At 71.5% G+C, this 56,190-nt stretch carries 51 protein-coding genes and 1 pseudogene (2 of these 52 running past the window's edge); 25 read left to right on the forward strand and 27 right to left on the reverse strand.

Annotated elements, in window-relative coordinates; genetic code table 11:
* Nucleotides 1-182, forward strand: partial view of a CGNR zinc finger domain-containing protein gene (locus tag AC067Z_RS29065; RefSeq protein WP_478792598.1) — the final stretch only. Its footprint begins 421 nt before the window's first position; the window shows 182 of its 603 coding nt (coding positions 422-603); its start codon lies beyond the left edge, outside the window; the stop codon is at nt 180-182.
* 88 nt (nt 183-270) lie between these two features.
* Here AC067Z_RS29065 and AC067Z_RS29070 read toward each other — a convergent pair whose 3' ends face one another.
* Entirely contained in the window at nt 271-621 is a 351-nt protein-coding gene (locus AC067Z_RS29070) for a hypothetical protein (protein WP_478792599.1), read from the reverse strand.
* A 188-nt stretch (nt 622-809) separates the two neighbouring features.
* Here AC067Z_RS29070 and AC067Z_RS29075 point away from each other — a divergent pair, with 188 nt between their 5' ends.
* Together AC067Z_RS29075 and AC067Z_RS29080 are read left to right on the forward strand one after the other, a co-directional pair.
* Nucleotides 810-1,310: a hypothetical protein gene (locus AC067Z_RS29075; RefSeq protein ID WP_478792600.1), complete on the forward strand. Its 501-nt coding sequence runs from the start codon at nt 810-812 to the stop codon at nt 1,308-1,310.
* A gap of 107 nt (nt 1,311-1,417) precedes the next feature.
* Nucleotides 1,418-2,215, forward strand: coding sequence for a VOC family protein (locus AC067Z_RS29080; protein ID WP_478792601.1), 798 nt, complete (start codon nt 1,418-1,420; stop codon nt 2,213-2,215).
* 31 nt (nt 2,216-2,246) lie between these two features.
* On the opposite strand, the gene AC067Z_RS29085 is transcribed toward AC067Z_RS29080, so the two are convergent.
* From AC067Z_RS29085 to AC067Z_RS29095, 3 genes are all read right to left on the reverse strand, one after another.
* A complete protein-coding gene (locus AC067Z_RS29085) occupies nt 2,247-4,445 on the reverse strand; it encodes a terpene synthase family protein (RefSeq protein WP_478792602.1) in 2,199 nt (732 codons plus the stop codon).
* A gap of 208 nt (nt 4,446-4,653) precedes the next feature.
* A complete protein-coding gene (locus tag AC067Z_RS29090; protein WP_478792603.1) occupies nt 4,654-6,561 on the reverse strand; it encodes an N-acetylmuramoyl-L-alanine amidase in 1,908 nt (635 codons plus the stop codon).
* A gap of 349 nt (nt 6,562-6,910) precedes the next feature.
* On the reverse strand, nt 6,911-8,035 hold the full coding sequence (locus AC067Z_RS29095) for an aminoglycoside phosphotransferase family protein (RefSeq protein WP_478792604.1): 1,125 nt from the start codon (nt 8,033-8,035) through the stop codon (nt 6,911-6,913).
* A 235-nt stretch (nt 8,036-8,270) separates the two neighbouring features.
* On the opposite strand from AC067Z_RS29095, the gene AC067Z_RS29100 reads away from it, so the two are divergent.
* Nucleotides 8,271-9,764 (forward strand): DNA-binding protein NsdB, encoded by a 1,494-nt coding sequence (locus AC067Z_RS29100; protein WP_478792605.1) that lies wholly within the window; start codon nt 8,271-8,273, stop codon nt 9,762-9,764.
* Nucleotides 9,765-9,839: 75 nt separating this feature from the next.
* On the opposite strand, the gene AC067Z_RS29105 is transcribed toward AC067Z_RS29100, so the two are convergent.
* Nucleotides 9,840-11,273, reverse strand: coding sequence for a PP2C family protein-serine/threonine phosphatase (locus AC067Z_RS29105; protein WP_478792651.1), 1,434 nt, complete (start codon nt 11,271-11,273; stop codon nt 9,840-9,842).
* A 369-nt stretch (nt 11,274-11,642) separates the two neighbouring features.
* Here AC067Z_RS29105 and ligA point away from each other — a divergent pair, with 369 nt between their 5' ends.
* Complete coding sequence (ligA, locus tag AC067Z_RS29110) at nt 11,643-13,790, forward strand: NAD-dependent DNA ligase LigA (RefSeq protein WP_478792606.1); 2,148 nt, start codon at nt 11,643-11,645, stop codon at nt 13,788-13,790.
* Nucleotides 13,791-13,942: 152 nt separating this feature from the next.
* On the opposite strand, the gene AC067Z_RS29115 is transcribed toward ligA, so the two are convergent.
* Both AC067Z_RS29115 and AC067Z_RS29120 read right to left on the reverse strand, forming a co-directional pair.
* Nucleotides 13,943-14,524: a GNAT family N-acetyltransferase gene (locus tag AC067Z_RS29115; RefSeq protein WP_478792607.1), complete on the reverse strand. Its 582-nt coding sequence runs from the start codon at nt 14,522-14,524 to the stop codon at nt 13,943-13,945.
* Nucleotides 14,517-16,571 (reverse strand): penicillin acylase family protein, encoded by a 2,055-nt coding sequence (locus tag AC067Z_RS29120; RefSeq protein WP_478792608.1) that lies wholly within the window; start codon nt 16,569-16,571, stop codon nt 14,517-14,519. Before AC067Z_RS29120 ends, AC067Z_RS29115 begins: the two co-directional genes overlap by 8 nt.
* Nucleotides 16,572-16,670: 99 nt before the next feature.
* On the opposite strand from AC067Z_RS29120, the gene AC067Z_RS29125 reads away from it, so the two are divergent.
* The 3 genes from AC067Z_RS29125 to AC067Z_RS29135 are packed head-to-tail and all read left to right on the forward strand — an operon-like array spanning nt 16,671 to nt 18,582.
* On the forward strand, nt 16,671-17,396 hold the full coding sequence (locus AC067Z_RS29125) for a siderophore-interacting protein (RefSeq protein WP_478792609.1): 726 nt from the start codon (nt 16,671-16,673) through the stop codon (nt 17,394-17,396).
* 38 nt (nt 17,397-17,434) lie between these two features.
* Nucleotides 17,435-18,037: an HD domain-containing protein gene (locus tag AC067Z_RS29130; RefSeq protein WP_478792610.1), complete on the forward strand. Its 603-nt coding sequence runs from the start codon at nt 17,435-17,437 to the stop codon at nt 18,035-18,037.
* Between the two features lie 44 nt (nt 18,038-18,081).
* Nucleotides 18,082-18,582, forward strand: a complete 501-nt coding sequence (locus AC067Z_RS29135) for a GNAT family N-acetyltransferase (RefSeq protein WP_478792611.1) — start codon at nt 18,082-18,084, stop codon at nt 18,580-18,582.
* A gap of 149 nt (nt 18,583-18,731) precedes the next feature.
* On the opposite strand, the gene AC067Z_RS29140 is transcribed toward AC067Z_RS29135, so the two are convergent.
* Complete coding sequence (locus AC067Z_RS29140) at nt 18,732-19,379, reverse strand: hypothetical protein (RefSeq protein WP_478792612.1); 648 nt, start codon at nt 19,377-19,379, stop codon at nt 18,732-18,734.
* A gap of 324 nt (nt 19,380-19,703) precedes the next feature.
* Nucleotides 19,704-22,406: a SpoIIE family protein phosphatase gene (locus tag AC067Z_RS29145; RefSeq protein WP_478792613.1), complete on the reverse strand. Its 2,703-nt coding sequence runs from the start codon at nt 22,404-22,406 to the stop codon at nt 19,704-19,706.
* A gap of 258 nt (nt 22,407-22,664) precedes the next feature.
* Between AC067Z_RS29145 and AC067Z_RS29150 the strand changes: the two genes are divergently transcribed.
* Nucleotides 22,665-23,414 carry a type 1 glutamine amidotransferase domain-containing protein gene (locus AC067Z_RS29150; protein ID WP_478792614.1) on the forward strand — a complete coding sequence of 250 codons (750 nt, stop codon included), beginning with the start codon at nt 22,665-22,667 and terminating at the stop codon, nt 23,412-23,414.
* Nucleotides 23,415-23,431: 17 nt separating this feature from the next.
* Here the strand turns inward: AC067Z_RS29150 and AC067Z_RS29155 are convergent, their stop codons facing one another.
* The gene (locus AC067Z_RS29155) at nt 23,432-23,998 is read right to left on the reverse strand and encodes a DUF5709 domain-containing protein (RefSeq protein ID WP_478792615.1); all 567 of its coding nucleotides are present in this window, start codon (nt 23,996-23,998) and stop codon (nt 23,432-23,434) included.
* A 222-nt stretch (nt 23,999-24,220) separates the two neighbouring features.
* Between AC067Z_RS29155 and AC067Z_RS29160 the strand changes: the two genes are divergently transcribed.
* Nucleotides 24,221-24,844 carry a hypothetical protein gene (locus AC067Z_RS29160; RefSeq protein ID WP_478792616.1) on the forward strand — a complete coding sequence of 208 codons (624 nt, stop codon included), beginning with the start codon at nt 24,221-24,223 and terminating at the stop codon, nt 24,842-24,844.
* 98 nt (nt 24,845-24,942) lie between these two features.
* Here the strand turns inward: AC067Z_RS29160 and AC067Z_RS29165 are convergent, their stop codons facing one another.
* From AC067Z_RS29165 to AC067Z_RS29180, 4 genes are all read right to left on the reverse strand, one after another.
* Nucleotides 24,943-25,557, reverse strand: coding sequence for a dihydrofolate reductase family protein (locus AC067Z_RS29165; RefSeq protein WP_478792617.1), 615 nt, complete (start codon nt 25,555-25,557; stop codon nt 24,943-24,945).
* Nucleotides 25,558-25,925: 368 nt separating this feature from the next.
* Nucleotides 25,926-26,558, reverse strand: coding sequence for a class I SAM-dependent methyltransferase (locus AC067Z_RS29170; RefSeq protein WP_478792618.1), 633 nt, complete (start codon nt 26,556-26,558; stop codon nt 25,926-25,928).
* A gap of 47 nt (nt 26,559-26,605) precedes the next feature.
* Complete coding sequence (locus AC067Z_RS29175; RefSeq protein ID WP_478792619.1) at nt 26,606-27,679, reverse strand: NAD(P)/FAD-dependent oxidoreductase; 1,074 nt, start codon at nt 27,677-27,679, stop codon at nt 26,606-26,608.
* Nucleotides 27,680-27,763: 84 nt separating this feature from the next.
* Complete coding sequence (locus tag AC067Z_RS29180; RefSeq protein ID WP_478792620.1) at nt 27,764-29,212, reverse strand: helix-turn-helix domain-containing protein; 1,449 nt, start codon at nt 29,210-29,212, stop codon at nt 27,764-27,766.
* Between the two features lie 181 nt (nt 29,213-29,393).
* Between AC067Z_RS29180 and AC067Z_RS29185 the strand changes: the two genes are divergently transcribed.
* Together AC067Z_RS29185 and AC067Z_RS29190 are read left to right on the forward strand one after the other, a co-directional pair.
* Nucleotides 29,394-30,005 (forward strand): hypothetical protein, encoded by a 612-nt coding sequence (locus AC067Z_RS29185; protein ID WP_478792621.1) that lies wholly within the window; start codon nt 29,394-29,396, stop codon nt 30,003-30,005.
* Between the two features lie 230 nt (nt 30,006-30,235).
* Complete coding sequence (locus tag AC067Z_RS29190; protein ID WP_478792622.1) at nt 30,236-32,242, forward strand: GTP-binding protein; 2,007 nt, start codon at nt 30,236-30,238, stop codon at nt 32,240-32,242.
* Nucleotides 32,243-32,278: 36 nt separating this feature from the next.
* Here AC067Z_RS29190 and AC067Z_RS29195 read toward each other — a convergent pair whose 3' ends face one another.
* On the reverse strand, nt 32,279-33,946 hold the full coding sequence (locus AC067Z_RS29195; RefSeq protein WP_478792623.1) for an IclR family transcriptional regulator domain-containing protein: 1,668 nt from the start codon (nt 33,944-33,946) through the stop codon (nt 32,279-32,281).
* Between the two features lie 89 nt (nt 33,947-34,035).
* On the reverse strand, nt 34,036-34,371 hold the full coding sequence (locus tag AC067Z_RS29200) for a YnfA family protein (protein WP_478792652.1): 336 nt from the start codon (nt 34,369-34,371) through the stop codon (nt 34,036-34,038).
* 215 nt (nt 34,372-34,586) lie between these two features.
* Here AC067Z_RS29200 and AC067Z_RS29205 point away from each other — a divergent pair, with 215 nt between their 5' ends.
* Both AC067Z_RS29205 and AC067Z_RS29210 read left to right on the forward strand, forming a co-directional pair.
* Nucleotides 34,587-35,195 (forward strand): hypothetical protein, encoded by a 609-nt coding sequence (locus AC067Z_RS29205; protein ID WP_478792624.1) that lies wholly within the window; start codon nt 34,587-34,589, stop codon nt 35,193-35,195.
* Between the two features lie 10 nt (nt 35,196-35,205).
* Entirely contained in the window at nt 35,206-35,979 is a 774-nt protein-coding gene (locus AC067Z_RS29210; protein ID WP_478792625.1) for a fibronectin type III domain-containing protein, read from the forward strand.
* Here AC067Z_RS29210 and AC067Z_RS29215 read toward each other — a convergent pair.
* From AC067Z_RS29215 to AC067Z_RS29225, 3 genes are all read right to left on the reverse strand, one after another.
* The gene (locus AC067Z_RS29215) at nt 35,959-36,261 is read right to left on the reverse strand and encodes a hypothetical protein (protein WP_478792626.1); all 303 of its coding nucleotides are present in this window, start codon (nt 36,259-36,261) and stop codon (nt 35,959-35,961) included. The two genes, AC067Z_RS29210 and AC067Z_RS29215, sit on opposite strands and share 21 nt — an antisense overlap.
* 54 nt (nt 36,262-36,315) lie before the next feature.
* Complete coding sequence (locus AC067Z_RS29220) at nt 36,316-37,197, reverse strand: diacylglycerol/lipid kinase family protein (protein WP_478792627.1); 882 nt, start codon at nt 37,195-37,197, stop codon at nt 36,316-36,318.
* Between the two features lie 75 nt (nt 37,198-37,272).
* On the reverse strand, nt 37,273-38,868 hold the full coding sequence (locus tag AC067Z_RS29225) for an FAD-binding oxidoreductase (protein ID WP_478792628.1): 1,596 nt from the start codon (nt 38,866-38,868) through the stop codon (nt 37,273-37,275).
* A gap of 74 nt (nt 38,869-38,942) precedes the next feature.
* Here AC067Z_RS29225 and AC067Z_RS29230 point away from each other — a divergent pair, with 74 nt between their 5' ends.
* From AC067Z_RS29230 to AC067Z_RS29250, 5 genes are all read left to right on the forward strand, one after another.
* Nucleotides 38,943-39,542 carry a TetR/AcrR family transcriptional regulator gene (locus AC067Z_RS29230; RefSeq protein ID WP_478792629.1) on the forward strand — a complete coding sequence of 200 codons (600 nt, stop codon included), beginning with the start codon at nt 38,943-38,945 and terminating at the stop codon, nt 39,540-39,542.
* Complete coding sequence (locus AC067Z_RS29235; protein ID WP_478792630.1) at nt 39,539-41,098, forward strand: glycerol-3-phosphate dehydrogenase/oxidase; 1,560 nt, start codon at nt 39,539-39,541, stop codon at nt 41,096-41,098. Before AC067Z_RS29230 ends, AC067Z_RS29235 begins: the two co-directional genes overlap by 4 nt.
* A gap of 119 nt (nt 41,099-41,217) precedes the next feature.
* Nucleotides 41,218-41,409 (forward strand): DUF6381 family protein, encoded by a 192-nt coding sequence (locus AC067Z_RS29240; protein ID WP_478792631.1) that lies wholly within the window; start codon nt 41,218-41,220, stop codon nt 41,407-41,409.
* 121 nt (nt 41,410-41,530) lie between these two features.
* On the forward strand, nt 41,531-41,947 hold the full coding sequence (locus AC067Z_RS29245) for a nuclear transport factor 2 family protein (protein ID WP_478792632.1): 417 nt from the start codon (nt 41,531-41,533) through the stop codon (nt 41,945-41,947).
* A gap of 133 nt (nt 41,948-42,080) precedes the next feature.
* Entirely contained in the window at nt 42,081-42,476 is a 396-nt protein-coding gene (locus tag AC067Z_RS29250) for an SH3 domain-containing protein (protein WP_478792633.1), read from the forward strand.
* A 68-nt stretch (nt 42,477-42,544) separates the two neighbouring features.
* Here AC067Z_RS29250 and AC067Z_RS29255 read toward each other — a convergent pair whose 3' ends face one another.
* From AC067Z_RS29255 to AC067Z_RS29265, 3 genes are all read right to left on the reverse strand, one after another.
* A complete protein-coding gene (locus tag AC067Z_RS29255; RefSeq protein WP_478792634.1) occupies nt 42,545-44,023 on the reverse strand; it encodes a glutamate-cysteine ligase family protein in 1,479 nt (492 codons plus the stop codon).
* Nucleotides 44,024-44,213: 190 nt separating this feature from the next.
* Nucleotides 44,214-45,041 (reverse strand): alpha/beta fold hydrolase, encoded by an 828-nt coding sequence (locus AC067Z_RS29260; protein ID WP_478792635.1) that lies wholly within the window; start codon nt 45,039-45,041, stop codon nt 44,214-44,216.
* A gap of 45 nt (nt 45,042-45,086) precedes the next feature.
* Nucleotides 45,087-45,614, reverse strand: coding sequence for a mycothiol transferase (locus AC067Z_RS29265; RefSeq protein ID WP_478792636.1), 528 nt, complete (start codon nt 45,612-45,614; stop codon nt 45,087-45,089).
* A gap of 169 nt (nt 45,615-45,783) precedes the next feature.
* On the opposite strand from AC067Z_RS29265, the gene AC067Z_RS29270 reads away from it, so the two are divergent.
* From AC067Z_RS29270 to tgmB, 5 genes are all read left to right on the forward strand, one after another.
* Nucleotides 45,784-47,019: an MFS transporter gene (locus tag AC067Z_RS29270; protein ID WP_478792637.1), complete on the forward strand. Its 1,236-nt coding sequence runs from the start codon at nt 45,784-45,786 to the stop codon at nt 47,017-47,019.
* Nucleotides 47,020-47,051: 32 nt separating this feature from the next.
* Nucleotides 47,052-47,261, forward strand: coding sequence for a helix-turn-helix domain-containing protein (locus AC067Z_RS29275; protein WP_410358790.1), 210 nt, complete (start codon nt 47,052-47,054; stop codon nt 47,259-47,261).
* Nucleotides 47,261-47,830, forward strand: a complete 570-nt coding sequence (locus AC067Z_RS29280) for a Clp protease N-terminal domain-containing protein (protein ID WP_478792638.1) — start codon at nt 47,261-47,263, stop codon at nt 47,828-47,830. The genes AC067Z_RS29275 and AC067Z_RS29280 overlap by 1 nt, the downstream gene beginning before the upstream one ends.
* 323 nt (nt 47,831-48,153) lie before the next feature.
* Entirely contained in the window at nt 48,154-48,345 is a 192-nt protein-coding gene (tgmA, locus tag AC067Z_RS29285) for a putative ATP-grasp-modified RiPP (protein WP_478792639.1), read from the forward strand.
* Between the two features lie 14 nt (nt 48,346-48,359).
* The gene (gene tgmB / locus AC067Z_RS29290; protein WP_478792640.1) at nt 48,360-49,289 is read left to right on the forward strand and encodes an ATP-grasp ribosomal peptide maturase; all 930 of its coding nucleotides are present in this window, start codon (nt 48,360-48,362) and stop codon (nt 49,287-49,289) included.
* A 40-nt stretch (nt 49,290-49,329) separates the two neighbouring features.
* On the opposite strand, the gene AC067Z_RS29295 is transcribed toward tgmB, so the two are convergent.
* Both AC067Z_RS29295 and AC067Z_RS29300 read right to left on the reverse strand, forming a co-directional pair.
* Nucleotides 49,330-49,725 carry a DnaJ family domain-containing protein gene (locus tag AC067Z_RS29295; protein ID WP_478792641.1) on the reverse strand — a complete coding sequence of 132 codons (396 nt, stop codon included), beginning with the start codon at nt 49,723-49,725 and terminating at the stop codon, nt 49,330-49,332.
* Between the two features lie 105 nt (nt 49,726-49,830).
* Nucleotides 49,831-51,909: a neutral/alkaline ceramidase gene (locus AC067Z_RS29300; RefSeq protein WP_478792642.1), complete on the reverse strand. Its 2,079-nt coding sequence runs from the start codon at nt 51,907-51,909 to the stop codon at nt 49,831-49,833.
* A gap of 212 nt (nt 51,910-52,121) precedes the next feature.
* Between AC067Z_RS29300 and AC067Z_RS29305 the strand changes: the two genes are divergently transcribed.
* Complete coding sequence (locus AC067Z_RS29305; protein WP_478792643.1) at nt 52,122-53,201, forward strand: AraC family transcriptional regulator; 1,080 nt, start codon at nt 52,122-52,124, stop codon at nt 53,199-53,201.
* A 57-nt stretch (nt 53,202-53,258) separates the two neighbouring features.
* Here AC067Z_RS29305 and AC067Z_RS29310 read toward each other — a convergent pair whose 3' ends face one another.
* The 3 genes and pseudogenes from AC067Z_RS29310 to AC067Z_RS29320 all read right to left on the reverse strand — a co-directional run.
* Nucleotides 53,259-54,527: an LPXTG cell wall anchor domain-containing protein gene (locus AC067Z_RS29310; protein ID WP_478792644.1), complete on the reverse strand. Its 1,269-nt coding sequence runs from the start codon at nt 54,525-54,527 to the stop codon at nt 53,259-53,261.
* A gap of 219 nt (nt 54,528-54,746) precedes the next feature.
* A pseudogene (locus tag AC067Z_RS29315) lies at nt 54,747-54,878 on the reverse strand (IS5/IS1182 family transposase); the annotation flags it as partial.
* A protein-coding gene (locus AC067Z_RS29320) for a HEAT repeat domain-containing protein (protein ID WP_478792645.1) crosses the window boundary here: on the reverse strand, nt 54,865-56,190 show its 3' portion. The gene runs 3,249 nt beyond the window's last position; 1,326 of the gene's 4,575 nt are visible here — the last part of the coding sequence; its start codon lies beyond the right edge, outside the window; it ends in the stop codon at nt 54,865-54,867. The gene AC067Z_RS29320 and the pseudogene AC067Z_RS29315, both read right to left, overlap by 14 nt.

A 56,190-nucleotide genomic window follows, 5' to 3' on the forward strand; every position in this document is an offset into this window, starting at 1 on the left:
TTGCGCACGCCGCGATCGCGTTCCTGGCGAGCCCCGACCGCGCCCGGCTGCGCGCCTGCCACGCGCCGCGCTGCGTGCGCTACTTCCTCAAGGACCACCCGCGGCAGGAGTGGTGCAAGCCCTCCTGCGGCAACCGCGCCCGGGTGGCCCGCCACCACGAACGCCACCGGCCCGCCACCTGAGCGCCGGCCGGGGCGTCCGGCGCCGGACGCGGATGGTGCAGCTGGTGCGTGCCCCCTCCCGCCGGCGTGGGAGGGGGCACGACGCTCGTCAGGCGGAGGTCTGGGTGGCGCCGTGGCCCAGCCCCGTGGATCCGTTGATCTTCTCGATTGCCTGGCGCGCATGCTCGCCGGGGGAGCGGGCGGTGAGGGAGGAGACGGAGGAAGCGGTGGGGAGCTGCTGGCTGCGCTCGGGCGCGGGCTTCGCGTGCACCGCGGTGCGGCTGCGCAGCCGGTGGCCCGCCGCCTCGTCCAGGCTCACGGGCCGCTGCATCTGAGCGGCGAGCCGGCCGGCCTCCTGCCCGAGTGCCGCCACGTCCTCCCACTGCAGAGTGACCACGAGACGGAGCTCCGCCCCGCCGTCGGGGAGGGCCTGCAGGGGAGGGGTGATGGGGTCGTTCATGGGCTGATCCTCACGTGTCGGTACGGAATCCTCGCGGGAACGGTGCTCCTCACAGACAACGGCTGCGCACACGAGTACGGGCGCCGGGGCCGTGGTGTTCAAACGGCCCTCCGACGGCCTGCCGTCAGGTGCCCGAGGCCGTCGGCCCCGACTCGGACGACCCCGTCCGGACACGTACCATTGCGGTTATGTCGTTTCTCCGCCGCCGCAGCGCCGCCACACCCGCGGGTCCGGACTTCGATGTCCTGGCCATGGACCCGGGCGACTGGCCCGGCAATCTCGGCGCCGGACTGCTCCCCGCCCCCGACGGCAGCTGCCAGGGCGTGTTCCTGCGGTACGACCTGTTCGGCGGCCGCGGCCCCGCGATGATCATCGGCAATCTGCCGGAGGGATCGCCCGCCCGCGAGGTGGAGGAGGGCGAGATCCCCTTCGAGGTCGCCCAGCTGCTCATCGCTCTGGAGAACGACGAGCCCGTCCAGGTGACCGGCATCGAGGACACTCCGGTGATGCAGGGCGACAACCTGCTGATCGTGCGGAGGGTCAAGCTCTCCGAAACCCGTATCTCCTGCGTCCAGTTCGACCGCAGCGACAATGTCCTCGTCACGATCGCGAGCTGGGACCGCCCGATCACCGACGATCTCTACGCGCTGCTCAAGCCGCTGCCCGCGGAGCTCTTCCAGCAGGGCTGACCGATGCCCCGCCGGGCGGGGCGCTCGACGGGCGGGGCCGCCGCCGACTGACTACCGTGACGAAATGGACCTTCCGGGTCGATCGTCGAGTGGAAGGAGTCGGAGCCATGGCCGTAGCACCTGAGGGAACGCCCTGCTGGGCCGACGCGATGTTCGGCGACATCGAGGGAGCGAAGAGCTTCTACGGCGATGTGCTGGGCTGGACGTTCGCCGAGGCGTCGGAGGAGTTCGGGAACTACACCCAGGCCTACGCGGACGGCAAGGCCGTGGCCGCCGTGGTCCCGCCCATGCCCGGCCAGGACGTCCAGCCGGGATGGTGTCTCTACCTCGCGTCGCCGGACGCCGCCGCCACGGCGCAGAAGATCCGCGACGCCGGCGGCGAGGTCCTGATGGAGCCGATGGAGGTCGGCGAGTTCGGTTCCATGACGCTCGCCCGTGACCCGGGCGGAGTCGTCTTCGGGGTGTGGCAGGCAGGCACCCACGAAGGCTTCGAGGCCACGGCCGTGCCCGGCGCGTACTGCTGGGCAGAAGTGTTCACGAGGGAACCGCAGAAGTCGGACGCCTTCTTCCCCGCGGTCTTCCCGTACACGGTGCAGCGGCTCGAGGACGACGCCATGGACTTCAACCTCTTCAACGTCGGCGAGCGGACCGTCCTCGGCCGTATGCGCATGACGGAGGAGTTCCCGCCCGAGGTCCCGCCGTACATCAACGTGTACTTCACCGTCGCGGACTGCGACGCGGCCGTGGCGAAGGCGACGGAGTGCGGTGGCGTGCTGCGGTTCGGGCCGATGGACAGCCCGTTCGGCCGCTTCGCCGCACTCAGCGACCCGCAGGGAGCCACGTTCGCGGTCATCGACATCACGAAGACGGAGGGCGAGATGCCGAAGGTCTCCGACGTGGGCTGACGACCGTCGGCACCGCACCTCCCTGTCGTTGCTACACGCTCACCGCCGTGCGCTGTCCCGGCAGCGCAATCCGGAACGCCGACGTACCCAGCCCCGTGGGGATGCCCAGCCGCCACGGGGCGGCGCCCCCGCGCAGATCGTCCTCGCGGTAACGACGCGCCTCCCGGTGCCAGTGGAGGACGCCCGCGATCCAGTCCTCCAGCTCCCGCACATAACTGTCCAGGGCCGCCCCGGCCGTGTCGTCCAGGCCGAAGTCCTCGCAGAGCAGCGGCAGTTCATGCTCCTTGACATGGAGGAACTCGCTCATTCGGGAGCGCATGAGATCGTCGACCATCGCAGCCCCCGTCCGGTAGTCGCAGCCGAAGAACGTCTGCACCACCAGCACCGCGTTGTGGACCTCGCCCTCGTACTCGATCTCCTTCTGGTACGAGAAGAGATCGTTGATCAGGCAGCCGTAGTCCATCGCCGCCTTCTCCAGGCTGCGCATCGGCCCGCTCGCGTAGATCTCCGGCGGCAGCTCACCTTCGTGCCGCAGCCGGCACAGGCTCATCGTGAGATCGGAGCCGAACGTCAGCCGCCGCATCTCGATGTAGTCGACCGGGTCGGGGACACGGTGCTGGGCCTGGTTGTGCAGCTCCCACAGCCAGCTGTCCAGCATGACGTCGATCGCGGTGCGCAGGGACTGCCGTGCCGCCGGGGACATCGGCGCCGCGGTCCGCGCCCACAGATCGGCGAGAGCCCGTTCCATGGGGGCGGTCGCGGCCGCCCCGCCCGCCTCCGGGGCGTCCACCGGCATACAGGCCTTGAGCCGTTCGTTCGACAGCCGGGCCCCGGCGAGATCTCGCGGCCGGCCGTAGACCAGCGGGTAGTAGTCGTCGCCGTACGTCCCCCACGTCAGCCACTCCGCGCTCAGCTCCAGCTCCTCGGCCGTCGCGTCCGGATCGAGCCCGGCCGAGCAGAGTGCGAAGTCGAACCCGGCCAGCTTCGCCTCGTCCCAGATGTCGTTCAGCAGGCCCATCCGGCCCGCCCACGCGAGGGAGGCGGCCCGCGCCGCGTCGAGATGCGGGCTCAGCGACAGCGGGAACGGCACGTCGAACTCGGGAAGCCAGGACGGCCCCACCTCCCGCGGCCGGTGCGTGAGAGAGCGCAGGCGGGCGGCGGCGGGCCGGCCGAACAGCGTCCTGATGTCCAGTGCCGACGTGCCCAGCACCCCGTCGAGCGGACCCTTCGCCGGATCCAGGCCGTCGTTCATGTAGCGGCTGGAGCGCATGTGCCATTCGTGGCCGCCGGACTGCCAGTCCTGAAGTCCCTTGGTGTAGGCGGCGATCGCCGCACACTCTGCCGGCGTCAGTTCCTTCTCCGCGCACAGGGCGGGCACTTCCGTGAGGGCCGTGTTCTCGAACTGCTGGACCCGAGAGGTGAGCAGATCGTTGACGGCCTCCGCCGCCTCCTGTGTCGTGCAGCCGAGGAACGCCTCCAGGACGAGCACGCCGTTGCTGTTCTCGCCCTCCTCCTCCACCTCCCGCTGGTACGAGAACAGGTCGTTGCGCAGATGCACAGCGTCCGAGAACGCGTCACGCAGCACCCGCAGCGGCCGGGAGTCGGCCACCGCCTCCGGGACCTCGGCCCGCGCCGCGTACTCCACCAGGCCCGCCGACCAGGGCGCGCCGCCCACCTTCCGGCGCATCTCGATGTACTCCAGCGGGTTGGCGATGCGCCCCTCGTCGATGTTGGACAGCTCCCACATCGACTCGTTGAGCAGGTTCTCCGTGGCCTCGGCGAAGCGGGCGCGCCACGCGGGCGACATGCTCGGCACCGTCCGCGCCCAGAGGTCGGCGAGTCCCGCCTCGACCGGATTGGTTGGCTCCGGCACCTCCTGCGCATCGTCCATCGGCATGAAGGCAGGTAGCCGGTCCAGATACGCCTTGCCGCCCGCACGGTCCCGGGTGCGCTTGAAGATCTCCAGGAAGTGGTCGTCGAAGAAGAAGACCCACACATACCAGTCGGTGACCAGGCTCAACACCTGCGCGTCGCAGTCCGGATGCGTATAGGCACACAGCAGGGCGTAGTCGTGCGCGGCGAGGTCGCTCTCCTCCCAGATGCCGGAGCCCTCCAGCATTCCCATGCTCCGCGCCCACTGCGTGGTGTGCTGCCGTGCCTCCTCGACATGCGGATTGAGCCGTGCCGGATACGCAACGTAGAAGTCCGGCAGTGCGAACGGCTGAGCCATGTGAGATAGGGGCCTTTCGGTGAACTTCCGCGCACAGTGGCACGGAACGGTCGTCGTCGGCCCAGCTCTACCCGAGGCCCATGAGGCACACGCATCCGGACGATTAGTCACACAAGCCCACGAAGCCATACGGGAGTTGAGCGGGTCCACGGCAACGGGGTGTCACCGGCCCCACGGCCGGTGACACCCCGCTGACTGCGCGGCGGTGCTACCTCAGCACACGCACATCGGACGCCTTCACGAACGCCACCCGGTGCCCGAACTGGATCTCGTAATACATCTCCTTGCCCCGCACCACACGGTGACCCGCGGTGTCGAACGTGGTCGCGTACAGGTACTCGCCCGGCACCCGGTCACCCACCACGTACCTCTGCCCCGCGAGCAGCTTGTACGGCAGCGGTGACACCGCCTGTACCGGGACGCCGGCCGGGTACGCCGAAGCCTCCGGATACGCGCGCCCGTACACCGGCACCTCGGCGAGGCCGTCCTTCGGCGTCAGTACCGTCTCCCGTGCTCCTACGGCCGTCGGCTCCGTGCGGGGGTTGTGGAACCAGGCCTTCTGGCCCAGGTACCAGATCGCAGTCCAGTCGCCCTTTCGCTCCGCCACCGCGTACTGCTGGCCGGTCGAGGCCCGCGCACCCGTGTCGTTCACCCCGGTCGTCGAGTCCTCACCACCCGGCCGCAGTCCGACATCCTTGACCAGCGGCGCGCCGGCGTCCGGCCCGGTGTGCAGCCGCACCGCCCCCGAACCGTGCGGTGCGCACTGATCGCCCGCCTTCACGCAGTCCGTGTACTGCGGGCTGTGCTCGTCGTAGTCGGGACGGATCGTCACGACCTGGCTCTGCGTCCCGGCCGCCGGTACGAACGGCCTGCCCAGCAGCGTGAAGTAGTGCGCCCAGTCCCAGTACGGACCGGGGTCGGTGTGCATGCCCCGGATCGTCGCCGTGGTCGTGCCCGGCACATTGTCGTGACCGAGGACGTGCTGCCGGTCCAGCGGAATGTCGAAACGGTGGGAGAGGTAGCGCACCAGCCGCGCCGACGTGCGGTACATCGCCTCCGTGTACCAGGCGTCCGGCGACACCAGGAAGCCCTCGTGCTCCAGGCCGACGGACTTGGCGTTCACGAACCAGTTCCCCGCGTGCCAGGCCACGTCCTTCAACGGCACGTGCTGTGCGATGTGCCCGTCCGAGGAACGCAGGGAGTACTGCCACGACACGTACTCCTTGTTCTGCACCAGCTGGAGTGTCGTGTCCCAGGTCGCCTCGGTGTCATGGATGACGATGTACTTCACCGACTGCGACGTGGGCCGTTGCCCCTTGTCGTGGTTTCCGTAGTCGTTGTCCCCGAACTCCTCGTACGGCGCCGGGATCCACTCGCACGCCACCGACTGCGGGCACTCCGTGCGCGCCGCGTCGGCGGTGCGCAGCCCGAGCCGGGCCACCTGCCCCCGGTCGGGCGCGACGTCGGGATCGGCGGTGAGGGCCATGCGCTGACCGGCATCCGTCGTACGCGTCTGCCCGGTACGGATCACGTCGAACACGTCGTCGGCGTACGTCGTCGCCGTCGCCACGTCGTCCGCGCCGGAGAACCGGGCGACCGCGCCGTACCAGTCTGCCGGGTCCTCGCTCAGCGGCCGGCCGAGGGACTTCTGGGCGTCGGCGAGAAGTGCCGCGCCCCCGCGCACGTTCGCCGCGGCATTGTCCCGTAGCTGCGCCGGACGGAGCCCGGACAGTTCCGCCGCCCGCTCCAGGGTGCGCAGCCTCGGCGGCAGCGCATCGGGTTCGGGAAGTGCTGCCTCACCGGTGGTGAGCGCCGGGCGCGCCAAGTCCCCCCGGGCGTCCTCGGCGCCGTCCGAATGATGCGGTGCCTCGGCCAGCGCGGTCCGCGCGTCGGTGAGATGCATGGGGCCGTAGCCCCCGGTGACGCTCGCCGCCCCGCCGTGCCCGTCCCAGCGCGACTGCAGGTACGACACCCCGAGCAGGACACTGCGCGGCACCCCGTACTCGGCGGCCGCGTCGGTGAAGCCCTGCTGCAATGCGGAGGTTGAGGGACGTGCGTCGGCGGTCGCCGAAGGGCCCGAGGAGATCAGCGGCAGCAGCAGACCCGCGGCGGCCACCGCGGCGCCCGCGGTCCATGCGCGTCGGCTTGTGCTCCTGGGACGCGCGAGGGGGAATCCTTGCAATGCAGCCTCCAGAGACGGATGGTGCGCGGCCGGACCCGTACAGGGGTATCGGCTCACGGACGATCCGTCAATCAGGCTCCACACCAAGGATTCTGCACGTCAGTCACGGTCCCGGGGACTTTCCTCGCCGCGGCGCCCCGGCCTGCGGCGCGTCAGTGGCGTGGACCAGTGACCCGGCTGCGGCGGGCGATCGCGCGGCGCGCCTATCCGGGACCACAGTGCGCTGCGCGCCCGGTGCGTCGGCACCGGACGCGCAGCGCGCTTCCCCCTCGGTGGCAGCCGGTCAGCGTGTGCCGACCGCTGCACGCACGGCCCGCCGGGCCAGTGCGCAGTCGTCGTGCAGCCGCCGCAGCAGCAGCCGCTGCTCCTCACCGGCCGTGAGGCCCGAGGCCGGCGTCTGACCGCCGGGCGCGGGAGATGCCTCCCGCATGGTGCGCTGCACAGCCATCTCGGACGTCCGGATCTCCCGCGTCAGCACCAGCATCAGATTCACCAGGAACGCGTCCCTGGCCGCCGGTCCCGCCTGCTGCGCCAGCTGGCTGATCTGACGGCGTGCCACCGGGGCGTCGCCCAGCACCGCCCACAGCGTCGCCAGGTCGTACCCGGGCAGATACCAGCCCGCGTGCTCCCAGTCGACCAGCACAGGACCGGTGGGGGAGAGGAGGATGTTCGACAGCAGGGCATCACCGTGACAGAACTGGCCCATGCCGTGCCGGCCGCCCGCATGGGCGAGGCCGTGCAACAGCTTCTGCAGATCCCCGAGATCGCGGTCGGTGAACAGACCGAGCTCGTGATAGCGCGAGATCCGCGAGCCGTAGTCGAGCGGCGCGTCGAACATTCCGGCAGGGGGGCGCCAGGAGTTCAGCCGGGCGATCGCCCCCAGGGCCGCCCGCACGTCCGACCGCGGAGGCGCCTCGACGGGGTGCCTGGTGAGCGCCGCCGGGCGCCCCGGCATCCGCTCGATCACCAGTGTGCAGTTCTCCGGGTCGGCCGCGATGAGCCGCGGGACCCGGACCGGCGGACGGTGCCGCACGAACGCACGGTAGGAAGCTATTTCGTGCCTCAGCCGCTCGGCCCACGCCGGCGAGTGATCCAGTAAGCACTTGGCGACCGCTGTGGTACGCCCTGTCGTTCCGACGATGAGAACGGAACGTCCGCTGCGGCGCAGCACCTGCACCGGGTTGAACTCCGGGCAGATCCGGTGCACCGACGCGACAGCCTTGCGCAGCTGCGCGCCCTGGGGGCCGGACAAGTCGATTCTCCCGCTGAGGGGCTGGCCGACCGCACCGGCCGGCCGGCGTCCCCGGCCGGAGTGTGTGGGGTCGAGGAACGGTCCGGAGCCGGCGGGGACAGCGGTGCGCTGCTGGAACCGGGGCGGGGCGGTCACGGAGGACGATGCTGTGTACATGGGAGATACAGATCCCTTCGTGCGCCGACAGGATGCGTGCGCGCCCCGCCCCATATGCCAGAGGAAACACCCTGGGGAATGTGCCCCGGCGGACGGGGCGGGGTGGCGCGTTCCTACCTGACACCCCGTCGCGGGTGGCACACCATCTGGCGGACCCTGGCGAACCCTGGCGAATAGTCGCCGGCCCTATGACACGGGGCTACTGTCAACTCAGCCGAGAACCTGGGGGCTTGACGTGACCGGAGAACCCAACACCCGCCTGAACGACCTGTTCGGCCTGGCCGGCTGGTCCAAGGGCGAACTCGCGAGACTCGTGAACCGGCAGGCGGCGGCCATGGGCCACCCCCAACTGGCGACCGACACCTCGCGTGTGCGGCGCTGGATCGACATGGGGGAGTCCCCGCGAGATCCCGTGCCGAAGGTGCTGGCGGCCCTGTTCACCGAGCGACTCGGTCGTGTCGTGACCATCGAGGACCTCGGGTTCGCACGGAGCGGGCGAGCGGGGAAGCGGCGGGACGTCCAGGGCGCGGATAACCCTGACGGTCTGCCGTGGGCGCCCGACCGTACGGCTGCGGTCCTCACCGAATTCACGGGAATGGACCTCATGCTCAACCGACGCGGCCTGGTGGGCGCGGGCGCGGCACTCGCCGCCGGCTCAGCTCTCAGCAGCGCCATGCACGACTGGCTCAAGACCGACCCCGCCACCTCCCAGGACCCCACCCGCTACGCCGATTCCCTGCACGCCGACTCCGCTGGGTACGACCGCTACGAGGCCGCCCCCATCGGGTCGCAGGAGATCGAGGCGCTGGAGCGATCCGTCGAAGTGTTCCGCGCATGGGACGCCGCCCGCGGCGGCGGCCTCCAGCGCAAGGCGGTCGTGGGCCAGTTGAACGAGGTGGGCGGCATGCTCGCCTACCGCCACCCCGACCATCTCCAGCGCCGTCTGTGGGGCGTTGCCGCCAACCTCGCCGTCCTCGCGGGCTGGATGTCGCACGACGTCGGCCTCGAACCGACCGCCCAGAAGTACTTCGTCATCGCCGCACACGCGGCACGCGAGGGCGGCGACCGCCCGCGCGCCGGCGAGGCGCTCTCCCGGGCCGCCCGCCAGATGGTGCATCTGGGCCGTCCCGACGACGCCCTGGATCTCATGAAGCTCGCCAGGACGGGTTCGGGGGAGCAGACCCTGCCCCGCACCCGGGCGATGCTCCACACCATCGAGGCCTGGGCGCATGCGTCCATGGGCCGCGGCCAGGCCATGCGCCGCACCCTCGGCGAGGCCGAGGAGCTGTTCGTCTCCGACAAGGGCGATGTGCCACCGCCCAGTTGGATGCAGATGTTCGACGAGGCGGACATGCACGGCATGCAGGCCCTTGCGTACCGCACGCTCGCCGACCACGATCCCTCGGCGGCGGGCGTCGCACAGCGGCACGCCAAGCAGGCACTGCAGCTGCGCGAGGGCGGGCGACAGCGTTCCAAGATCTTCGACTACATCTCGCTGGCTTCGGCATGCTTCATCGCCGACGACCCGGAGCAGGCCGACCGCTACGCCCGGCTCGCGCTGGTGTCGATGGGGGAGACCTCGTCGCACCGGACGTGGGACAGGCTGCGCGAGATGTACCGCCTGACCGGCCAGTACGCGGGTTACGCGAAGATCGAGGACCTGCGTGAGGAGATCCAGCTGGCGCTGCCGGCGAGCCCGTCGGCGAAGCGGAGAAGCACGCGGATCTGAGGGGGCGGGGGCACGGGCCGACGGGCCCGCCGTCGCCCCGCTCGTACTGCAGGGTGACTCGGCCTTCCACGCCTTCTACGCGCCGACCCTCGCCACCAGCACACAGGCGTCGCCCTCGCGCTCGCCCTCACCGAACTCCTCGACCACCAGCCTCACGCACTCCTGTGCGTCGCGGGCCTCGGCGAATCGTGCTGCCAGTGCTGTCAGCCGGTCCGTCCGGCCCTCGCCCGCCGCATCCGTGCGCGTCAGCCCGTCCGTGTGCAGGACCAGCAGATCGCCGGGCTCCAGGGTCAGTTCGGCCTGCTCGTACGCCGCGCCGCTGGTCGCTCCCAGCAGTACGCCGTCGAGTGGGGACAACGCACGCCCCGTCCCGCCGCGGAACAGCAGCGGGGCGGGGCTTCCCGCTTGCGCCCAGGTCAGGACGCGGGTCGCCGGGTCGTAGCGGCAGCACACCGCGCTGCCCAGGGCAGGCTGTGCGGAGGTGTCCAGGAGCTGGTTGAGGTGGGCCATCAGCCGTCCCGGCCGGATGCCCGCCACCGCCATGCCGCGCAGGGCGCCGAGCAGCATGGCCATCGACGAGGTCGCCGCCACACCGTGGCCCGTGAGGTCTCCGACGCTCAACAAAGATTCCCCGTCGGGGAGTTGGAGCGCGTCGTACCAGTCGCCGCCGATGAGCGCGCCGTCGGCGGAGGGAAGGTAGTGGGCGGCGACGTCGAGGGCGGCGGGGCCGTCCTGCGGGAACTGCAGCGACCCCCGCCACGGCGGTAGTACGGCCTCCTGCATCTCGACCGCGAGTCGGCGCTCGGTCCTTTCGATGTGCTGTCGGCGCTGCAACGAGTCCCGTGACTCGCGCACCGCGCGCTGGCTGCGCCGCAGTTCGCTGACGTCCCGCAGGACGGCCCACATCGAGGCTGTGGATCCGTCCGGATCGAGCACCGGCTCGCCCATCATGTGCACCGTGCGCACCCGACCGTCGGGGCGGACCATGCGGAACTCACCGTCGATGGGCCGTCCGTCGACCAGACAGTCCGTCACCATCACTGTCAGCAGGGACTGGTCCTCGGCGAAGACGACCGACGGCAGCTCGTCGAGGGACATCGGACCGTTCGACATGTCCCGGCCGAGGATCTGATACAGCTCCTCGGACCAGTTCACCTCGTCGGTCAGCAGATTCCACTCGGCGCTGCCGACCCGGCTGAGCAGGGAACCAGGACGGGCCGCTTCGTCCGCCTCGTACTCGGCGAGCTCGGTGGCGAAAGCGTCCGCGGTCTCCTGCGGGAGCCCTTCCTTGAGCTGGTCCAGGTGTGCGCCGAGGTCATCGAGGTGATGGACCGCCAGATCGTACAGAGCGCGCTGCCATCGGCCCTGCGGGTCGTCCTCGGGTGTCACGGCGTCCTGGCGCACCGCGTCCACATCTCCGCGCAGCTTGCGTGTGCGAGTGATGAGGGCGTCTACGGTGCCGCGCTCGGGCGGCTGGGCGGGACGGTCCGCGAACACATGGGACGGCATGTCGTACTCCGATACAGGCGCGGCCACGGCCAGGACTGGAACAGGGACCGGTAACGACTGTTGCACAGGGAGCGGAGGGCCGTAAGCCGTTTGGCAACACTCGATCCGGTGGTGCCTTTGTCATATGCCATAGGCTCTCCGGCATTTCGGTCGTCCGTTCGGGTGCCCTCGGGAACAGCGCCATGCCCGGGATCTTTGCCCCCGTGGCTGATGTGATGAGTGAGGCGGAGGTGAACCGATCTCGCTGTGTCATATGACGCACGACGGTCATTCGCGACGACCCGCGCCGCGCGCCCGAACGCGGGAGCGAGGCGGTCCCGGGCGGGCGTTCGATCCGCTGCGGCGGCGTTGTCAGTGGTGGGCGGCAAGATGTCACCCATGACGACATCACCTGCCGTTTCCGCTCCTTCGGCCGCCCTTGTTGACACCGCCGCGTACGCCGAGGCGGTGGCGATCGCGGCCAAGGCCGCCGCCGCTTACTACGCCACGGGCGAGAGCACCCTCGACGACGACGCGTACGACCGTCTGGTGCGGGGGATCGCCGCCTACGAGGAGGAGCATCCCGAGGAGACCGCGGCCGACTCGCCGACCGGCAAGGTCGCCGGCGGCGCGGCGGTGGGCGATGTCCCGCACACGGTCCCGATGCTGTCCCTGGACAATGTCTTCTCGGCCGAGCAGCTCGTCACCTGGACCGCGTCCGTGGAGCGCCGGATCGGCAGGCCGGTCGAGCGGTGGAGCGTCGAGCCCAAGCTCGACGGCCTCGCCATAGCGGCGAGATACGAGGAGGGACGGCTCACCCGGCTCATCACCCGAGGGGACGGAAGCGCCGGCGAGGACGTCTCGCATGCGATCGGCACGGTCATCGGCCTTCCCGATCGGCTCGCCGAGGCGGTGACGCTGGAGATCCGGGGCGAAGTCCTCATGACGAACGAGCAGTTCGAGCAGGCCAACACCGTGCGTACGGCACACGGCAGCGCCCCCTTCGCGAACCCGCGCAACGGCGCGGCGGGCACCCTGCGCGCCAAGGACCGCGAGTACCGGGTGGAGATGACCTTCTTCGGCTACGGCGCACTGGCCCTGTCCGCCTCCGGCGGCGAGCTGACGAGCCACCTCGCGGAGTGGCCCCACAGCACCGTGATGGGTTTTGTCGCGGACCTCGGCGTGCACACGGCTGCCGCCACCTCCGTCGCCCCGCGGACGCTCTCCACGGCCGAGGAGATCCAGGCCCGGATCGAGGAGATCGGCGCCGCCCGTCCGGACCTGCCCTTCGGTATCGACGGAATCGTGATCAAGGCGGACAGCGCGGCCGACCAGAGCGCCGCGGGCTCCGGCTCACGCGCTCCCCGCTGGGCCATCGCCTACAAACTGCCCGCGGTGGAAAAGGTGACCACCCTGCTCGGGGTCGAGTGGAACGTCGGCCGCACCGGCATCATCGCGCCGCGCGCCGTCCTGGAGCCGGTGGAGATCGACGGTTCGACCGTCACCTATGCCACCCTGCACAACCCCGCCGACATCACCCGTCGCGATCTGCGCATCGGCGACCGCGTCATGGTCTACAAGGCGGGCGACATCATCCCCCGCATCGAGGCCCCCGTGGCCCATCTGCGCACGGGCGTCGAGCAGACCATCGTCTTCCCCGAGGTCTGCCCGCAGTGCGGCTCCGACATCGACACCACCGAGCAGCGCTGGCGGTGCGTGCGCGGGCGCAACTGCCATGTCGTCGCCTCCGTCTCGTACGCAGCCGGCCGCGACCAGCTCGACATCGAGGGACTCGGTGCCACGCGTGTCGTCCAGCTCGTCGACGCCGGGCTCGTCACCGATTTCGCGGACCTGTTCTCCCTCACCCGGGAGCAGTTGCTGCAGCTCGACCGCATGGGCGAGACCAGTACGGACAATCTGCTCACCGCGATCGAGACGGCGAAGTCCAGGCCGCTGTCCCGCGTCTTCTGCGCGCTCGGCGTGCGGGGCACCGGCCGCTCGATGTCCCGGCGCATCGCCCGCCACTTCGCGGCCATGGAGCACATACGGGCCGCCGATGCCGAGGGGCTGCAGGAGGTCGACGGCATCGGCGCGGAGAAGGCGAGGACGGTCGTCGCCGAACTCGCCGAACTGGCGCCGCTCATCGACCGGCTGGCTGCCGCGGGGGTCAGCATGACCGAGCCCGGTGCGACCTGGCCCCCCGCCGGCGCGGAGGCCGGGGAAGCGGCGGGCGAGGAGGGCGGCCCGGCGGACAGCGGCGGGGCGGCGAGCGCCCTGGGGCCGCTGCACGGGATGACGGTGGTCGTCACCGGCGCGATGACCGGCGCACTGGAGAAGCTGTCGCGCAACCAGATGAACGAGTTGATCGAGCGCGCAGGCGGCAAGTCGTCCTCCAGCGTCTCCAAGCGCACCTCGCTCCTCGTCGCGGGGGAGAACGCGGGCTCCAAGCGGGAGAAAGCGGAGCAGCTCGGCACAAGGATCGCCGCACCGGACGAATTCGCGGCGATGGTGGCCGAGTTCCTCGACACGGCGGGGTGAGACCACCGGCGGCATGTGCCGGACCCCCTGCCCGGACCCTCTCCGGAAAGGACAGGGAACAGCCCGGTACGGCATGGAACAGCCCGGTACGGCACGGGCCCGGCCGAGCGTGAGGTGCACGCGTGCGGCCGGGCCCTGCCGGAGACCTGGCGTCAGGCGTGCTGCTCGAAGGTCTCGCGGGTGAGGAAGGCGAGCTGCGCCCGCTTCTCGGGCTTGTCGATCTCGGGCCCCCGCACGAACCCGGAACGGACCATGCGCTCGATCGCCTTGCCGTTGCGCGCGTCCGGTTCGACGATGATCCGCAGATGCTTCTCGTCACGGAAGCAGTAGTGCATCAGCGGGACCATAAGGGCACTCGTGAAGCCCGGGCGCCGGCCGGCGCGGGCCGGGGCGAGCAGCAGATGCACGCCGAAGTCCCCGGGCAGGACCTCGTAGCACTCGCCGACGGGGTCGGCATCCGGCTCGTAGGTCTGGAAGAGTGCCACCGGCTCGTCGTCGAGATACACCAGGAAGGCGTGGTGGCTGGGGAGCGAGTCGACGTACTCGTAGATCTCCCGCACCTGTTCGCGGGTGTGGTCGAGCATGCCCCAGAAGCGGGCACGCTCCTCGGTCACCCAGCGGTGGACGAGACCGTCGTCGGTCGAGGGCTGCAGCGGCACGATACGGACCGTGCCGAAACCGTCGACGTTCTGCTCGTACACGGCTTCGGCGTGACGGGCGGCGGACTCAGACATCATCTCTCTCCTCGGTCAGGCTGTCCCAGTCGGTGATGACGGGAACGAGGCGGCCGGTCAGCCACAGCGGCAACTGGTCACGGTGGTGGGGATCGCCGGACACCCCGGACGAGCCGAACGGAACCACCCACAGGCTGTCCTCACGGTGGGCCAGGTCCCACACGTAGCGGGCCGCCGGGCCCCGGGCGCTGCGGTCGGTGACACCGGGCACGCTGGACGTGGACAACACGCAGTCGTGGTCGCCGGAGAGCGCGGGCCACTGTTCGTCTGCTTCGCCGGGCAGGGCCTGCCACGGCGCGAGCCGGTGCGTTGCGCCCCAGGCATCGAACTCCCTGCCTCCTGCGGCCACTTCCTCCACCGCGTCCCGCACCGCGCCGACGGCGTCCAGACCGGGCAGCGCGTCCGGCGCGAGCAGGCGCTCCAGCGCGTACGCGACCCTCGGTACCAGCGCGAGCCAGGGGTGGAAGACCTCCGGCAGGGACGGGCGTGCGGTCAGGCCAGCGAGGGCGGGCTGCTGCGCCAGGCGGCGCACCACCGCCGAGCGCAGCGCGGCGTAGGCCGCCGCGTCGGTGCTGTCCGCCGCCATGCGCCGGTCCCAGGCGAGCAGGCGCTCGCGCAGTGCCGCCGCATCCGGGCCGAGGCCTTCGAGCCCCGCGAGCAGATCCAGCAGCGGGGCGGCGGACCCCACATGGGTGTCCGTGTGGATGTCCGCCATGTCCTTGCCGGTCCAGACGGCGGTCCCGTCCAGCAGGTGGCGGATGCGATCCGCACGGTGCCGGGGCGCGAATTCGACACCGAGCGGTGCCGCGAGCCCCCGTTGGTTGGCCATGACGGCCACGCCCTCGACCGCTGCGCGGGGCAGCGGCTCGTAGGTGCCGCGCCAGACGTGCTGCACCTCCCACGCCGGGACGACCCGCAGCCGGTTGGTGGCGTGCCGGCACGGCACCCTGCCGGCGACCCGGTGCAGCAGTCCGCCCTGTGTGTCGGCGGCCTGCACCACGTTGACGGGCTCGACCCACTGGTCGACGGCCCGGTCCACGTCGTCCACGGTCCGGGCCCGCAGCAGTGCGGGCAGTGCCCCGAATCCGATGTTCTCGCCCGCGCGCGCGGGGCAGCGCAGGCTGATGGCCTCGCCGTCGTCCACGCTGCCGGCAACGACCGGTCCCCGCTCGGTCTCGACGATCTCGACCTCGACGGATGTCCCGCCCGCCACTTCGATGACCTCGGTGTGCAGCGAGACGGGGTGCCAGCCGTCGGGGCCGAGTGCCTCGACGAGCGGGCCCCGTCTTCGCAGCCGCTCCCGGTAGAGGTCCTGGTAGTCGGCCATGGCGTTGGTGATCGCCCAGGCGACGGTCCCGGTGTGCCCGAAGTGTGCGATGCCCGGAACGCCGGGGACAGCCAGCCCGACGACGTCGTACTCGGGGCAGGCGAGACGTATCTGCTGGTAGATACCGGGGTCCTCGATGAAGCGGTGCGGGTCGCCCGCGATGAGCGCGGCGCCGGAGGCCGTGCGCTCGCCCGCCACCAGCCAGCCGTTGCTGCCCGAGGTGCCCGGCCCGTCCGTCGCGAACAGCTCGATCGCGTCGTCACCGAGGGCGCGTGCGACCTCCTCGCGCCACAGCTTGGTGGGGAAACCTGCGAAGAGGATGTGTGTGGACAGCCAGATCGCCACGGGTGTCCACGGTTCCCAGCGCCCGGGTGCGAGCCCCGCGCGTGCGAACTCCGGTGCCCGGCGGGCTCCTTCGGCGAGGCCCGCGTTGACCCCGTCGACGTAGTGGCCGATCCAGGCCGCCGTTGCGTCGTCGAGGGCGGCGTGACAGCGGCGCGCGGTGTCGTCGATGCGCGACATCCGCGCGAACCGGTCCCACGCGAGGGCGTCCTCGCCGAGGAACGAGGCCGAGGTCCCCCGCGACCTGTGCCGGTCGACCTCGATCTGCCAGGCCCGGTCCACTGCTGCGTTGTGGCCCTGGGCGTGGGCGAGTTGCTGGGGGCTGTCCGCCCGGAGATGCGGGATGCCCCAGGGGTCCCGGTAGATCGCTCTGCTCACACTATTTCCCGACTCTTTAGGTTAGGCTGGCCTAACTTAAGGCACAGTTGTTCGGGAAACAATTCCGGCCATGAATCGGCCGAGAAAGAGGGGATCGCAGTGGGGCATGGCTGGGAGGGCGTCGTCCTCAAACTGATGCGCGGCAAGGACTTCGCGTTCACCGTCACCGGATCGGAACAGGTCACCGATCACTTCAGGCGGGTCCACTTCACCGACGGCGGCATGCTCGCACAGACGGGCGTGCACCCGACCATGTGGGTGCGCATCTGGTTCAGCAACGCGGGCAAGCCCCACCAGCGCGCCTACACCCTGGTGGACGCCGATCCGGCGGCGGGCACGTTCAGTATCGAGTTCGCCCTGCACGACGGCTGCGCCAGCGACTGGGCTCGCACGGCGCGACCCGGCGACACTGTCGAGGCGACGCTCCAGGGCACCGGGTTCCAGGCTCCCGCCCCCGAGCCGAAGCGTCTGTTCGTCGTCGGTGACCCCGCGTCGCTGCCGGCCATCAACTCGCTGCTCGACGCGCTGCCCACCGTGCCCGCCACGATCTGGTTCGAGACGACCCACGAGTCGGATGCGGACCTTCCGCTGAGGGTCGATCCCGGCAGGCACGACGTGCGCCGCATACCGCGCCGCGACGGCGGTGCCCATCTCGTCGAGCAGGTCACCGCCGACCTGCCCGCGCTGATGGACGATCCCTCCACCGCGTACGTGTGGATCGCCTGCGACACCACCACGACCCGCGCCCTCACGGCCTACGCCCGCAAGGAACTCGCCCTCCCCAAGGACCGTGTGAACTCTCTCGGTTACTGGCGCGCGGCCTGAGCCGACGGCCCCTCGTACGTGATCCGTACGCTGATGCGGTGACGACCACCGACCTGCTCCACCGAGCACTGCGCACGGACACCGAACCTCCGCTGGTGCGCCTGCCCGAGCTCGCCGAACAACTGCTGCTGCGTCTGGACGCGCCACCGCGGCTCGCCGCGCATCTGCGCGCCGTCCACGACGTGGCACACCGGATCGCCGCATGGCTGCACCAGCAGCACCCCCGGCTGCGCTTCGATCAGGAGGCGGTGCTCTTCGGGGCTGCGATACACGACGTGGGCAAGATCCTGCACACGAGCGAACTCGGCGGCCCGGGCAGCCGCCACGAGGAGGCCGGCCGCACCCTGCTCCTGGAGCAGGGTGTCCCGCCCCGGCTGGCACGGTTCGCCGCCACGCACGGGAACTGGTCGGCACACGCGGATCCGTCGGCGGGCATCGAGGATCTGCTCGTCTCCCTGGCCGACAAGGTGTGGAAGAACAAGCGGGTGCCGGATCTGGAGGACCTGGTGGTGGCGCGGCTGGCCGAGGTGAGCGGCAGGGCGCCGTGGGAGGAGTTCCTCGCGCTCGACGACCTGCTCACGCCCCTCGGCGAGGGCGCCGAGGCGCGCCTCGCCTTTCAGTCCGCGTACCCCCTGCGCTGACTGTCGGGTTCTCTCTCCGGGCCGCGCTTTGTCATACTCGTTGCATGGTGACGCCCCTGACAGGAACCGGTTCCGCCGCGCGTCGCGGGCGGCGGCGCGAGACCGTGCGGATCGGCAGGGCCACTGCGGGGGACGCGCGGCGGCTGACCCGCCTGGTGCGCAGTTCCCGTGCCTACGAAGGCCACTACGCACCCATGGTCGCCGGCTACCGGGTGGGGCCCGACTACATCGAGACGCACGAGGTGCATGTGGCGAGGGGCGACGGGGATCGCCTGCTCGGCTTCTACGCCCTGGTCCTGTCCCCGCCCGAGCTCGACCTGATGTTCGTCGCCGACGACGCCCAGGGGCTCGGCATCGGGCGCCTGCTCATCGGCCATATGGCCGAGCGTGCGCGGGACGCCGGGGTCGACGCCGTCCGCGTGGTGTCGCATCCGCCCTCCGAGGGTTTCTACCTCAGTGTGGGAGCCCGCCGGACCGGCACGGTGAAGGCCGATCCGCCCGCCGTGATGTGGGACCGGCCCGAACTGACCCTTCCGGTGGTGTGAACCGCGCGTGGTGTCGCCGCCGGTCCGCGGGTTCGGCGTTTCGGCTCCGTAAGGCCCGGCCCACATAGCCGGGTCGCAACCTGACAAAGCGGCGGGAACCCGCCGGCCGGGCTGCCCGGCGCGGCGGGTGAGCACACCGGGCGTCCGCGTCAGGAGGCGGGCGGCCGGACGGGTGTCGCCAGCTTCAGCTTGACCGTGTTCCCGTCGCCCGGGATGACCAGATTGATCAGCGGGGTGGCCAGCAGGCAGTGCTCGAACTCGGGGATGGTGTACGTCCCCGACAGCGTGCCGCCCGCCAAGGGGTTGAAGCCCGGCTCCGAGGCGAGGTTCAGCACCGCCGGCACCTTTGTCCTGCACGCGCTTCCGACGGGTGTGGGGATCCCGGCGACCTTGAGATCCTTCAGGCGCAGCGTCAGCTTCGTGGTGCTCTTGATCGCCCCGGTCTTGAGGTCGATGGTCCCGGTGGTGGGCTCGGTCTCGATGAACTCCGTGGTCACACTCACCGGTACGACCCCGATCATGTGGAACAAGCCGGGTGCGGGCGGCAGTTGGGTGTTGGCCGACATCGTGCCCAGCTTCAGATCGGCGGTCACCTCCAGGACCCCCGGCCCCAGCGCGAGATCCGATCCGGTGCCCTTGAGTGTCGTCGTGCCCGTCAGCGGATAGTCGAGCCGGACCGGCACGGCATGCGCCGCACCGGCGGTGGAGGCGACCAGGCCCAGGCCCGCGGCCAGGGCGATTCCCGTACAGGCGAGGGCTCTTCGACCGGTGACGCGGGCATGCTTCAGACGCTGCATTTCGGCTCCTGGGTGCGGCGGTGCGCGGGCAGGCGCGCACGGACGACGGGTGAACGCGGAAATGGTGCGGTGCCTCGCAGTCCGGCCCGGGGGCGGGCGGCCGGACGTCATGTGCGCGGAGCGGGCCTGCGCGAATGCGCGCCGGGTCCGGGGTGCGAGCAAGACGCTACGCACGGGTAACCGGGCGGGCAAGAGCGACCGGTCACTTTCTCGGCGGCGCCCCGTGACGGGGCCCTTTCTTGTCGCCCAAGCAGCAGGGCGGCCGGGTTTCTTGTGCGCGAGTGAGTGGGCGGGTGAGTGCCGCGGCCGTCGGCGCGGCGTGGATCATTCGCCGTCGACGAGGGCCGGCTCCCCGGCCGGTGACAAGGGCTGCTCGGTCCAGATGACCTTGCCGTCCGCGGTGTAGCGCGTACCCCAGCGGTCCGCGAACTGGGCGACGAGAAACAGCCCGCGGCCCCCCTCGTCCGTGGTCGCCGCCTGCCGCAGATGAGGCGAGGTGCTGCTGTGGTCCGACACCTCGCAGATCAGACTGCGGTCGCGGATCAGACGTACCTGGATCGGCCCCTCGGCGTAGCGGATGGCGTTGGTCACGAGTTCGCTGAGGATCAGTTCCGTGGTGAACGCGTCGTCGCCGAGGCCCCAGTCGGCCAGCTTCTCCGACACCGCGGACCGCACACGTCCCACGGCCGCGGGCTCCGCCGGCACGGACCAGGTGGCCACCTGGTCCGAGGTCAGGACCCGGGTGCCTCCCACGAGCAGCGCGATGTCGTCGCGCGGCCGCTCGGGCACCAGCGCCGCCAGCGCGGCCTCGCAGGCCTCCTCGGGGGTGCCCTGCGCGCTGCGTTCCAGCGTGCGGCGCAGCAGTTCGAGCCCCTCGTCGATCTCCCGCTCGCGGTCCTCGACCAGGCCGTCGGTGTAGAGCACCAGACGGCTGCCCTCGGCCAGCCGCAGGTTCAGCGTCTCGAACGGCAGGCCGCCGAGCCCGAGTGGCGGGCCGCCCGGCACGTCGGCGAACTCGGCCGTGCCGTCCGGATGCACGACGACCGGCTGCAGATGCCCGGCGCGGGCCACGCTGCAGTGCCCGGTGACCGGATCGTAGATCGCGTAGATACAGGTGGCGCCGGTGACAGCGGCGTCGCCGCCGTCGTCCGTCTCGTCCTGGTCGATGCGGGCGACCAGCTCGTCGAGGTGCCACAGAAGTTCGTCGGGCGGCAGGTCCAGCGTGGAGAAGTTGTGCACCGCCGTACGCAGTCGGCCCATCGTCGCCGCCGCATGGAGCCCGTGGCCCACCACGTCCCCCACCACCAGTGCGACCCGTGCGCCCGGCAGCGGAATGATGTCGAACCAGTCGCCGCCCACCCCGCCGAGACCGCCCAGGCCGGCCTGCGCCGGCCGGTACCGGTAGGCGACGTCCAGCGCCGTCTGCTCCGGCAGGACCCGCGGCAGCAGGCTGCGCTGCAGGGTCACGGCCATCGTGTGCTCACGGGAGTACCGCCGGGCGTTGTCGACACTCACCGCGGCGCGGGCCACGAGCTCCTCGGCGAGCGACAGGTCCTCCTCCTCGAACGGCTCCGGGGTCCTGGCCCGCCAGAACATCGCGACGCCGAGGACCACGCCCCGCGCCCGCAGGGGCACCGCGATCATCGAGTGCATCCCGTACTCGATCAGCTGCGGGGCCCGCACGTGGTCCTGGTCCTGCCACCCGGTGAGGGCGGTCAGATCGGCCTCCAGTACGGCCTCGCCCTTGCCGAGGCCGTGACCCATGGGTGTCGTCGGCACGAACCGGATGAGATGGCCGAGGGGATACAGCGCAGTGTCCTCCGAGCCGCTGAACGCCGTGCGGCGCATGTCGACGTCGGCGCCGGTCGCCGTCGGCTCCTCGCCCCGCAGCACCGTCTCCACCAGGTCCACCGTGGCGAAGTCGGCGAACCGGGCGGCGGCGAACTCCGCCAGCTCCTCACAGGTCCGCACCACATCCAGGGTGGTGCCGATCTCCGTACCCGCGTCGTACAGGAGTCTCAGCCTGCCCCGCGCCACGTCGGCCCGCCCGGTGACCGTCTGCAGTTCCGTGGTGTCCCGCAGTGTCGCGACCGTGCTCGGGGGCCCGCCTGCCTGGTCCGTCGACCGCTGGCTCACGGCGATCAACCGCTCGCCGACCGGGATGATCTCGTCCGTCGCGGACTGACCGGACGACAGCAGGTGGGCCGTCGCCGGGTCGAGGCCGAGCTCGGCGACCCGGCGGCCGTCCACGTCCGCGGGAAGATCGAGCAGTCTGCGTGCCTCGTCGTTGGCGAGCATCAGCCGCCCGTCCCCGCCGACGATGATGACCCCCTCGCGCACCGCGTGCAGGACCGCGTCGTGATGCTCGTACATCCGGGTCATCTCGATCGGGCCGAGACCGTGGGTCTGGCGGCGCAGCCGTCTGCTGACCAGGGCGGTGCCGCCCGTCGCCAGCAGCAGCACACCGCCCGCGGCACCGAACAGGAGCGGGAACTGGTCCTCCACGAATCCGCTGATGCGGGCGATGGTGACGCCTGCGGACACCAGTCCGATGACCTCGCCGTCGCTCGACCGGATCGGGACGACCGCCTGCACGAGGGGCCCGATCGTTCCGATGATCTTTTCCGTCACCACGCCGCCGGCGAGCGCCGGTTCGATGTTGCCGACGAACTGCTTGCCGATGCGGTCGGTGAGGGGGTGGGTGTAGCGGATGCCCTCGGTGCTCAGCACGACGATGAAGTCGACCTCGGAACGCTTGCGGGCCTCCTCGGCCTTGGGTTGCAGTACGGCGCTGGGATCGGGGCTCTCAAGCGCCTCCTCCATGCCGGGACTGTTGGCGAAGGTCTCGGCCACGGCGACGGACCGGTTGCGGGCCTCGCGCTCGTTGTCGGTCCGGGACTGGAGCACCAGCGCCGCCATGGACGCGGCCACCAGCAGCACCACGATCGCCACCTGCAGGAGAAAGACCTGACCTGCGACAGTTCGCATCCGCAGAACCGAGCGCGGGCGGCTGTAGCGTCCGGCCATATGCTCTTTCTACACCTCCCGCATGGGGTGGGCGAACCGCGCACAGCGGTGCCCTGGGCCCGCATCGGCACGCAGGTGCCGCGGATCGCCCCAGCATGCCAAGCATGTGGTTGCCCTCGGAGCCCTTTGCACAACTCTCTTCGCACGGTCCTCGAACAGAGGGCCCCGGCGAGCCGCCTGCCCGTCCGTTCCGCGGGGGCAGACGCCCTGGCGCGCGGGCAATATGCGGCCTGTTCATGACATGGTGAGGGGGTGCGTGTGCTGATTCCCCTCCCCGACACCGATTTCGACGTCACCGAGGTGGCCGTCCCCTGGCGGATCCTCACCGACGCCGGCCACCAGGTCGTCTTCGCCACGGAACGCCCCGGCACCCGGCCGGCCGCGGATCCGCGGCTGCTCACCGGCGTGCTCTTCGGACAGCTCGGCGCGGAGGCGGACGCCAAGCACTGCTACGAACAGCTCGTCCTGAGCGAGGAGTTCACAGCGACCGAAGGCTGGTCGGAACTGGATGTGGCCGGCTTCGACGGGCTGCTGCTGCCCGGCGGGCACGCCCCCGGCATGCGCCAGTACCTGGGCTCCGAGGAACTGCGCCGCCAAGTGGCCTCGTTCTGGACCCTGGACCGGCCTGTCGGAGCGATCTGCCACGGCGTCCTGGTCCTGGCCAGGACCACCGAGGCCGCCGGCGGCCGCAGCGTGCTGGCCGCACGGCGCACGACCTGCCTGCCCAAGTACATGGAACGCACCGCCTACCTGATCACCGCCTGGCGACTGGGCCGCTACTACCGCACGTACCCGGCTTACGTGGAGGACGAGGTCAGGGCCGCGCTCGCGGAGCCGGACACGCAGTTCGTCCGGGGGCCGAGGACCCTCACCGCACGCGGAACCGCAACGGACGACAGCCCTGCCTTCGTCGTCCAGGACGGCAACTACCTCTCCGCGCGGTGGCCCGGGGACGCGCATCTGTTCGGGCGGCGCTTCCTCTCACTCCTGGAGGGTGCGGCCGGATAGGCGGCCTCGACCGGGATTCACACCTGTCCCTGCTCCGCCGTGCCGAACTCCTCGTTCTCGAGCGCACCCTCGTCCTGCGCCCCGGAGTCCTGCTCACTCGGCATGTCGCCCTCGATGCCCTCGATCACGTGCATCGCCGCCTCCTCGGCCGACGCCGCCCCGCCGTCGACACCCACGTCGCGGGCCACGACGTCGTTCCGTCCGGGCGGCGCTGTCTCGTCCGCGAAGGTGAGACGGCCCGCGCGGGCCGCGCCGGCCTCGTCGTCGACGGGTTCACCGGCGCCGCGCGTGAGATCACCGATCCCGTCGCCCTCCGGCGGTCCGGCGTCCGGCATCTCCTGCGCAAGCCGCTCGTCGAGCGATTCGCCCCGGCGCAGCTCGTCGCCGGTGGTGCCGTGCCTGCCGACGACCAGCGGTCGCTCCGGCGGCGAATAGCCCTCGTCCAGCATGTCGTCCAGCCCGCGCTCGTCGAGCACGTTCTCCAGGTCGAGGTCCCCGCTCGGACGGTTCTTCACGTCGGAGTGCTCGGGCTGGTAGACGTCGTCGCCCCGCCCCTCGTCGTTGCGCCCGGTTTCGTCGGCCATGACCTGTTCCCTTCTGCGGCGGGACCGGGCCGGAATGCCCGGCGGGAGCCGCATTCGCCTCCGTGCTCACGGGCCGAGTGCCCGGATCCGCCCGGATCAACAGTCCCCGATGTGTGCCCCCCTTCCAGGGTGCGCCTCCGGCCTCCTGCGGGCACGGGATCCGAGCCGATTACGATCATGGGGCCCCGATCCGGGGTGCCGACCCCGTTTCGGAAGGAAGCCATGGCCGCCGGAGGAGTCCGGAGGAGCACCGCAGTGGCACGGCGTGTCACGGATGTCCTCCAGCCCCGCAATGTGCTGCTCGTGGGCATGCTCATCATCGGTCCGGCCGTGTCCGGCGGTGCCTGGACCGGTGTGCCCTGGGGGCTGCTGGGTGCGCTGTGTGCCGGCCTCGTCCCTGCGGCCTACATCGAATGGGAGCGGCGGCGGGGCACGTGGGGCGACCGGCACGTCGTGGACCGCACCCAGCGTGCGCCGATCTTCCTCGTCATCCTCGGCTCGGTCGGCATCGGTTCCGTGGCGATGGTCCTCGGCGACGCGCCCCCCGGCATCCTCGTGGCCATGCTCGGTCTGTGGGCCATGACGGTCGTCCTGCTGAGCGTCAACACGGCGTGGAAGATCAGCGTGGACTCGGCGGTCGCCTCCGCGGTCGCCGCGATGCTCGCCGTCGCCCACACCCCGTGGTGGCTGGCGGCGTACGCACTCGTCGTCGCCGTGTGCTGGTCCCGGGTCGCGCTCGGCTACCACTCGGTCGCCCAGACGGTGGCGGGAGCCGGGCTCGGAGCGGTCGCCAGTGCGTCGTTCCTGCTCCTCCGCATCCAGGACCTGTTCGAGAAGACGGTTTGAGAAACAGTGCCTGCTGCCGTACGGGGTGAGTCGGAAATGGCTTCGTGGCGGACGGCGAGCCTGTCGTACCTGGTGGCGACCCCGCGGGCGGTGCCGGGTCACTTCACGAAGCGATACTTCAGGTGCGTGGCGAGGGGCGTGTCGACCATCCTGACCGGCTCGAGTTTCCGCCGCCCGGCGCCCAGTCCCTCGAAGAGCCGCAGCCCGTCTCCGAGGAGCGCGGGCACCACGTGCAGTTGCAGCTCGTCGATGAGCCCCTCCCTGAGGTACTGCTGCACCGTGCTCGCCCCGCCCGCGATGTCGACGTTCCTGTCTCCGGCGGCGGCCTTCGCCTGGTCGAGGGCGCTGTGGATGCCCTCGGTGACGAACGTGAAGGTGGTGCCGCCCTCCTTGACGAGGGTCGGCCGGGGACGGTGGGTGAGCACGAAGACCGGGGCCCGGAACGGCGGGTTGTCGCCCCAGAACTCCTCGCCCGTGTCGTACATCATCCGACCCATGACCACCGCTCCGGTGGCATCGAACCACTCGCGCATCAGCTCGGAGTCGCGGTTCTCCTCCCCGCCGGTCATGCCCTGGCGCTGCCGCCAGCTCGCCAGGTTGTGGATCCACTCGAAGAGCGGCTCGGCGCCGTCGCCTGCCGGGTTGTCAAGGGCGACGTCGGTGCCGGCGATGTAGCCGTCGAGGGAGATGGCCATGTCCGCGGTTACGGTCACGATGGGGGTGCTCCTGAAGTCTCGGATGTGCTGCCTTTACTCTCACGTCGATCGGGAACGGGTGCATTCGACATCCCCGGCGACACGCGACAGTCCCCGCCCGCCTGAGGTGGGCGGGGACCAGGACTTCGGCGGCCGCATGAATCCTGTGGGCACGGGCACCTGCCGTCGACGGACTGGGCGCAGCGGCGACAACAGGCGTACAAGGCAGCGGACTTCGTGGTGGAGATCGCTTCTTCCGCCTACGGGCGCCACGTCGAGAGCACGCTGTTCCTCGACCGCGTCCGTGCAGTGCGCTCACCGGGGTTGCGCTGATTCGCGTGGAGCATGCCGAGCGGGAGTACCCCGGCGTGCGGGCGGGCCCCCTGCTACCGCAGGCGCCGGACGTTCAGCACGTTGTCCGTGCGGGGGCCGGGCAGGCCCTCGGGGTCGTTCTGGCTGCGCAGGAACTCCTCGCAGCGCTGCACCTCCCAGGCTTCCGGAGGCAGTCCGAGGGAGTCCAGGACCTCTTCCGGGGTGGGGAAGTGGACGTGCTCGTGCTCCGCGTGTTTCCAGGACCCGGCGTCCGCGTGTCCCACGACGAGCAGGACGCCGCCCGGAGCCACGGCCGACGCGGCGCGCCGCAGGATCTCCTCGCGCGGCATGTCTCCCAGGGAGTGCAGATAGTGCGCGGACACCAGATCGAACTCACCCGCGGGGAACGACACCGCGAGGTCGTGCCGCTGCCACTCGATCGCCTCGGCGACCCCTGCCTCCTCCGCATGAGTGGCAGCCCGCTTGAGAGCGATGCCCGAGATGTCGGTGGCGGTCACGCGCCAGCCACGGCGAGCGAGCCAGATCGCGTCGCCACCCTCGCCGCATCCCAGGTCGAGGGCGGTACCGGGCCGCACGTCAGTGATTTCCTTGATGAGCGCGGCATTCGGATCGCCGCTCCAGATGCGGTCGCTCTCGCCGTAGCGGGCGTCCCAGTATTCCTCGCCGTATGTCTGGCTGTCGGACATGTGGATGGTCTCCTCGCAATGGTGGAAGGGCTGTTCGGCGGGGGCGGTCACAGGCCGTGCCTGCGGGTGCCGAGCACGCGTTCGCAGACCGCGCGTTCCGCCTCGGCGGAGAACGGGGCGCGGCGGGCGGCGACGGCGCCGCGGGTCTCCTCGGCGACGAGGTCGGCGTTGATCGCAGCCCCGGCCCGTACACCGGCGGCCGCAGCGCCGATGACGTGTGCGGACAGGTCGGCCACGTTGCCGGCCACCCATAGGCCGGGAACGGCGGTGGCGCCGGACGGATCGGCGGGTACACGGCTGCCGATCACATGGCCGTTCATCTCCTGGTCGGTGGGCTCGAGGCCCAGGCCGCCGAGGAGGGCGTCCCGTGCGGTGAAGCGCGGGGCGACGACAAGCGCCTCGCAGTCGACGAGACGGCCGCCCTCGAGCCGCACGCCCCTCAGCCGGTCCTGCTCCACCCGCAGATCCTCGATGCGCCCGTCCACCACGGCAACGCCCCGCGCGGCGAGCTGTTCGTACGCCTCGTCGTCCGGCTCCGGTCCGGTGTGCAGGAAGAGCGTGACGTCCTTCGACCACTGACGCCACAGCAGAGCCTGGTGGACCGCGAGCGGGCCCGTGGCCAGCACGCCGACGGCCTGGTCGCGCACTTCCCAGCCGTGGCAGTACGGGCAGTGGAGCACATCGCGCCCCCACCGCGCGGCCAGGCCCGCCACGTCCGGCAACTCGTCGACGAGGCCCGTGGCCACCAGCAGCCGGTCGGCCAGCACGGCGGACCCGTCGCCGAGGACCAGCCGGAAACCGCCGTCCTCCCCGCGCTCCGCCGACTCGACACGGTCCTCGACGATCTCGCCGCCGTATCCGGTGACCTCGTCGCGGCCCACCGCCGCGAGTCGGTCCGGCGGCACGCCGTCCCGTGTGAGATAGCCGTGCACCTGGCTCGCCGGGGCGTTGCGGGGCTCCCCCGCATCGACGACGAGGACCGAGCGCCGTGCCCTGGCCAGGGTCAGCGCCCCGCTCAACCCCGCGGCGCCGCCCCCGACGACCACGACCTCGTAGTGCCGCTCCGGCCGCGAGGCACGGCCGGGCGCCGCCTGTTCTGTGGGTTCTGTCTGTACGGTCATGTGTGCGTACCTCCGTCTTACGGTGATACTCCGCCCACATCCCGCGGATCGGCAAAGAACTTTGCCGACTCGGCAAAAGACTTCTCAGGCGGCCGGACCGTCCCCGCCGTACCCGGAACCCTCCTCGTCCTCCGACCGGCCGGCGGCCCCCGATTCCGCCGCCACCCACCGGCGAGCGCCGTAGTCGTAGTCGTACACCGGCCGGCCCCCGGCCCCGCTCGTACGGAACGGGCGGCCGCCCGCGTCGATCCGCACCGCGCCGCTGCGCTCACCGCTGCTCCAGCGCACCTCCAGGTACCAGTCGCAATCGCAGGAGACGGCGCGCCCGTTGACGAGCAGCGTCTCGGGGTCGGTGGCGGACACGGAGTACGGGAACGACACGGCGGGGATCGGCTCGCCCGAGTCGTTGCCCGGCAGGGCGTGCGCCACCGGACGGGAGCGGTCGAGGTCGACATCGAACAGACGCGGGGTGAGCGCACCGCCGCAACCCGAACTCATGCGGTGGACATTGCCTTCCGCAGGCGTCCGCCGGGCGACGACGCGGACCTGCATCGACTCCAGAACCACGGCCTCGGATCCCTTGCCCTGCAAGGTGATGCGCACCTGGGTCTCGCCCGCGTGGCGGGCGCCGAGCGAGGCCGCCCACGACGCGGCGTCGGCCTGTGCGGGCGGAGGAGGCACGGCGGACGGGCCACGGTCCAACAGGTAGGAGTGGTCGCAACCGTTGCGCCACACATGGTCGTCCGTGGTCCAGGCGAACGGAACCCCGGTCGCCGGGGTGTGCCCCTTGCCCTTGCCGCCCGGCTCGGCCGGGCGCGGCCCGGTCGCTCCGGCGGAACCGCCCCCGGGCGGTTCCGCCGATGGGGACTGCGACGCGCTGGGAGACGGTGAAGCGGGCTGGGGGGAGCGGGGGAGCGTACCCCCCGGCGACGCGGTGCCTGTGCCGTTGGCGCCCGTTCCGGTGGCGCGAGGAGCCGTACGGTCCTCCCCGGCCGTGGCGGAGGCGAGTTCGCGGAAGCCGACGAGCAGGGCGAGCGAGGCGACCGCCGCGGCCACTGAGACCGCGACGACTGCTGAGCGGCGCGTGCGCCATGGGCGGCCCTCGGGCCGGGGGAGGGACGCGGCTGCCGCGGCGGGCAGGGGACCGGTGTCGGCATCCGTGTCGTCGCCGTCGTCGTCGCCGTCGTCGTCGCCGTCGGCGGCCACGGTGGTTGCGGGCTCGGCGGGTGCGCCCGCGTCGGCCGGTGCGCCCGCGCCGCTCTCCATCCGTGCACGCCGGTCCGCGTCCGCCCGCACCCACAGCCGGTGCAGCTCGATCAGCGCGTCGCCCTCGCAGCCGCAGAACCTTGCCAGTCGTTCCACCGGCGCGAACTCCATCGGGACGGTCCGCCCCGAGCAGTAGCGGTGCAGCGTCGACGCACCGACCCCCACCCGCCTTGCCAGGGAGCCGTACGTACGCCCGGAGGCGCTGCGCAGTTCGTCGAGACGCCGCGCGAAGTCCACCGTCGCCGCCCCTCTCGGTGTGTCCGCCATCGCCGCTCCTTCCGCCGCGCCCGTCCCCGGACGCGTTTCACCCCACTGCTCAAACCCCACGTCAACCGGGGTGAAACGGTTCCCGTGTCCCGCAAGGGGCGTCGGTGCTTGCCGCGTTCGGCCCATCCGTCCACGCTGGTGATCGTTTCGACCACCACCCATGTACGGGGGAACACCTTCCATGAACCGCATCCGCATCCGGACGGCAGCCGTGGCCGCCGCCGTCGTCGCCATGACCGCCGCCACTTCCTTCACCAGCGCATCGGCCGCCGCACCCGCCTCCCCCCGCTTCCTGTCCGCGGCTCAGCTGCCGGCCGCGAGCACCCCCTGGCACGCCGACGCGGTGCAGCAAGGGCCTGCCGCCGACGGCTCGTTCTGCACGGAGGGCATCGCGCCGCGGGCCGGCACCCGGTACCGCGACTTCCGGACTGAACTCGACACCGGCGCCCGCCAGACCATCACGGTCGCCCCCACCGTCGCCCGGGCCGAGCAGCTCGCCGCGCAGCTCCGGAGCTCGATCGAGTCGTGCCTGGACCGCCTCAAGGCCCAGGACCCCGGCTTGGAGGGCGAGGCGTTCCACCACGGCACGGTGGACGTGGAGGAGGGCGCGCACGTCTACAGCATCGACACGTCCCACCCCGAGATCGGCTCGACCGACATCGCCCTCTACTCGGTCGGCCGCGACGGCCGGGCCGTGACGGTTGTCCAGTGGGGCCAGTTGGGTGAACTGGACGGAGCGCCGCTCCAGGGCTTCAAGAAGACCACGGCGACGGCCGTGGCCAAGCTCTACTGAGCCACGGACTCAGGGGGTGCCCGGCGGACCGGCGCCGGAATCCCCCTGAGGCCCGCCCTGTGGATCACGGCCGGACGGACACTAATTCGGTTGTCCCCGCCCGGACCCAACTGCTGCACTGCATGGGCACGAACCGCTGAAGCCGATGCGACCCAGGAGCCTGATCATGCGCGGATCTCTCATGTCCCCCCAGGAAGGAAACGCCCCCCATCTCGAGGACATGACACTTCGTGCACACGCTGAACCTCGGAATCCTGGCGCATGTTGACGCCGGAAAGACAAGCCTGACCGAGCGGCTGCTGCACGCCGCCCACGTCATCGACGAGCTCGGCAGCGTCGATGACGGCAGCACCCGCACCGACTCCCTGGAGCTGGAACGGCTGCGCGGTATCACCATCAAGGCCGCCGTCGCCTCCTTCGACGTCGACGACGTCACCGTCAATCTGATCGACACCCCTGGGCACCCCGACTTCATCGCCGAGGTAGAACGCGCCCTCGGTGTACTCGACGGCGCGGTGCTCGTCGTCTCCGCTGTCGAAGGCGTACAGGCGCAGACCCGCGTGCTGATGCGCACCCTGAAGCGGCTGCGGATCCCCACGATCGTCTTCGTCAACAAGATCGACCGCAGCGGTGCCCGGCACGGAGAGCTGCTGCGCGTCATCCGCGAGAAGCTGACCCCCGCCGCGATCAGCATGAGCACCACCGCTCACCTCGGCACCCGCGACGCGCTGAGCAAGCCCCGCGCCGACGCCGGCTTCCGTGGCGAACTGACCGCGCTCCTCGCAGAACACGACGACGCCCTGCTCGCCGCGTACGTCGACGGCAGCGACGAACTCCCGTGGTCCCGGCTGCGCGGCGCACTCGCCGCCCAGACCCGGCAGGCGCTGGTGCACCCCGTCTTCTTCGGCTCGGCGATCACCGGTGCGGGCGTCGACGCGCTCACCGCCGCCCTCACCGAACTCCTGCCCACCGCGCAGGGTGACCCGGACGGCCCTGTCTCGGGCACGGTGTTCAAGGTCGAACGAGGGGCCGCCGGCGAGAAGATCGCCCTTGTCCGCATGTTCTCCGGGACCGTACGCGTCCGCGACCGGCTGTCCCTCGCAGGTGGTGAGGCGCCGGAGAAGGTCACCGCGATCAGCGTGTCGGAGCGCGGTGCCGACATGCCCCGGGAGGCCGTGTCGGCCGGGCAGATCGGCAGGATCCGCGGACTCGGCGCCGTCCGGATCGGAGACGCGATCGGCTCACCCGGTCCGGCGGGCGGGGAAGGACACCACTTCGCCCCGCCCAGCCTGGAGACCGTCGTCGTCGCCGACCGCGCCGGCGACCGCGGTGCGCTGCACGCCGCACTGACCCAACTCGCCGAGCAGGACCCGCTGATCGACCTGCGCCAAGACGATCTGCGGCAGGAGACCTCCGTGTCGTTGTACGGAGAGGTGCAGAAGGAGGTCATCCAGGCCACTCTCGCCGGTGACTACGGCATCGCCGTCACGTTTCGTGAGACGACGACGATTCATGTCGAAAGGCCGGTCGGCAGCGGCTCGGCCGCCGAGTTCCTCCACGTCGACCCCAATCCGTTCCTCGCGACCGTCGGCCTGCGGGTCGATCCCGCGCCGGTCGACTCGGGGGTGGACTTCCGGCTGGAGGTCGAACTGGGCTCGATGCCCTACGCGTTCATCAAGGCCGTCGAGGAGACCGTGCACGAGACGCTGCGGCAGGGGCTCCACGGGTGGCAGGTCACCGACTGCGTCGTCACCATGACGCACTCCGGATACGCCGCCCGCCAGAGCCACGCCCATGCCGTCTTCGACAAGAGCATGTCGAGCACGGCCGGTGACTTCCGCAACCTGACGCCGCTGGTGCTGATGAGCGCACTGCGCGAGGCGGGCACGCAGGTGCACGAACCCGTGCACCGCTTCCGGCTGGAGATCCCCGCCGAACAGTTCGGGGTGGTGCTGCCCATGCTCACCCGGCACCGCGCCGTCCCGGGGACCTCGGAACTGCGGGGCTCCTCGTACGTGATCGACGGCGTGCTGCCCGCAGACTCGGTACACGCGGTGGAACGCAGGCTGCCGCCGCTGACCAGCGGGGAGGGCATGCTGGAGAGTGCCTTCGACCACTACCGTCCGGTGCAGGGCCCGGTCCCCTCGCGCCCGCGGTGGGACCACGATCCGCTGGACCGCCGCAGGTATCTGCTGCGTGTGGTGCGGCGGACCGGAGGGCGGGGTGAACAGACCTGACGTGAGGTGCCGTAGCCGGCGCGGGCGGGCGGCGCGTCAGGCGATACGGATACGGGCGAACCGCCCTGCGACGTGCAGGTCCGCCTCGATCAGCCCGGCCGTCGCGCGCAGCTGCGGCAGGACCTCGTCGATGCATTCCCGGGTGCTGCGGCGGCTGCTGTGCATGGCGACGTTGACGGCCGCGACGGTGGCACCCGTGCGGTCCCGGACGGGAACGGCGACAGATCGCAGCCCGTACTCGAGCTCCTCGTCGACGAGCGCGTAACCCTGCTCCCGGACCTGATCGAGGATTCGAGAGAGCTCGCCGACTCCGGTGACGGTGCGGGAGGTGAGCGGGCGCAACCGAGTACCGGCGAGCCGTTCGGCGAGTTCCGCGGCGGGCACGCCGGCCAGCAGCACCCGGCCCATGGAGGTCGCGTAGGCGGGGAACCGGGTGCCGACGGTGATCCGCACGGTCATGATGCGGCTCGTCGCGGCGCGCGCCGTGTACTGGATCTCTCCTCCGGTGAGCACGGCGAGCGACGCGGAGTCGTGCACCCGGCCCGCGAGTGCGACGAGATGCGGCTGCGCGATCTGGGGCAGCGTCGTGTGCGAGAGAGGGGGGAAACCGAGGGACAGTACGCGTGGGGTGAGCCGGAAGGCGCGCTCGTGGGAGTCGATGAACCCCAGATGTTCCAGGGTGATCAGGGCACGCCGGGCCGTGGCGCGGGCGAGCCCGGTCGCCTCGGCGACGGCGCTGAGTGTCAGGGTGTCGCGGCCCTCGCCGAAGGAGGTCAGCACGGTCAGACCGCGGGCCAGCGACTCCACGAACTCGCCGCCCAGTTCCTGCTTCGACGCACCGGTCCAGGCGGCGAGCCCCACCGGCGCGGCGGCAGGGGCCGGCCGGGGCGCGCCGCGCAGGGTGCGCTCCATGGCGGTCACCGTCTCCAGCAGCCGCGGCAGCATGGTCTCCCGGAGCGAGCCCGCGCTGTGCCGACTCGTGTGACTGACCACGCTCACGGCGCAGACGGGCCGTCCCGCCGTGTCGCGGACGGGCACGGCGAGCGCGATCAGGCCGGGCTCGATCAGCTGGTTGTCGACGGACCAGCCCCGTTCGCCGGCCCGGCGGGTCCGGTCCTCGAACTCCTTCTCGTCCGGATGTCCGCGGGGCGGCACGGCGGGAAAACCGGCCCCAGCGGGGTCGGCGGCCTGCCGCCGGCGCCACCGCTCCCACTGCGCCTCGTCCCACTCGGCTGCGAACAGCGGGCCGGGGGCGGTGCGTTCGGCGGGCAGCAGGTCGCCGATACGGAAGCTGAGAGACATGGCGCGGCGTCGGGTCGCCTGGTGGATGAAGCGGACGCCGTCGCCGTCGGGCACCGCGAGCGACACCGACTCGTCGAGGACGTCGGCCAGGGCATCGGCGTGCGTGCCGAGCAGCCCGGGCAGTCGGATGGCGGCGAGATAGGCGTTGCCCAGCTCCATCAGCCGTGGAGCGAGCGTGACATCGCGCCCGTCGAGGCGGACGTACCCCATGCGCGCCAGCGTGGCGCAGATGCGGTCGACGGTGGAGCGGGCGAGGCCCGTGGCGCGTTCGAGGTCGCCGAGGCCGAGGGTTCCGCCGGCGTCGGTGAGCGTGCGCAGCACGGCGATGCCCCGCATCAGCGGGGTGACGGCTTCGTCCGGCACCGGTGCGCCGGGCGCCGTCGGGGTGTGGGTCGGTGGCATCGGCTCTCCGTGGCGGATCTTGTGGGACACCGTAGTGAACGCGTTCCGACGTGCACGAGCAGCCGCGCGGAGAGGGTGCCCGCCCGGAGTCAGTGGGTGCGGGGCGAGTACATGATGACGGCCATCCCCGCGAGGCAGACGAGTGCGCCGATCACGTCGAAACGGTCGGGCCGGTAGCCGTCGGCGACCATGCCCCAGGCGAGGGAACCGGCGACGAACACCCCGCCGTAGGCAGCCAGGATGCGCCCGAAGTTGTCGTCGCTCTGGAACGTGGCGACGACTCCGTACAGCCCGAGCGCGGCCACACCTGCGCCGACCCAGATCCAGCCGCGGTGTTCCCGGAGCCCCTGCCACACCAGCCAGGCGCCCCCGATCTCGAGGAGGGCGGCAACGGCGAACAGGGCGATGGAGCGGGCGACGAGCACGGGGCCGGGTCTTTCCACGGGGGCGGGTTTCCTCATCCTAGGGCGGCGGTCCGGTCGGGCACGCGACGTCTGCAGCCCGGTCCCCGCGTATCTCCCGCCTCTTGACGGCCACTTGGTCCAGTCCTATGGTCAACGCCACTCCCTCTTCATCATTCAGATCGATGTTCACTCACCTGAACATCGTCTGGGTCCCCCACATGCAAGGGAAGTGAGACATGGTCAGCACGTCCACGTACCTTCGCCCGCTCCCTCTCCTCGCGCTGCTCGGCGCCTCGCTACTGACCGCCCCGCCCGCCGCGGCCGAGGTGGAACCGGGTGGATGGACCTCCGTCTCGCCCACGTTCAGCGAACAGGAACGCGGCTGCGGCCGGATCGACGGTCTGACGTTCGGCCTCACCTGCTCCACCGCGAGCGGGGACCAGCGGGCCGAGCGCCGGTACGCCACCTACACCGGCGGTACCCGTCAGTTCGAGGGCCACTTCCGGATCAGCTCGCTCAGCGGCACCCGTATCAGCCTCAAGCAGACCTTCCACGAGTCCGGCTCCGGGCCCTTCTTCATGCTCGCCGTCGAGCGCGGCGGCCGCCTCTACGCCGTCCACGGCGGGGACACGCTCTCCGGCGCCGGCACGGTCGGTGCCACCGTGCGTGTCAACACCGTGCACCAGGTGGGCAGTTCACACCGCACCTACATCAACGGATCGCTCAAGCACACGTACTCCAGCCCCGGAGGCAGCTTCTACGACAAGTTCGGCGCCTACCGGACCAACAGCGGCAACGGGCCTGCCACCGTGGTCTGGAGCGGCGTCCGCTTCTGGCGCAAGTAGGGGCGGCCAGGTGACCCGTACGCGCAGGGCCGCCGCCTCGGCCGCGCTCGTCGTCGCCCTGGCCGGCTGCTCGGCGGCCGCTCCGTCGCCTGCGACGGAGCGGCCCGCCCGAGCGGCCACGGGGTCCCCGGGCGGCGGCGCCCCCGTCCTGCGCGCCGCCATGGCCTCGCCGACGGATATCGATCTGAGCTGGAGCGGCGGCAGCCCCGAGGCCGACGGGCACGTCCTGGAGTTCGCGACCGAGGGGGCCGGTCCGTACACCGTCCTGCAGTACCTCCCGCGCGGCGTCACGTCCTACCGGCACCCGGATCTGATGCCGAGGACCCGGTTCGTCTACCGGCTGCGCGCCTACAGCGGCCCGGCCTCGCCCGTCGTCGACGTCGACCTGCCGCCGGGCGGCATGACGGCCCAGGACGAGGAGTCGAGCCACGACTGGCTGCCGCCACGGACCGAGCGGAGCCGGACTGCGCCCGGCCGGCACGCACTGGGCGAGGCGGCGGCAGCTCCTGCCGGGCTCCGCGCCACGGTCAGGCATGCGAACGGCATTCTCTTCACATGGACGGACCGTGCCGCGGACGAGGACGGTTTCCTGCTCGAGTCGCGCACCGCAGGAGCGGACACCTACACCCCGCTCGTCGTGCTCGACCCCGACATCAACGCCACCGGCCTGATCACCCTGCCCGCGGAGAAGCACGCCTCGTACCGGGTGCGGGCATTCGCCTACGGCGAGCGGTCCGCCGTCGTCGCCCTGACCACCGGGACGTCAGCCGCCGACCCCGGGTGACGCCTGCGGTACCGGCGGCACCGTCGCGGTCGTCGGCCCGCGCACCGCCGCGATCACGGCGTCGTGCAGATCGCGGCTCGCGGCCTCCGACGGGCACGGTGCCGGACTGCCCGACATCGTGAACCAGTCGGCCGCGCCGGTGTACTGCACCGTCACGGCCGCCTCGCCATCGACCCAGGTGGTGTGCACGGTGAGGTCGCCCGACACGACACCGACCTCTTCGGTGAGCACGCCGCCTTGGCCCGAGTACACACCGGGGGTGGTCCAGGATGCCCAGCTCATGCATCCAACGTCACACTGTTCCCGCTTGATCGCTACTGGCGGGACAGTACCGATTCAGAACAGGACGTCGAGCGCTCCCGGCTGCACCCGCACCGTCACCGGCAGCGTCGCGTCGACCTCGCCGTCCGCGCCGTACGGAACGGGGCGGTCCGCCTCGATGCGGATCTCCTTTCCGCGCAGGATCTCGACCTGCGGACGGTTCACATGGGCACCGGTCTTCAGCTCGTTCATCATCGTGAAGAACAGGCGCTTGGGAGCGTGCTGGATCACGACCACGTCCAGCACGCCGTCGTCGAGCCGGGCACCCGGGGCGATCTGCCTGCCGAAGCCGTAGTAACCCGAGTTGGCGGCCACCACGGTGTAACCGCGGCGCTCGTGCTCCACGCCGTCGATCGTGAGCCGGTACGTCGCGGGCCGCCAGCCCACCACCGCCCGCAGCCCGCCCGCGTAGTACGACGCCGCGCCCCGCAGCAGCCGTGAGGTGTTGGCGTACCGGTTGGCGACGGCGTCCACCCCCGCGTACACGCTGCCCAGCACGGACGTCCCCGCGTGCACGGCCGATTCGACCTCGATGGTGTCGACGGGCCGCGGCGTGCCGCTCAGCAGGATGTCCGCGCGTCCCTGCACGTCCGTGGGTATCCCCAGGGCGCGGGCGAAGTCGTTCCCGCGTCCCGCGGGGACGAGACCGAACACGGTGTCCGTGCCGCTGAGCGCGCCGCCGACGCAGCCGGCCATCCCGTCACCGCCGACGGCGAGCACGGTGTGACCCTGCGCGCCCGCTTCCCGCGCCAGCTCCCTGGCGTGGTCCAGGCTGCGGCTGTAGCGCGTCTCGAGCCGGGCCCCGGCATCGCGGAGCAGACGGGCCAGCGGCAGCAGCGCCGCCGTACCACTGGAACCGCCTGCGGTGGGGTTGACGACGGCGGTGAACTGTCGCATGGAATGCGCCTCCGGACGGGCAGGGTACGGGCAACGGGCGGGCGGTGGGTGGGAGAGGCGGGGGCGGCGGGCACGTCAGCGGACGGGGATCAGGACGCCGGGGCTCAGGACACCGGCCGGGTCGACCTCGGCCTTGACCGCCTGCAGCATACGGACCCCGACCGGGCCGATCTCCCGGGCGTACCAGTCGCGGTGGTCCGTGCCCACGCCGTGGTGGTGACTGATGGTGCCGCCGGCCGCGAGGATCGCGTCGTTCGCGGCGCGCTTCGCGGGCTCCCAGTGGGCGACCGGGTCGTCGCCCTGCGCCGAGACGACGGTGAAGTACAGCGAGGCGCCGTTCTCGTACACGTGCGAGATGTGGCACATCACCAGGGGAGGCGTCCCGGCCGCGGTCAGCGTCTCGGTGAGGGCCCCGCGCACCGCCGCGTACAGAGCCGGCACGGCGGACCAGAACGCGGCCGTCTCCAGCGTCTCGGCGAACGCACCCGCGTCCAGCAGCGCGTCGCGCAGATAGGGGGCGTTGTAGCGGCCGTGCTCCCAGCGTTCGCCGGGCTCCTCGCCGATGAGCTCGCCCCCGCAGGCGAGCAGGATCTCGCGGGCGCGTGCCCGCCGGTCGGCGGTGTCCTCGTCCGTACCCTCGTACCCGGTGATCGCCATGCAGCCCGCGTTCTGCGGGACGTCGGCGCTGCCGATCGCGTCCGGCTGCGCCAGTCCGATGAAGGTCTCCGTCTCGTCCGACAGACGCAGCACCGTGGGCCGCGGGCCGTCCTGCGCGAGCGTGCGCAACGCCGCCGCGCCCGCCTCGAAGGACGCGAAGCGCCAGCCCTCGTAGACCCGCTTCTGCGGCAGGGGGCGGACCCGCACGGTCACGGACGTGATCACGCCGAGCGCGCCCTCGGAGCCGAGTATCAGCTGGCGCAGATCGGGGCCCGCGGCCGAGCGGGGTGCGCGGCCGGACTCCAGGGTGCCCTCGGGGGTGGCCACGGTGAGGCCGAGGACCATCTCGTCGAAGCGGCCGTAGCCGGCCGATGCCTGCCCACTGGAGCGTGCCGCGGCGAAGCCGCCGACCGACGCCCACTCGAAGGACTGCGGGAAGTGACCGAGGGTCCAGCCCCGTTCGTTGAGCAGCGCCTCGCACTGGGGACCGCGGAGGCCCACCTGCACGGTCGCGGTGCGGGACACCTCGTCGAGCGAGACCAGGGCGTCCAGGCGGCGCAGGTCGAGCGCGACGAAGGGCCGCCTCCCCTCGGGCGCCAGACCGCCGACGACGGAGGTGCCGCCACCGAACGGTACGGCGGACAGACCGAGTCCGGCACATGCGCGCAGTACCGCCAGCACCTCGCCGTGGGCACCCGGCAGCAGGACGGCGGCAGGGATGTCGTCCACCTCTCCGGCGCGGATGCGCAGCAGGTCCGGCGTGGACTTGCCACGGGTGTGCCGTACCCGGCTCTCCGCGTCCGTGCGGATGTACGCGGCGCCGCCGACGCAGTCGGCCAGGACGTCGAGCGTGTCACCGGTGAGCGCCGTCTCGGGCACGGCGATGGCGTCGAGGGAGGCGGGGCCGCTCTCGCGGGGCGTCACGCCGAGCAGATCCCGCAGCAGGCCGGTCACCGTGCCGGGCAGCGGGGCCGCCTTGGCCGGGTCGCCCCAGCCGCTCCACAACATGTCCACGTCGGTCTTTCCTCACCGTCGGTTTCGCGGGGGTGCACCTGCCGCGCGGCCCGCACTGCATTACACTGTGACAGATGACGCCCATTCGTCACAACCAGTCGGACGCAGACGCCGTGCTCGACGCCGCACGCGACTGCGTCCTCGCCGTCGGCGTACGCCGCACCACCCTGACCGACGTAGCCCGCCGCGCCGGGGTGTCCCGAATGACGCTCTACCGCCGCTGGCCCGACGTGCGCACACTCGTCGGGGACCTGATGACCCGTGAGTGGATCGGCGTCGCCGTCTCCGCCATGCCCGATGTCGCACCGGGCACCCCCACCCGGGCGCGGATCGTCGACGGGCTCGTCACAGGCGCGGCCGCCTTCCGTGCCCACCCCCTCTTCCACAAGATCCTCGACGTCGACCCCGAACTGCTGCTGCCCTATGTCCTCGACCGCCGCGGCGCCAGCCAGGACGCGCTCCTCGGACTTCTCACCAGAGCGCTGAAGGAGGGCCACGAGGACGGATCCGTGCGCCGCGTCCACCTCGATCTGCAGGCCCGCTCCCTGCTGCTCGTCGTCCAGTCCTTCACGCTCTCGCTGCGCACGATGACCGACGAGGACGACCCCGAACTGACCGGCACCGCCTTCCTGGGCGAGCTGCGGACCCTGCTGGAGAGGACCCTCACCCCATGAACAGCCCGAGCAGCCCCGCCCCCGGGGCCTCGTCCCTCAACGCCGCGCGCCGACGCCGCGAACTGGCCGAACTCGCCGACGGCACCCAGGTCGACGTCCTGGTCGTCGGACTCGGCGCGACCGGCGCGGGCGCCGCGCTCGACGCCGCCTCCCGAGGCCTGACCGTCGCCGCCGTCGACGCCCACGACCTCGCCTTCGGCACCTCCCGCTGGAGCTCCAAACTCATCCACGGCGGACTGCGCTACCTCGCCACCGGCCAGCTCGACGTCGCCCACGAGAGCGCCGTCGAACGCGGCATCCTGATGGAGCGCACCGCCCCCCACCTGGTTCGTGCCCAGCCCTTCGTGCTCCCGCTGACGCCGCTCGTGTCCCGCGGACAGGCCGCCCTCGCCCGCGCCGGATTCCGGGCCGGCGACCTGCTGCGCGCCTCCGCCGGCACCTCGCGCGCCACCCTGCCCGCCCCCCGCACCCTGTCCGCCGTGGAGACCAGGCACATGGTGCCCGCCCTGCGGCCCACCGGACTGCGCGGCGGACTGCTGTCCTGGGACGGCCAGCTCACCGACGACGCCCGCCTCGTGACCGCCGTCGCCCGTACCGCGGCCGCCCACGGAGCCCGCATCCTCACCCGCGCCCGCGTGCTGACGCTCACCGGCACCGGCGCCCTTGTCCGCGACGAACTCACCGGCGAGGAACTGCACATCCGCGCCCGTGCCGTCATCAACGCCGCCGGGGTCTGGGCCGGCGGACTCGTCGACGACATCCGGCTGCGCCCCTCCCGCGGCACCCATCTCGTCCTGCGCTCCGAGGACCTGGGAGACCTCACCGCCGGGATGCACATCCCGATCCCCGGCGAGTCCAACCGCTTCGTCCTCGTCCTGCCCCAGGGCGACGGCCGCGTCTACGTCGGCCTCACCGACGAACCCGTCGACGGCAGCGTCCCCGACGTCCCCGAGGTGCCGGAGACCGACATCGGCTTCCTCCTCGACGTCCTCGGCTCCGCACTCGACGTGCGCATCGGCCGCGCCGACGTCGTCGGCGCCTTCGCCGGACTGCGCCCGCTCCTCGACACGGGCGACGGTCCCGGCCGCACCGCCGACATCTCCCGCAAGCACGCCGTGCTGACCTCGCCCGACGGGATCGTCACCGTCGTCGGCGGCAAGCTCACCACCTACCGGCGCATGGCCCAGGACGCCGTCGACGCGGTCGCCGCCGCCCGCGCACTCACCGCCGGCCCCTGCCGCACCGCTGCCCTTCCGCTCGTCGGCGCCGGCGCCCCCGCGGTACTCGGCCGGCTCGATGTGCCCCGCCGCCTCCTGCGCCGCTACGGCTCCGAGGCCCCGGCCATCCACGCCCTCGGCGTCGCCGACCCGGCCCTGGCACGACCCGTCGTACCCGGCCACCCCGTCACCGGCGCCGAGCTGATGTGGGCGGTGCGCCATGAAGGAGCACTCGACGAATCGGACGTCCTCGACCGCCGCACCCGCATAGGTCTGGTGCACGACGACCGCAGCGCCGCGCACGCGGCAGCCCGCGAGGCGCTTGCCCGCACCCCCTGACCGCGCCCGCCTCGGGATGCGGTCGGCGTCCTGACCGCGCCCCGCCTCGGGATGCGGTCGGCGTCGAGCCCTGTTTCGCTGGGGACGCATGCTCTGTTACCCAGATCAGAGGAGTGATCATGAGCGTCTCGGACGAGTCCCGCGGCCGGGTGCGGCAGATGCGGGAGAAGGCGAAGGAGCTCAGCGAGGCCGCCGAGCGCAGCAGCGATCCCAAGGAGCGCGAGCGGCTGAAGGACAAGGCCCGCAGGCTGCAGGCCCAGTCGGAGCAGGAGTCGGCCATGGGCGCCGGGGACATCTTCCCCAACGTCTGAGCCGGAACGGCACGGGGCCCGGGGCACGCACGGTGCCCCGGGCCCCGGCGCGTGTCACGGCCGGTCGCGCCGGCACACAATTCGCTTGCGCGCGGCAGCGCCGGGCGGTCGAGGATGGCCCATGGAGAACACGAGCAGACACGCCCGCGACGGACACGACGAGGACGCCGGCGTCGCGGCAGCGATCGCCGGTGAGCTGCAGCTCATGAACCCCACTGTTCGCAGTTCCCGTTCCCTCGCCCGCGAGCTGCTCGACCCCGCGTTCGTCGAGGTCGGCGCCTCGGGCCGGCGCTGGACGTACGAGGAGATGCTCGACGCGCTCCCCGACATGCAGGGCAGCACGCAGGACGGCCCCCGCTACGCACCCGCCCGGATGTCGGGGACCCTGCTCGCACCGGGCGTGGTGCACCTCACCTACGAGACCGTGATCGGCGGATCGCACGCGCGCCGCAGCTCGCTGTGGCGCAACCGCGACGACGGGGCCGGGTGGCGCCTGTACTACCACCAGGCCACTCCGGTTCCGGACGGGACGGTGTAGCCGACGCTGAGCACGGTTGACCCCTCGGGGCGAACGGTCCGCAGCGCTCCCGCATTTCTGCGCGTCGGTGCGCGTGCGCGCCTCTATGGTGCGCTCGTGGGGAGGGCGCCGATTCACTGACGGGAGATGTTCGATGCACAGGACCGCCATCCGATCCGGCCGGTCGTTCACGCACGCGTGGGCGACACAGGTCGCCGCCGCCGCCGTGCTCGCTGCTGGTGTGACCGTGTCCCTGGCGGCCCCTGCGCAGGCGGCTCCGCCCCCGAAGCCCTACGGCACCGTCGCCGCCGGCAGTGGTCTCAACGAGCGCGCGTATCCCAGCACCGACTCCATCGTGAAGGGCGGGCTGCGTCACGGCGCCCAAGTCGGACTGGTCTGCAAGGTCCGGGGCATGCAGATCGCGGGCAACGACGTGTGGTACCTGGTGCGAGGCAAGGCCGGCGCGTGGGTCCCCGCCAGGTACGTGACCGCCACCGGCGACGTGAAGTACTGCAAGGACGTACAGCGCGCGACGCCGCTGCCTTCCTGACAGCCGGCGGCATCACCCACGGCGGTGCCCGGCGGGCGGACCCGCCGGGCACCGCCGTGTTCCCGGGTTCAGTCGACGGGCCAGGTGTGCGCCGGTGCGTTGAGATGCATGTAGTCGATGTACTGCCGTGTCATCAGGCGCAGCGCCTCATGGTGGTCGACACGGCTGGTCCGGTCGATGTGGTGGTACATCTCCGCCTGCCACACCGCCCCGTTCCGGCCCGTGACGCAACGCTGCTCGATGATGCCGAGCAGCGGCTCCCGCCACGGCGCGTCCATCCCCGACGCCTCCAGCCCGCGGTGCGCGAGCGGCAGCAGCCGCCGCAACACCAGCTCGGCGACCGGGACTTCACCCATCCCCGGCCAGTACAGCCGGGCGTCGATGCCGTGCCGGGCAGCGGCGTGCAGATTGTCCTCGGCCGCCTGGAACGACATCCGCGACCACACCGGGCGCTCCTCGTCCACGAGGGCGCGGGTCAGCCCGTAGTAGAACGCGCCGTTGGCGAGGATGTCGGCAACCGTCGGCCCCGCGGGGAGCACCCGGTTCTCGATCCGCAGATGGGGTTTGCCGTGGTCCACGGCATAGATGGGGCGGTTCCACCGGTAGATCGTGCCGTTGTGCAGGGTCAGTTCGGCAAGCTCCGGCACGTCGCCGCCGTCCAGGGTCTCCTGCGGATCCTCCTCGTCGCACACCGGCAGCAGCGCCGGGAAGTAGCGCACGTTCTCCTCGAAGAGGTCGAAGACGCCGGTGATCCAGCGTTCGCCGAACCACACCCGGGGCCGCACCCCCTGCACCTTGATCTCCTCCGGGCGGGTGTCGGTGGCCTGCTCGAACAGCGGGATACGGGTCTCGCGCCACAGCTCCTTGCCGAACAGGAACGGGGAGTTCGCCGCCAGCGCGACCTGCACCCCGGCGATCGCCTGTGCGGCGTTCCAGTAGTCCGCGAACTGGTCCGGTGCCACCTGCAGATGGAACTGGGTGCTCGTGCACGCCGCCTCGGGCGTGATGGTGTCCGCGTACGTCCGCAGCCGGTCGACGCCGTCCACCTCGATCCGCAGATCCTCGCCGCGCGCCGCGAACACCTGCTCGTTCAGCAGCCGGTAGCGCGGGTCCCCGGACAGCGCCGCCTCACTCACGTCCCTGCGCCGCAGCGTCGGCAGGATCCCCACCATCGCCAGATGCGCGCCGACCTCGGAGGCCCGCTCCTCGGCATGGTTGAGGGCGTCGCGGATCTCCTGCTCCCAGGAGTCCGGACCGCCGGCCGTGAGCCTCCTGGGCAGGATGTTGATCTCCAGATTGAACCGGCCCAGCTCGCTCGACCACGCAGGATCGGCGATGGCCGCCAGCACGTCGGTGCTGCGCATCGCCGGTTCCCCGGCGTCGTCGACGAGGTTCAGCTCGATCTCCAGCCCCACCTGCGGCCGCTCGAACTCGAAGCGCGCCGCGCGCAGCATCTGCGCGAACGTGTCCAGGCAGGACTGCATCTTGTCTCGGTACCGGCGGCGGTCGTCACGGGTGAACACCACGGCCGGGACGTCACGTCCCATTGGTCCTCCCGAGATTGCCGGGCCGACATCCCCGTCTCAGCGTGCCACTCCCAGGCGGCCGCGACCAGCGAGGGAGACGGCGACCACCCAGGCGTGACGGGCCGTTGCGGAAGGTGACCGGCGGGCCAGGAGGGCCTGCGGAGGGGGCGGGTGACGAGAGGGTCCGGGGCGGGTGACGCCGACGGCCGGGTCAGGCCAGGAATCCCAGCAGCGCCGCGGTCAGCTCGGCCGGGGCGTCCTCCTGCACGAGGTGGCCGGCACCGGCGATCAGCTGCAGCCTCGCCCCGGGAATGCGGGCCGCGAGCTCCTTGCCCCGGACGGCCGGAATCCACTGGTCGTCCTCGCCCCAGCACACCAGGACCGGAACCGCGAGGGAACCGTAGAGTCCCTCGATCTCGTCGGTCCAGCGCTGATCGGCCTGTGCGATCTGCCGGTAGAACGCCGCCTGGCCCGCCTCGTCGCTCCACGGTCCGACCAGCCGGTCGAGGACGGCCGGGTGCAGTCCGGGTCCGCTCGCGGACGCCACGTACTCCCGCACCAGCGCACGGTGCAGGGCGCCGGGCAGCTGCTCGAAGACCGTGGCGTGCCCACCGACGAGCCGGAAGAACGGAGACCCCCAGGGGGCGAGGGCCACCGGATCGACGAGCGCGAGGCGGCGGTAGCGCCTGGCGTCCAGCAGATGCGCGCGCAGGGCGACGGCGCCACCGAAGTCGTGCGCCACGACCTGGGGTTCGTCGATGCCCCAGTGGTCGAGGAGCTCGGTGAACACCCGCCCCTGCGCCGCGAGCGAGACGTCCTGCCCGCTGAATTTCGCCGATGCCCCGTAACCCGGCATGTCCCAGACGAGGACCTGGTGGCCGGCGCCGGTGAGTGCGCGGGCGACGGCGCGCCAGACGTACGACGAGAACGGAGTCCCGTGCAGCAGGACCACGGGCGGGGCGGAGGGGTCGCCGAGCCGGTCCCAGCGCACCTCACCGGCCGAGCTGTCGAACGTCCGCGCCACGTGCCAGTCGGACACGGTGTCCACCTCTCACGCTGTCAGCAACCAACAACTCAATGCACCTTACGCCACACCGGTTTCACTGCGGCGCGCAAGACTTCCACGCACGAACGCGGCCTGCCCGGCGTGCTGCAGGTCGTCGGAGAGGACGCTGACCAGCCGGACGCCCAGCGTCACGGGTGGCGACCAGGAGGCGTCCACGACGCGGTCGAGGGCGGCGTCGTCGACGGTGGCCAGGAACGCCAGCGTCTCGTCGTGCACGGCGTCGTAGTAGCCGAGCAGCAGGTCGGCGGAGTCCACCCGCACGGCGGCGACATGCTTCGCGGTGTGGCCGTAGCCCGTCGCGGAGTCGGGAAAGGGCAGGGCGAACCTCTGTGACCACTTCCCTGCCGTCCACACCTGTTCCCGGCCCGCCACACCCGCCACGTGGTCGTCCTGAATTCGCGTCAGATGCCAGACGAGCCAGGCGATGGAGTTGGAGCCCCGTTCCGGCGAGGTGGCCAAGGTGTCGGCCGGCAGTCCCTCGACCGCCTCATGGACGACCTCGCGCACGCGTCCGAACGCATCTCCCAGCAGGTCGGCGGTGTTCATGGTCCTCCTCGGTCGACTGCCACCATCGTTCCCCGGCGCCCTCGTCGGCCGGAGGTCCGACACGCCCCGGCGACAGGGCCGTTGTCGTGCGAACCTACGCGGCTGCCTGCCCGGCTTTGGTGTCATCGGTGCCTGCGGCGGCCGCGGGTACCGCGGTTACGTTCACCCGATGTTTCGGACCTATCGCCCCGTCCTCGGCCTCACGGGCCCCTTGCTCCCCGCCGTGTCGTTTCTCGGCCGACTGCCCACGGCCATGTGCCAGTTCGGCAGTGTGCTGCTGGTCGCCGACACGAGCGGGAGTCTCGCCACGGCGGGGCTGGCGGGCGGCGCTCTCGCCGCGGGGCAGACCGTGGGCGGCCCGCTGATCGGCCGCGCCGCCGACCGCCGCGGTCAGCGGACGGTCGTCCTGATCGCCTCGCTCGCGAACGCCGCGGCGGTCGCCGCCCTCGTCCTCGCGGCGCTCGCGCATGCGGCAACGGGTGTGCTGATGCTGCTCGGTGTCCTCGCGGGTGCGACCGTGCCCCAGATCGGGCCTTTGGCCAGGACGCGCTCTGTCGCGCTCGCCCGGTCCGCCCGCGCCGACGACAGGCTGATCGCCTCGGTGCTCTCCTTCGAGGGCACTCTCGACGAGGTGTCCTTCGTCCTCGGACCTGCGCTCGTCGGCGTCGCCGCCGTGGTGGCGCACCCGGCCGCCGCGCTGCTGACCGCCTCGGTTCTTCTGGCCGTCTGCGGCACTGCGTTCGCCCTCCATCCCACCGCCCGGGGCGTGGCACCGGTCAAGGGCGGCGCGGGCTCCGCTCGCGTCGGACTGCCCGGCGCCGCGCACGCGCTGCGCGTCACGATGGTCCTCCAGGGCGCGATGTTCGGTGCCTCCCAGGCCGGCATCACCGCCCTCACCGAGGGCATCGGCCGGCCCGCGCAGGCCGGGCTCGTCTACGCGGCGATGGGCGTGATGAGCGCGGCGGTCGGGCTCGCCATGGCGGCGGTTCCGCAGCGCATCGGGCTCATGTCGCGCTGGCGCGCCGCGACGGCCGCCCTGGTCGTCCTGTCGCTGCCGCTGCTGTGGGTCGACTCGCTGGGGATGCTCTACGTCGTCGTGATCGTGCTGGGCATGGCGTACGCACCCCATCTGATCACCGTCTTCGGCCTCACCGAACGGCTGGTTCCGCCGGCGCGGCTGGCGGAGTCCATGGCCTTCCTGACGAGTGGCGTGGTGGGTGGGCAGGCGCTGGCCCTGGCGCTTTCCGGCCGGCTGGCCCAGTCGTACGGGCCGCCTGCGGCGTTCGCGGTGGCGGTCGGCGCGGCACTGCTCTGTGCCGGGTTGTCGTGGTCCGTGCGTCCACGTGCCGCGGCGTCCGGACCGCCTGTGGAGGAGGGCGCCCGCACGGTTGTCAATCAAGGTTGACATTGGCCTGGATGTCAACGTAGGTTGACATCATGACCGAAGCAACCGATCTCGCCGAGCGGGCGGGTGACCGGGATCCGAGGGTCGGGCTGCGCGCCGTCGCCGCACTGCGGCGGCTGCTCGAGCAACTGGAGGCCGTGCAGGTCCGCAGTGCCCGTAACCAGGGCTGGTCCTGGCAGGACATCGCGGCGGAGCTCGGCGTCAGCCGGCAGGCCGTCCACAAGAAGCACGGGAGGCAGTGATGTTCGAACGCTTCACCAAGGACGCACGCGCGGTGGTGACCGGTGCCGTCGCCTGCGCCGAGCGGGCGGACGCGCCGGACGTCACCGACGAGCACATGCTGCTTGCGCTCCTCGATCTGCGCGCCGGGCGCACCGAGTTCGCGTTCCGGGCTCTCGGTGTGACCGACCGGCGCGACGCCCTGGAGTCCGCACTTGCCGAGGCGCGGCGCCGCGGCGGGATGTCGAGGGCCGACGAGGAGGCCCTGGCGGACCTCGGTGTCGACGTCGCCGGGATCGTGGCCAGGGTGGAGGAGGTGCACGGCGCGGGAGCGCTCGCGCGCGGCCGAAGGCGCGGAAGGAAGTCCGGCCATCGTCCGTTCACCCGTGAGGCGAAGGCGGCGCTGGAGAACTCGCTGCGGATCGCCGTCGGCCGCCGTGACCGCGTGATCGGGGCGGAGCACATCCTGTTGGCGCTGACGTCCCGGCCGGGCGTGGTGTCGGAGGTGCTGGCTGACCACGGAGCGACGTACACGGCGGTCGAGCGCGCGATGTTCGGTGTCGCGAACGGCGGTGCGGCGCAGGCGGGTTGACAAAAGTGACGGCGGCCTCGCCGTCGAGTGGAGTGTGCATCGCATCTCACTCGGCGGCGGGGCTTTTCTGCTGCTCTGCTCCCTATTGTCGTGTCGTCTGCGTCACGTCATGGCCAGAACTTGAAACCCCTGAGATTCGCCAAGCGTCTGTCTGAATGGCTCCGGCGGGGTGTGTCATCGCCGGGCCGGTGGACAGATCCGACGCTTTTTCGGTGAACAACTTTCACATTGTCACTCTGCGTGTTGAGACTGTGACGTCTTCACCACGTACTGTCACAAGAGAAGCCCGGGCAGGCCCGCGCGGGCAGGGGAGGAACCAGCAGATGAAACCGTTCGCGTGGAACTACGCACGCCCCGCCGAGCCGGCCCCGGCCCTGGCCACCTACTCCTACGACTCCACGCTCCAGCTGAACGTCCTGCCGGACGGGCGCCCCGCCATCTCGGACCGGGCACTGCTCGCCGCCGCCGGGACGACAACGTCCAAGGCGGGCTCCGCGACCCACTTCGATGACTGAACGGACTGCGCGCCGTGACGGTGTTGGTGCTGACGTGCGAGGAGGACGTCACCGCAGACCTTGTGGTGGCGGAACTGCATGAACAAGGGGTGCCGCTGGTGCGGTTCGACCCCGCCGACCTGCCCGGTGAGGTCGCCATGTCCGCGGAATACGTACGGGGGGAGTTCCGCGGCTACCTGTCCACCGGTGGACGCGTGGCGAGCGTCGACGGGCTGCGCTCGATCTGGATCCGCAGGCCGGGCGAACCGGCGTCGCACGCGGAGGAGACCTCGGCATGGCTGTCCGACGAGAGCGGGCACGCCCTCTACGGGATGCTGGACTCCACGGCCGCCCGCTGGATGAACCACCCGAGCGCCGCCGCCCGGGCGCGCCGCAAGCCATGGCAGATGCGGGTCGCCCACCGCAGCGGCTTCGCGGTGCCCGCGACCCTCGTCACCACCTATCCGTCGATGGCCCGCCGGTTCGCGGAGCAGTACCGGCACGTCGTCGTGAAGTCGGTGTCCGGCAAGTCGCCCGGAGACCCGCCCATGGCGCTGCCCACGACGCTCGTGCCCCCCGACGCCGACTTCTCCGGCGTGGCCGCCGCCCCGACCATGCTGCAGCGCTACATCGCCAAACGCGCCGACATCCGGCTGACGAGTGTGGGGGAAACCCACTTCGCCGCACGGAAGGTCGCCGAAGCGGGCCAGGTGGACGGGCGGTTCGGGGAAACCGGCCACACCTGGGAGGCGGTCGAGGTGCCCCCACCCGTCGCCCGCGCCGTCGAGACGTACAAGAAGCACGCCGAACTCGCCTACGGCGCCTTCGACTTCGCCGAGGACTCGGCGGGAACCTGGTGGTTCCTCGAATGCAACCAGGGCGGCCAGTTCGGGTTCGTGGAGCTGGAGACCGGGCAGCCCATCGCACGGACCGTCGCTGCATGGCTCGGCGCCGAACACGCCTGAACTCGGGCAGTGCCGGGGCCTCGTACCCGCCTGCCGCCCCTCAGGCCCGGCCCAGCCGCCACTGCTCGACGACCGCGTCGGCGTCGTACGGCTTCAGCCCCAGCGGCGGACCGGGCGGCGGCCGACGGACGGCCGCCGCGATCTTCTCGTTGATCTCCGCGACGATGCGCCGCACCGCCGCCTCGGACGGCGCCCGAGCCGCCTTGTCCAACGCGTCCTCGGCCTCCTTGCGCAGCGCCAGGGCGGGCGGGAGGACGGAGAAGCCCTCGCGGTGCATCTTGCCCTTGATCCACCACATCTCGTCGTAGCTGCCGCTGTCCGGCAGCGGCTTCCCGAAGCCGGGCAGATCCCTGAACTCGCCACGCTCCGTGGCCTCGCGGATCTGCTTGTCGACCCACGACTCGAAACTCACTCCTGGCGGCTTGCGCTCGGTCATGCTCCCCAGCGTACTTCCGGCCCCACGCCCGCGTCCCGGCGCAGGGGAGGAGCTCCGGTCGGAACTGCCGGAGCCCCCCTTTTTTTGCACATCCTGCCCGGCGCGTCAGCCCACCGTGAACGGCTTTGTCGCCCCGCTGAACGCCGTCACTTTGCCGAACAGGCTCTTCGCGTCACCGTGGTGGACGATGCGGTACGTCCCCGCCGGTGTGCCCGGGGCGATCCTCCAGGTGATGACCGCCTTCGACGTGCCGGTCACTCCGTTGAGCCGCACCCAGCGATACGTGGTGTCCCAGTCCCCGTCGTCCAACTGGCGCACCCACCGGCCGTCGACCTGGCGCTGCACCTCGAGGAACGTACCGCCGCGATGCAGATCGTTCTTCGGGTGCCCGGTCACGAACTCCGCGGTCACCGTGGCGCCCGACGCGTACGACGCGGCCGGCTCACCGAGCACATCGCCGAACCCCTTGCCCGACGGCGGGTTGTCCATCACCACGCCGGTCTGCAGGGAGATCTGACCACCCGACAGATCGGGGGGCGTCGGACCGCGGTCGATCTGTGTGCCGTTCCTCAGCGACGCTGCCAGCGCGCTGAACTCCTGCTGGTACGCGGGCAGCGTGTACCTGCCGTAGAGCGTCGAACCGCCTTCGTACTGCTGGAGGTCGTACTCCTCGGGCGTCGTCACGTACTGGCTGTAGGCGTTCGCGTAGCCCTGCAGCAGTACGTTCTCCAGCGGCACACCCAGCTCCTGGGCCACCGACCGGCGGATCCGGAGACCGGACACGATCGTGAACTCGCCCGGACCGGCCACCAGATGGAACTGGCCGATCTTGACGATCTGTACCGGCAGGATCTTCGGAGTCGCCGGGACCACGGAGGAGATCAGCCCCGTGGGCACCAGATTCGCCTTCGGGTACTGGCAGCCCACCAGCCACTCCGGCGGGTCGACATGGAACGGCTCCAGCAGCTTGGCCACCGGGCTGTTCATGCCCTCCGTGAATCCCGGGATGGCCGGTCCGTCCTCGACACTGCCCGCGAGCGTCGACGCCCCCACCATCGCGGGGCAGGTGCGGTGCTCCTTGCCGTCCGGGGTGTACTTCCCGGCGACGGTCACCTCCTCCATGTTCACGAACCGCATCCGCGAGTCCACACTGCCGCTCACCGGAGTGCCGGCACCGTCGTAGATCTCCTGCGCCGTGGTGAACTGGCGGTCGCCGATGATCCGCGTGTTCTCGAACTCGTCCTCCGTCGGGCCCGAACCGGGCTTCAGATTCAGGTTCGGCGACATGTCGCCGGCGTTGGTGTTCGGGAAGGCGGCGACGAAGCCCTTCTGGTCCTCCAGATAGCGGACGCCCTTGTCGTCGTGCTCCCACTCGTACGAGGCGTAGCCCTTGTTGTCCGGGCTCAGCAGTGTGTTCTTGTTCGTCAGCGACGTGTTGTGGGTGGCGAACCAGCTGATCGCACCGATGTCGCTGCTGCCCTGCCGGAACCGGAGCACCGTCATGGCCGGGTCGATCGCGCCGGGGAACGCGGCCTTGTCCGACGCCGGATTGCGGTCGAAGGCGACCTTGGAGCGGTTGACGCTCGCGTTCGTCAACGTGCCCCTGCCCAGAGTGATCGTGCCGGGCTTCAGGTCCTCGTGGGCCTCGACGACCGATTCGACGATGCCGTCGACGATGGCCCGGTAGGTGTCCTTCTGGAACCCGAGCGACGCCAGGTTGTACGCCAGATGATGCGAGTGCCCGCCGGAACCGGCGTGCGTGTGGGTCGCCGACAGCAGCACGTTCTGCTCGGTGTACAGCGAGCCGTAGCGCTTCTTCAGCTCGGCGAGCACACCCTGCTGGACCGACTGGAAGATCATGCCGAGGTCGGCGTTGACGTAGGCGACCCGGCTGCCGCTGCTGCGGTCAGCCACGACGAACGCCCGGGAACGCTGCCGCTGATGGATGCCCGTCGCCTTCTGGTCGAAACTCGAGTAGCCCATCATGCCGACCTCGGCTGCCTCGCCGGTCACGTCGGAGATCCCGCGGCCGACGAGGTACGTCGTCGCCTCCGCCGTGGGGCCGGCCGCCGCGGGTGCCGCGCCGGCGGGCACGGCGCCAGGGACGGCCGCCAGGGTCACCGCGCCGAGCGATCCGGCGAGCAGCAGGGAGAGCGCCCTTGAGCGCGTTGTGGGGGACCGCATGCCTTCTCCCTCGTGAATGCAGTTCGTTACAGGTGTGACCGACGGTAACGGCGCGTGCGGGGCGGGGGAGAGGACTCAACCGGCCAGTAACGGGACTTCAGCGGCCACGGACCCGGTGAGGACCGGCCCAGGAACCGGACCACGAACCCGGTCACGAACCCTGTCCCCGGACGGCCGTGATCCCTACAGTGGCGGCCCGGAGGTGAGATCACATGACACGCCCGGTACAGCGGACCCGGACCGCCGCGGACCGCCGGTACGGATCGGCGACGATCACGCCCCACCTCCTGCGCTACCTCACCCTCGTCGCAGCCGAACGGGGCCACGACCTCGGCCCGGCTCTGCGCCGCGCCGGACTCAGCGCCGCCGCCCTCGACACGGTCGGCCAGCGCATCTCCTACCGCCAGGGCAGCTCCGTGATCAGGGAAGCGCTGCGGGACCTCGACGACCCCGCCCTCGGACTCGCCGTGGGCAGCAGGCAGCGGGTGACCGCCTGGGGCCTCGTCGGCCTCGGACTGCTCGCCAGCCCCACCCTCCAGGACGCGCTCGAACTCGGCGTCCGCCACCACGGTGTCACCGGCTCCATGCTCGACTACCGCGTCGAGGCCGTGTCCGGCGGCGCGGCGATCCTCGCCACCGCCCGCTACACCGACTCCGAACTGCGGGCATTCCTGCTGGAGGAGGCGTTCAGCAGCATCGTCGCGCTGATCCGCGACTCGGTCGACGACACCTTCGCACCGCAGGCCGTCGCCGTACGTCACCCCCGCCCGGCGTACGGAGCGGCCTACGAGGACTACTTCCGCTGTCCCGTCGTCTTCGAAGCCCCCGACGACCGGCTGGTGTTCGGCATCGGCCGACTGCGGCAGCCCGTGCCGAGCGCCGACCCCTACACCCTCGCGCAAGTGCTCCAGCTCCTCGACGCGGCACGCGCCCAGGGCCGCGAACGGCAGGACCTGGTCCAGGGTCTCGAGGTCTCCGTTGCGCTCAGCCTGCCGCACGTGCCCCCGCTCGCGCACCAGGCACTCGCCCGCGGCATGAGCGAGCGGACCCTGCGCCGCCGCCTCGCCGAACACGGCACCACCTACGAGTCGCTCGTCGACTCCGTACGCCTGGTACGCGCCGAGGAACTGATCACCACGAGCGACCTTCCGCTGCACAACATCGCCGGGCTGCTCGGCTTCAGCGACGCGCGGACGCTGCGCCGCGCGGTGACCCGGTGGTTCGGCACCAACCCCTCGGCGATGCGCAGCTCCCTGCCCGCCCGCACCCGTGCACGGCCGGGCATGCCTTAGGCCCTGTCCGGGCGATCAAAGATCGCCCGGACAGGGCCCAGTCGGCACTGAGCCTGGCTAGCTCCGGGCCCGCCTGCGGCGCATCACGAGAACGAGGCCGCCGCCCGCGGCCACCGCCGCGGCCGCCGCGCCCGCGAGCGGGAGGGCCGAATCGGAGCCGGTGGAGGCCAGGTCGCCGCCGGTCGCCGCCGTGCCGGTGCCACCCGTCGACGCCGTGGAGCCGGCGCCGCCGGTCGAGGACGAGCCCGCACCACCGGTCGACGAGGAGCCCGAACCACCCGTGGTGCCCGAACCACCCGAGGACGAGCCGCCGGAACCCCCGGTGGCCGAACCCGAACCGCCGCCGGTCGTGTTGCCCGCGGAGTTCTCGACCACGATCTCCGCCGTGTCGTTCGTCCGGTTCTTGTCGAACGGCCACGGCGCCGCGACGACCGTCGCCTTTCCGGTCGCGCCGGCCACGAACCTGTCGATCTTGACGCGGAAGTCGTAGGTCAGCTTGCGTTGCGGGTTGATCCAGGCGTCGGAGGGGCCGCAGACGTAGTGCCGGGGCTCCTTGAGGTCGCAGCGAGGCTGCGCCGACACCACCGTCGTACCGGCCGGGAAGCGGACGTCGACCCGTCCCACGGAGGTCTGCCGCTCGACCCATGCCGGGCCCGCATTGAGGAACGTCACTTCGGCGTCGACCGTCTGCCCCGCGCGGCCGCGGATCGTGGGCGCCTGGACACCGAAGTCGGCCGTGTTCGCCACGCTCACCTTCATCGAGGTGCCGGTGCGGCCGCTTCCTTCGACCGGGTCCGCATCCGGCTGCTCGACCAGTTCGAGCTCCGGTCCGTCGCCCGGCACCAGCGGGCCTTCCCAGTCGGGGTTGAAGGGGTCGTCGACGGAGAGCTCCGCACCGACCCCTTCGTACAGGGCGTTCTGCAGGGCGTCGACCTTCAGCGGCTGGGCGAGCGCGTACGTCCTGCCGGGCTCGATCGCCCGGTCGAACTTGCAGTGCACCCCGCTCCACGGCGGAGCCTCGTCGAACGAGGGCACGTCGTAGTACAGGCAGTTGGAGAATGTGCGTGCCCGGCCCAGTCCCTGGCTCATGGAGAAGGAGACCCAGACCTCGCCGAGCGCCTCGGTGCCCTTGTTCGTGAAGGTGACCGGCACGTCGAAGGCGGTGCCCGGCTTCACTCCGCTGGGCGCGGACAGCTTCCCGATGACCAGATCCTGTCCGGGACCGTCGGCGACAGCGGGCGCGGCACCCAGCGCGAGCAGGGAGACGGCGACGGCCGCGCCGGCGGTCCTGCGGAGCGTACGGCGGTCGGGGGTGAAGTCGGGCATGGAGGTCCCTAGGGAAGGCACGGCTGACGGACGGCGGAATCCGGGTCGACCCGGAGTCCGACGCATGAGACATGCGACGGAACCGGAAGGTTGTACGAACCGGTCCCGTACTCCTTCCCGTCACACCGTCGAGGGCCGCCGCGGCACTGGGCGTGCGCACGCTCTCGTTCGGATCTTGCCGGGCTCGCGTGCGCTGGCGTGCACGCTCGCCCGGCAACGTCATGAGCGGAGCCGCTGACGTACGGCAGCAACGGTCACGGTGCCGTGGAAGCCATACGCTCGCTTGTCGAAGCGGGTGGCCACGGCCCGGAAACCCTTGAGGACATCGATCGTTCGCTCAACCTCGTTCGATCCGGTCGAGGACGTCCGTGTACAGCCGCCGCCTGTCGGGGCGTGCGCGGGCGGCCGCGCGGGTGAGCGTGGGGACGGCCGTCTCCCCGAGGACCACGAGTCCCTCGGCCGCCGCCCTGCGGACCACGGGATGCGCGTGGTCGAGCAGCGCGGTCACCGTGGGCACCGCCGGAGCCCACCCCGCCCGGCACAGGACACGGATCGCCATGCGCTTCACGTCCGCCTGCGGGTCGTCCAGCAGCAGCGACGTGTGGTGCAGATGGGTCTCCCGGTCCAACAGGGTCCGCGAGATCCGGTGCGCGTGCAGCCGGACCCGGCGCTCGCGGTGGCCCAGCAACTGACCTATGACATCCGTCAGTTCATGGCCACGGTCACCGGTCGTGGCGTCGTCGTCCTCCGCCAGCCGCGTCAGCGCGCGGCGTATCTGCTCCGGGGTGCCGTGACGGGCGAGGTCGAACAGTTCCCGCCGTGACACGTCCCGCCGGACGGCCCGAACCGGGACCCGTTCCCGCAGCGCCGCCAGCGCCGCCGCGTCCTCTCGTGCCGCGTCCGGGCCGCGCAACGGGCCGTCGACCAGCTGCAGTCCGTCCGCCGCCTCGTCACGTCCCTCGGCGCGAAGCCGCGCGAGAACCTGCGTGAGTGCGGGGGTGCGCAACAGCGGATCCGGCAGCAGATCCAGTACGCCCCAGGCGCCCGCGCCCAGCCGCTCACCAAGCGCGTCGGCCAGCACGTCGGCGGGAACGCGGCGCAGAGCGAGCGCGGCGTCCCGCCGTACGGCGGGCGGACCCTGCTCCCACCACTGCAGCAACACCGGGATCAGCGGTACGAGATCCCAGGCGCCGAGCTCCCGGGCGATGAGCACGGCCCTGTCCGGCAGGATGTCCCCGCTCCGCAGCTCCGGTCCGGCCCGCAGACCCAGGTCGCGCAGACCCAGGACGGGAACGGTGACACGGCCGCGGAGAAAGGCCCGCAGCACCGGCATCCGCGCATCGGGATCCGGCCACGCGAGCAGCCGCCGGCCCGCCTCGTCACGGCGGTCCGGATCGCTGTCGGACAGCATGGCCGTGAGCCGCTCGAACAGCGCGGACGACCGGGGCTGGTCGAGGTCGTCGGCGCGTACCGACCGCGCGGGCGACGGTTCCGCGGCGGCCGTCTCGGTCAGGGTCCACTCGGGTGCGTCGAGGGGCTGAAGCTGCGTCATCCGGTCGCGGAGAGCGTCCCGGACGCCGGGCGCGGCCGTCGGCCAGGCGTCGATCAGTGCGCCCAGCACCTCCCGCGACCCGGGGGCATCCGCACGCTCGCCCCAGAAGCC

Source organism: Streptomyces sp. NPDC043812 (assembly GCF_056436245.1).

Bases quoted from the DNA above. Each gene is read 5' to 3' on its own strand.
- AC067Z_RS29070 (WP_478792599.1), bottom strand. From the start codon at position 621: ATGAACGACCCCATCACCCCTCCCCTGCAGGCCCTCCCCGACGGCGGG.
- AC067Z_RS29075 (WP_478792600.1), top strand. From the start codon at position 810: ATGTCGTTTCTCCGCCGCCGCAGCGCCGCCACACCCGCGGGTCCGGAC.
- AC067Z_RS29080 (WP_478792601.1), top strand. From the start codon at position 1,418: ATGGCCGTAGCACCTGAGGGAACGCCCTGCTGGGCCGACGCGATGTTC.
- AC067Z_RS29085 (WP_478792602.1), bottom strand. From the start codon at position 4,445: ATGGCTCAGCCGTTCGCACTGCCGGACTTCTACGTTGCGTATCCGGCA.
- AC067Z_RS29095 (WP_478792604.1), bottom strand. From the start codon at position 8,035: ATGTACACAGCATCGTCCTCCGTGACCGCCCCGCCCCGGTTCCAGCAG.
- AC067Z_RS29105 (WP_478792651.1), bottom strand. From the start codon at position 11,273: ATGCCGTCCCATGTGTTCGCGGACCGTCCCGCCCAGCCGCCCGAGCGC.
- ligA (WP_478792606.1), top strand. From the start codon at position 11,643: ATGTCACCCATGACGACATCACCTGCCGTTTCCGCTCCTTCGGCCGCC.
- AC067Z_RS29115 (WP_478792607.1), bottom strand. From the start codon at position 14,524: ATGTCTGAGTCCGCCGCCCGTCACGCCGAAGCCGTGTACGAGCAGAAC.
- AC067Z_RS29135 (WP_478792611.1), top strand. From the start codon at position 18,082: ATGGTGACGCCCCTGACAGGAACCGGTTCCGCCGCGCGTCGCGGGCGG.
- AC067Z_RS29140 (WP_478792612.1), bottom strand. From the start codon at position 19,379: ATGCAGCGTCTGAAGCATGCCCGCGTCACCGGTCGAAGAGCCCTCGCC.
- AC067Z_RS29145 (WP_478792613.1), bottom strand. From the start codon at position 22,406: ATGGCCGGACGCTACAGCCGCCCGCGCTCGGTTCTGCGGATGCGAACT.
- AC067Z_RS29155 (WP_478792615.1), bottom strand. From the start codon at position 23,998: ATGGCCGACGAAACCGGGCGCAACGACGAGGGGCGGGGCGACGACGTC.
- AC067Z_RS29160 (WP_478792616.1), top strand. From the start codon at position 24,221: ATGGCCGCCGGAGGAGTCCGGAGGAGCACCGCAGTGGCACGGCGTGTC.
- AC067Z_RS29170 (WP_478792618.1), bottom strand. From the start codon at position 26,558: ATGTCCGACAGCCAGACATACGGCGAGGAATACTGGGACGCCCGCTAC.
- AC067Z_RS29175 (WP_478792619.1), bottom strand. From the start codon at position 27,679: ATGACCGTACAGACAGAACCCACAGAACAGGCGGCGCCCGGCCGTGCC.
- AC067Z_RS29180 (WP_478792620.1), bottom strand. From the start codon at position 29,212: ATGGCGGACACACCGAGAGGGGCGGCGACGGTGGACTTCGCGCGGCGT.
- AC067Z_RS29185 (WP_478792621.1), top strand. From the start codon at position 29,394: ATGAACCGCATCCGCATCCGGACGGCAGCCGTGGCCGCCGCCGTCGTC.
- AC067Z_RS29195 (WP_478792623.1), bottom strand. From the start codon at position 33,946: ATGCCACCGACCCACACCCCGACGGCGCCCGGCGCACCGGTGCCGGAC.
- AC067Z_RS29205 (WP_478792624.1), top strand. From the start codon at position 34,587: ATGGTCAGCACGTCCACGTACCTTCGCCCGCTCCCTCTCCTCGCGCTG.
- AC067Z_RS29215 (WP_478792626.1), bottom strand. From the start codon at position 36,261: ATGAGCTGGGCATCCTGGACCACCCCCGGTGTGTACTCGGGCCAAGGC.
- AC067Z_RS29220 (WP_478792627.1), bottom strand. From the start codon at position 37,197: ATGCGACAGTTCACCGCCGTCGTCAACCCCACCGCAGGCGGTTCCAGT.
- AC067Z_RS29230 (WP_478792629.1), top strand. From the start codon at position 38,943: ATGACGCCCATTCGTCACAACCAGTCGGACGCAGACGCCGTGCTCGAC.
- AC067Z_RS29235 (WP_478792630.1), top strand. From the start codon at position 39,539: ATGAACAGCCCGAGCAGCCCCGCCCCCGGGGCCTCGTCCCTCAACGCC.
- AC067Z_RS29240 (WP_478792631.1), top strand. From the start codon at position 41,218: ATGAGCGTCTCGGACGAGTCCCGCGGCCGGGTGCGGCAGATGCGGGAG.
- AC067Z_RS29245 (WP_478792632.1), top strand. From the start codon at position 41,531: ATGGAGAACACGAGCAGACACGCCCGCGACGGACACGACGAGGACGCC.
- AC067Z_RS29250 (WP_478792633.1), top strand. From the start codon at position 42,081: ATGCACAGGACCGCCATCCGATCCGGCCGGTCGTTCACGCACGCGTGG.
- AC067Z_RS29255 (WP_478792634.1), bottom strand. From the start codon at position 44,023: ATGGGACGTGACGTCCCGGCCGTGGTGTTCACCCGTGACGACCGCCGC.
- AC067Z_RS29265 (WP_478792636.1), bottom strand. From the start codon at position 45,614: ATGAACACCGCCGACCTGCTGGGAGATGCGTTCGGACGCGTGCGCGAG.
- AC067Z_RS29270 (WP_478792637.1), top strand. From the start codon at position 45,784: ATGTTTCGGACCTATCGCCCCGTCCTCGGCCTCACGGGCCCCTTGCTC.
- AC067Z_RS29275 (WP_410358790.1), top strand. From the start codon at position 47,052: ATGACCGAAGCAACCGATCTCGCCGAGCGGGCGGGTGACCGGGATCCG.
- AC067Z_RS29280 (WP_478792638.1), top strand. From the start codon at position 47,261: ATGTTCGAACGCTTCACCAAGGACGCACGCGCGGTGGTGACCGGTGCC.
- tgmA (WP_478792639.1), top strand. From the start codon at position 48,154: ATGAAACCGTTCGCGTGGAACTACGCACGCCCCGCCGAGCCGGCCCCG.
- AC067Z_RS29295 (WP_478792641.1), bottom strand. From the start codon at position 49,725: ATGACCGAGCGCAAGCCGCCAGGAGTGAGTTTCGAGTCGTGGGTCGAC.
- AC067Z_RS29300 (WP_478792642.1), bottom strand. From the start codon at position 51,909: ATGCGGTCCCCCACAACGCGCTCAAGGGCGCTCTCCCTGCTGCTCGCC.
- AC067Z_RS29305 (WP_478792643.1), top strand. From the start codon at position 52,122: ATGACACGCCCGGTACAGCGGACCCGGACCGCCGCGGACCGCCGGTAC.
- AC067Z_RS29310 (WP_478792644.1), bottom strand. From the start codon at position 54,527: ATGCCCGACTTCACCCCCGACCGCCGTACGCTCCGCAGGACCGCCGGC.